The organism is Sphingomonas sp. 28-62-11 (genome assembly GCF_002278865.1).
GTDB lineage: Bacteria > Pseudomonadota > Alphaproteobacteria > Sphingomonadales > Sphingomonadaceae > Sphingomonas.
The window spans coordinates 1-57,450 of sequence record NZ_NCGB01000003.1; the positions used below are offsets into that span (position 1 = coordinate 1).

52 protein-coding genes (1 of these 52 only partly in view) are annotated in these 57,450 nt (G+C 62.6%); 24 read left to right on the plus strand and 28 right to left on the minus strand.

What is annotated here, in order from left to right:
* A partial coding sequence (locus B7Y49_RS01575) for a DUF1295 domain-containing protein (RefSeq protein ID WP_374125809.1) occupies positions 1-463 on the plus strand: 463 nt, incomplete at its 5' end.
* Between the two features lie 10 nt (positions 464-473).
* Here B7Y49_RS01575 and B7Y49_RS01580 read toward each other — a convergent pair.
* Positions 474-1,142 (minus strand): HAD family hydrolase, encoded by a 669-nt coding sequence (locus B7Y49_RS01580; protein ID WP_374125810.1) that lies wholly within the window; start codon positions 1,140-1,142, stop codon positions 474-476.
* A gap of 109 nt (positions 1,143-1,251) precedes the next feature.
* Complete coding sequence (gene ykgO / locus B7Y49_RS01585; protein ID WP_004210176.1) at positions 1,252-1,377, minus strand: type B 50S ribosomal protein L36; 126 nt, start codon at positions 1,375-1,377, stop codon at positions 1,252-1,254.
* A gap of 162 nt (positions 1,378-1,539) precedes the next feature.
* Here ykgO and B7Y49_RS01590 point away from each other — a divergent pair, with 162 nt between their 5' ends.
* From B7Y49_RS01590 to B7Y49_RS01610, 5 genes are all read left to right on the plus strand, one after another.
* Positions 1,540-2,133: a DUF4136 domain-containing protein gene (locus B7Y49_RS01590; protein WP_374125811.1), complete on the plus strand. Its 594-nt coding sequence runs from the start codon at positions 1,540-1,542 to the stop codon at positions 2,131-2,133.
* The gene (locus B7Y49_RS01595; RefSeq protein ID WP_374125812.1) at positions 2,130-3,251 is read left to right on the plus strand and encodes a M14-type cytosolic carboxypeptidase; all 1,122 of its coding nucleotides are present in this window, start codon (positions 2,130-2,132) and stop codon (positions 3,249-3,251) included. Before B7Y49_RS01590 ends, B7Y49_RS01595 begins: the two co-directional genes overlap by 4 nt.
* Positions 3,252-3,373: 122 nt before the next feature.
* Positions 3,374-4,060 carry a 2,3-diphosphoglycerate-dependent phosphoglycerate mutase gene (gene gpmA, locus B7Y49_RS01600; RefSeq protein WP_374125813.1) on the plus strand — a complete coding sequence of 229 codons (687 nt, stop codon included), beginning with the start codon at positions 3,374-3,376 and terminating at the stop codon, positions 4,058-4,060.
* A gap of 40 nt (positions 4,061-4,100) precedes the next feature.
* Entirely contained in the window at positions 4,101-4,592 is a 492-nt protein-coding gene (gene purE / locus B7Y49_RS01605) for a 5-(carboxyamino)imidazole ribonucleotide mutase (RefSeq protein ID WP_374125814.1), read from the plus strand.
* A gap of 108 nt (positions 4,593-4,700) precedes the next feature.
* Positions 4,701-5,768, plus strand: coding sequence for a 5-(carboxyamino)imidazole ribonucleotide synthase (locus tag B7Y49_RS01610; RefSeq protein ID WP_374125815.1), 1,068 nt, complete (start codon positions 4,701-4,703; stop codon positions 5,766-5,768).
* Positions 5,769-6,047: 279 nt separating this feature from the next.
* On the opposite strand, the gene B7Y49_RS01615 is transcribed toward B7Y49_RS01610, so the two are convergent.
* From B7Y49_RS01615 to B7Y49_RS01625, 3 genes are all read right to left on the minus strand, one after another.
* On the minus strand, positions 6,048-6,347 hold the full coding sequence (locus tag B7Y49_RS01615) for a hypothetical protein (protein WP_374125816.1): 300 nt from the start codon (positions 6,345-6,347) through the stop codon (positions 6,048-6,050).
* Between the two features lie 26 nt (positions 6,348-6,373).
* Positions 6,374-9,205: a pitrilysin family protein gene (locus B7Y49_RS01620; RefSeq protein ID WP_374125817.1), complete on the minus strand. Its 2,832-nt coding sequence runs from the start codon at positions 9,203-9,205 to the stop codon at positions 6,374-6,376.
* A 62-nt stretch (positions 9,206-9,267) separates the two neighbouring features.
* On the minus strand, positions 9,268-11,439 hold the full coding sequence (locus B7Y49_RS01625) for a penicillin acylase family protein (RefSeq protein ID WP_374125818.1): 2,172 nt from the start codon (positions 11,437-11,439) through the stop codon (positions 9,268-9,270).
* A gap of 152 nt (positions 11,440-11,591) precedes the next feature.
* On the opposite strand from B7Y49_RS01625, the gene clpB reads away from it, so the two are divergent.
* Positions 11,592-14,171, plus strand: coding sequence for an ATP-dependent Clp protease ATP-binding subunit (gene clpB, locus B7Y49_RS01630; protein ID WP_374125819.1), 2,580 nt, complete (start codon positions 11,592-11,594; stop codon positions 14,169-14,171).
* A 9-nt stretch (positions 14,172-14,180) separates the two neighbouring features.
* On the opposite strand, the gene B7Y49_RS01635 is transcribed toward clpB, so the two are convergent.
* The 5 genes from B7Y49_RS01635 to B7Y49_RS01655 form a co-directional block, all read right to left on the minus strand.
* Positions 14,181-14,468, minus strand: a complete 288-nt coding sequence (locus B7Y49_RS01635) for a hypothetical protein (protein WP_374125820.1) — start codon at positions 14,466-14,468, stop codon at positions 14,181-14,183.
* Between the two features lie 103 nt (positions 14,469-14,571).
* Positions 14,572-16,068, minus strand: a complete 1,497-nt coding sequence (locus tag B7Y49_RS01640) for a putative 2OG-Fe(II) oxygenase (protein WP_374125821.1) — start codon at positions 16,066-16,068, stop codon at positions 14,572-14,574.
* On the minus strand, positions 16,065-17,225 hold the full coding sequence (locus B7Y49_RS01645) for an aspartyl/asparaginyl beta-hydroxylase domain-containing protein (protein ID WP_374125822.1): 1,161 nt from the start codon (positions 17,223-17,225) through the stop codon (positions 16,065-16,067). Before B7Y49_RS01645 ends, B7Y49_RS01640 begins: the two co-directional genes overlap by 4 nt.
* Positions 17,222-19,234, minus strand: a complete 2,013-nt coding sequence (locus B7Y49_RS01650; protein ID WP_374125823.1) for a tetratricopeptide repeat-containing sulfotransferase family protein — start codon at positions 19,232-19,234, stop codon at positions 17,222-17,224. Before B7Y49_RS01650 ends, B7Y49_RS01645 begins: the two co-directional genes overlap by 4 nt.
* Before the next feature lie 139 nt (positions 19,235-19,373).
* On the minus strand, positions 19,374-22,526 hold the full coding sequence (locus B7Y49_RS01655) for a TonB-dependent receptor domain-containing protein (protein WP_374125824.1): 3,153 nt from the start codon (positions 22,524-22,526) through the stop codon (positions 19,374-19,376).
* 239 nt (positions 22,527-22,765) lie between these two features.
* On the opposite strand from B7Y49_RS01655, the gene B7Y49_RS01660 reads away from it, so the two are divergent.
* Positions 22,766-23,275, plus strand: a complete 510-nt coding sequence (locus B7Y49_RS01660; protein ID WP_374125825.1) for a hypothetical protein — start codon at positions 22,766-22,768, stop codon at positions 23,273-23,275.
* A gap of 20 nt (positions 23,276-23,295) precedes the next feature.
* Here B7Y49_RS01660 and B7Y49_RS01665 read toward each other — a convergent pair whose 3' ends face one another.
* Genes B7Y49_RS01665 through xseA form a run of 3 tightly spaced genes read right to left on the minus strand, consistent with a single transcriptional unit; the run spans position 23,296 to position 25,932 of the window.
* The gene (locus B7Y49_RS01665) at positions 23,296-24,255 is read right to left on the minus strand and encodes a M23 family metallopeptidase (protein WP_374125826.1); all 960 of its coding nucleotides are present in this window, start codon (positions 24,253-24,255) and stop codon (positions 23,296-23,298) included.
* Positions 24,256-24,299: 44 nt separating this feature from the next.
* Positions 24,300-24,500, minus strand: a complete 201-nt coding sequence (locus tag B7Y49_RS01670) for a DUF2093 domain-containing protein (protein WP_374125827.1) — start codon at positions 24,498-24,500, stop codon at positions 24,300-24,302.
* A 43-nt stretch (positions 24,501-24,543) separates the two neighbouring features.
* A complete protein-coding gene (xseA, locus tag B7Y49_RS01675) occupies positions 24,544-25,932 on the minus strand; it encodes an exodeoxyribonuclease VII large subunit (RefSeq protein WP_374125828.1) in 1,389 nt (462 codons plus the stop codon).
* On the opposite strand from xseA, the gene purD reads away from it, so the two are divergent.
* Together purD and B7Y49_RS01685 are read left to right on the plus strand one after the other, a co-directional pair.
* The gene (gene purD, locus B7Y49_RS01680) at positions 25,931-27,196 is read left to right on the plus strand and encodes a phosphoribosylamine--glycine ligase (protein ID WP_374125829.1); all 1,266 of its coding nucleotides are present in this window, start codon (positions 25,931-25,933) and stop codon (positions 27,194-27,196) included. The genes xseA and purD overlap by 2 nt on opposite strands.
* Positions 27,197-27,212: 16 nt before the next feature.
* Positions 27,213-27,764: a hypothetical protein gene (locus B7Y49_RS01685; protein WP_374125830.1), complete on the plus strand. Its 552-nt coding sequence runs from the start codon at positions 27,213-27,215 to the stop codon at positions 27,762-27,764.
* A gap of 97 nt (positions 27,765-27,861) precedes the next feature.
* Here B7Y49_RS01685 and B7Y49_RS01690 read toward each other — a convergent pair whose 3' ends face one another.
* From B7Y49_RS01690 to B7Y49_RS01710, 5 genes are all read right to left on the minus strand, one after another.
* Positions 27,862-28,368, minus strand: coding sequence for a nucleotidyltransferase domain-containing protein (locus tag B7Y49_RS01690; protein WP_374125831.1), 507 nt, complete (start codon positions 28,366-28,368; stop codon positions 27,862-27,864).
* Positions 28,369-28,452: 84 nt separating this feature from the next.
* Positions 28,453-29,766: a hemolysin family protein gene (locus B7Y49_RS01695; RefSeq protein ID WP_374125832.1), complete on the minus strand. Its 1,314-nt coding sequence runs from the start codon at positions 29,764-29,766 to the stop codon at positions 28,453-28,455.
* An 84-nt stretch (positions 29,767-29,850) separates the two neighbouring features.
* Positions 29,851-30,300, minus strand: a complete 450-nt coding sequence (locus tag B7Y49_RS01700; RefSeq protein WP_374125833.1) for a nucleoside deaminase — start codon at positions 30,298-30,300, stop codon at positions 29,851-29,853.
* 33 nt (positions 30,301-30,333) lie between these two features.
* The gene (locus tag B7Y49_RS01705) at positions 30,334-30,528 is read right to left on the minus strand and encodes a YqaE/Pmp3 family membrane protein (RefSeq protein WP_374125834.1); all 195 of its coding nucleotides are present in this window, start codon (positions 30,526-30,528) and stop codon (positions 30,334-30,336) included.
* On the minus strand, positions 30,528-30,806 hold the full coding sequence (locus B7Y49_RS01710; RefSeq protein ID WP_374125835.1) for a hypothetical protein: 279 nt from the start codon (positions 30,804-30,806) through the stop codon (positions 30,528-30,530). Before B7Y49_RS01710 ends, B7Y49_RS01705 begins: the two co-directional genes overlap by 1 nt.
* Before the next feature lie 166 nt (positions 30,807-30,972).
* Between B7Y49_RS01710 and rpmB the strand changes: the two genes are divergently transcribed.
* Positions 30,973-31,272: a bL28 family ribosomal protein gene (gene rpmB, locus B7Y49_RS01715; RefSeq protein WP_374125886.1), complete on the plus strand. Its 300-nt coding sequence runs from the start codon at positions 30,973-30,975 to the stop codon at positions 31,270-31,272.
* A 9-nt stretch (positions 31,273-31,281) separates the two neighbouring features.
* On the opposite strand, the gene B7Y49_RS01720 is transcribed toward rpmB, so the two are convergent.
* Positions 31,282-32,301: an esterase-like activity of phytase family protein gene (locus tag B7Y49_RS01720; protein WP_374125836.1), complete on the minus strand. Its 1,020-nt coding sequence runs from the start codon at positions 32,299-32,301 to the stop codon at positions 31,282-31,284.
* A 184-nt stretch (positions 32,302-32,485) separates the two neighbouring features.
* Here B7Y49_RS01720 and B7Y49_RS01725 point away from each other — a divergent pair, with 184 nt between their 5' ends.
* The gene (locus tag B7Y49_RS01725; RefSeq protein ID WP_374125837.1) at positions 32,486-32,923 is read left to right on the plus strand and encodes a glycine zipper 2TM domain-containing protein; all 438 of its coding nucleotides are present in this window, start codon (positions 32,486-32,488) and stop codon (positions 32,921-32,923) included.
* Positions 32,924-33,013: 90 nt separating this feature from the next.
* Here B7Y49_RS01725 and phbB read toward each other — a convergent pair whose 3' ends face one another.
* Genes phbB through B7Y49_RS01745 form a run of 4 tightly spaced genes read right to left on the minus strand, consistent with a single transcriptional unit; the run spans position 33,014 to position 38,802 of the window.
* Positions 33,014-33,736, minus strand: coding sequence for an acetoacetyl-CoA reductase (gene phbB, locus B7Y49_RS01730; protein ID WP_374125838.1), 723 nt, complete (start codon positions 33,734-33,736; stop codon positions 33,014-33,016).
* Positions 33,737-33,771: 35 nt separating this feature from the next.
* On the minus strand, positions 33,772-34,794 hold the full coding sequence (gene hemH / locus B7Y49_RS01735; protein WP_374125839.1) for a ferrochelatase: 1,023 nt from the start codon (positions 34,792-34,794) through the stop codon (positions 33,772-33,774).
* Positions 34,791-37,052: a molybdopterin cofactor-binding domain-containing protein gene (locus B7Y49_RS01740; protein WP_374125840.1), complete on the minus strand. Its 2,262-nt coding sequence runs from the start codon at positions 37,050-37,052 to the stop codon at positions 34,791-34,793. Before B7Y49_RS01740 ends, hemH begins: the two co-directional genes overlap by 4 nt.
* Before the next feature lie 37 nt (positions 37,053-37,089).
* Positions 37,090-38,802 carry a class I adenylate-forming enzyme family protein gene (locus B7Y49_RS01745; RefSeq protein WP_374125841.1) on the minus strand — a complete coding sequence of 571 codons (1,713 nt, stop codon included), beginning with the start codon at positions 38,800-38,802 and terminating at the stop codon, positions 37,090-37,092.
* A gap of 66 nt (positions 38,803-38,868) precedes the next feature.
* Here B7Y49_RS01745 and lgt point away from each other — a divergent pair, with 66 nt between their 5' ends.
* The 6 genes from lgt to B7Y49_RS01775 all read left to right on the plus strand — a co-directional run bounded on the left by lgt (position 38,869) and on the right by B7Y49_RS01775 (position 46,471).
* Positions 38,869-39,741 (plus strand): prolipoprotein diacylglyceryl transferase, encoded by an 873-nt coding sequence (gene lgt, locus B7Y49_RS01750; RefSeq protein ID WP_374125842.1) that lies wholly within the window; start codon positions 38,869-38,871, stop codon positions 39,739-39,741.
* Between the two features lies 1 nt (position 39,742).
* Positions 39,743-40,774 carry a class I SAM-dependent methyltransferase gene (locus B7Y49_RS01755; protein ID WP_374125843.1) on the plus strand — a complete coding sequence of 344 codons (1,032 nt, stop codon included), beginning with the start codon at positions 39,743-39,745 and terminating at the stop codon, positions 40,772-40,774.
* Entirely contained in the window at positions 40,771-41,298 is a 528-nt protein-coding gene (locus B7Y49_RS01760; protein ID WP_374125844.1) for a GNAT family N-acetyltransferase, read from the plus strand. The genes B7Y49_RS01755 and B7Y49_RS01760 overlap by 4 nt, the downstream gene beginning before the upstream one ends.
* Positions 41,295-42,062 (plus strand): polyphenol oxidase family protein, encoded by a 768-nt coding sequence (gene pgeF / locus B7Y49_RS01765; RefSeq protein ID WP_374125845.1) that lies wholly within the window; start codon positions 41,295-41,297, stop codon positions 42,060-42,062. The genes B7Y49_RS01760 and pgeF overlap by 4 nt, the downstream gene beginning before the upstream one ends.
* Positions 42,063-42,134: 72 nt before the next feature.
* Positions 42,135-43,460 (plus strand): cystathionine gamma-synthase family protein, encoded by a 1,326-nt coding sequence (locus B7Y49_RS01770; protein ID WP_374125846.1) that lies wholly within the window; start codon positions 42,135-42,137, stop codon positions 43,458-43,460.
* 107 nt (positions 43,461-43,567) lie between these two features.
* Entirely contained in the window at positions 43,568-46,471 is a 2,904-nt protein-coding gene (locus B7Y49_RS01775) for a M16 family metallopeptidase (RefSeq protein ID WP_374125847.1), read from the plus strand.
* A gap of 17 nt (positions 46,472-46,488) precedes the next feature.
* Here B7Y49_RS01775 and murA read toward each other — a convergent pair whose 3' ends face one another.
* The 4 genes from murA to B7Y49_RS01795 form a co-directional block, all read right to left on the minus strand.
* On the minus strand, positions 46,489-47,772 hold the full coding sequence (murA, locus tag B7Y49_RS01780) for a UDP-N-acetylglucosamine 1-carboxyvinyltransferase (protein WP_374125848.1): 1,284 nt from the start codon (positions 47,770-47,772) through the stop codon (positions 46,489-46,491).
* Between the two features lie 82 nt (positions 47,773-47,854).
* The gene (gene clpS / locus B7Y49_RS01785) at positions 47,855-48,214 is read right to left on the minus strand and encodes an ATP-dependent Clp protease adapter ClpS (RefSeq protein WP_374125849.1); all 360 of its coding nucleotides are present in this window, start codon (positions 48,212-48,214) and stop codon (positions 47,855-47,857) included.
* A 149-nt stretch (positions 48,215-48,363) separates the two neighbouring features.
* Complete coding sequence (gene phaP / locus B7Y49_RS01790; protein ID WP_374125850.1) at positions 48,364-49,221, minus strand: phasin family protein; 858 nt, start codon at positions 49,219-49,221, stop codon at positions 48,364-48,366.
* Positions 49,222-49,345: 124 nt separating this feature from the next.
* Positions 49,346-51,037, minus strand: coding sequence for a PHA/PHB synthase family protein (locus B7Y49_RS01795; RefSeq protein ID WP_374125887.1), 1,692 nt, complete (start codon positions 51,035-51,037; stop codon positions 49,346-49,348).
* 222 nt (positions 51,038-51,259) lie between these two features.
* Here B7Y49_RS01795 and B7Y49_RS01800 point away from each other — a divergent pair, with 222 nt between their 5' ends.
* Positions 51,260-52,465: a pyridoxal phosphate-dependent aminotransferase gene (locus B7Y49_RS01800; RefSeq protein ID WP_374125851.1), complete on the plus strand. Its 1,206-nt coding sequence runs from the start codon at positions 51,260-51,262 to the stop codon at positions 52,463-52,465.
* 36 nt (positions 52,466-52,501) lie between these two features.
* On the plus strand, positions 52,502-52,927 hold the full coding sequence (locus B7Y49_RS01805) for a thioesterase family protein (protein ID WP_374125852.1): 426 nt from the start codon (positions 52,502-52,504) through the stop codon (positions 52,925-52,927).
* A 148-nt stretch (positions 52,928-53,075) separates the two neighbouring features.
* On the opposite strand, the gene B7Y49_RS01810 is transcribed toward B7Y49_RS01805, so the two are convergent.
* The gene (locus B7Y49_RS01810) at positions 53,076-53,567 is read right to left on the minus strand and encodes a helix-turn-helix domain-containing protein (RefSeq protein WP_374125853.1); all 492 of its coding nucleotides are present in this window, start codon (positions 53,565-53,567) and stop codon (positions 53,076-53,078) included.
* Between the two features lie 147 nt (positions 53,568-53,714).
* Between B7Y49_RS01810 and B7Y49_RS01815 the strand changes: the two genes are divergently transcribed.
* The 4 genes from B7Y49_RS01815 to B7Y49_RS01830 form a co-directional block, all read left to right on the plus strand.
* On the plus strand, positions 53,715-54,029 hold the full coding sequence (locus tag B7Y49_RS01815; RefSeq protein ID WP_374125854.1) for a hypothetical protein: 315 nt from the start codon (positions 53,715-53,717) through the stop codon (positions 54,027-54,029).
* 49 nt (positions 54,030-54,078) lie between these two features.
* Positions 54,079-56,169, plus strand: coding sequence for a bifunctional (p)ppGpp synthetase/guanosine-3',5'-bis(diphosphate) 3'-pyrophosphohydrolase (locus B7Y49_RS01820; protein ID WP_374125888.1), 2,091 nt, complete (start codon positions 54,079-54,081; stop codon positions 56,167-56,169).
* A 132-nt stretch (positions 56,170-56,301) separates the two neighbouring features.
* Positions 56,302-56,637: a hypothetical protein gene (locus B7Y49_RS01825; RefSeq protein ID WP_374125855.1), complete on the plus strand. Its 336-nt coding sequence runs from the start codon at positions 56,302-56,304 to the stop codon at positions 56,635-56,637.
* On the plus strand, positions 56,634-57,450 hold the 5' portion of the coding sequence (locus B7Y49_RS01830; RefSeq protein WP_374125856.1) for a hypothetical protein. 161 nt of this gene lie beyond the right edge of the window; only the first 817 of its 978 coding nucleotides appear in the window; the start codon lies at positions 56,634-56,636; its stop codon lies beyond the right edge, outside the window. The genes B7Y49_RS01825 and B7Y49_RS01830 overlap by 4 nt, the downstream gene beginning before the upstream one ends.

Below are 57,450 nucleotides of genomic sequence, written 5' to 3' on the forward strand. Positions count from 1 at the left end.
GCTGCAAGCCGTATGGGTGATCTTCACAGCATCGGCAGCGCTGGTGATCATCACGTCGCGGCAAACCGCGCCTTTGGATGGCCTCTTCTGGGCAGGCGCGGCGCTCTGGGTGATCGGCTTTGCTTTCGAAGTGGTTGCAGACAGCCAAAAGCGGCAGTTCAAGAAAGACCCTGCGAATAAGGATAAGTTCATCGACACCGGGCTTTGGGCATGGTCGCAACACCCGAACTATTTTGGCGAGATTACGCTGTGGTTCGGCATTCTGGTGATGGCGATCCCGCTACTCTCGGGTTGGTCATGGTTGGCGGTCATATCGCCGATATTCGTCTACCTGCTGTTGACCCGTGTGAGCGGCATCAATCTGCTGGATGGCATTGCGAAAGAACGCTGGGGCGATGACCCCAGCTACCAAGCTTATCGAAAAAATACGCCTGTGCTGTTTCCGCGTCCGCCGAAAGGCTGAATGCGGACTGTCAGCTAACCACCTTTGGCGGACATTCGCGTTTACGGCATTCTCTCCCGGAAATACCGAGTGAAAACCCCAAATCAACTAACGCCGCCCTGCACCCCACCTCGCCCGTAAACAACCGCGCCTCGATGCCGACCGCCGCCGCACCTGCCACATTCGCCGGATTATCGTCAAAAAACACCGCCTCCTCCGCTCGCAACCCGAACCGCCCCAGCGCCAGTTCATAGATCGCGCGATCGGGTTTCATCAGGCCTTCGTCGCCCGACACCACCACGTCGCGCAACCTATCGAAGAACGCTGCATGGGCGGCGCGAAAGGGGCGCCAGAATTCGCCCGAGAAGTTGGTGATCGCGAACAGGGGCACGCCGGCATTGTGCAACTCGGCGACCAGCACTTCCATGCCGGGCACCACGCCCCTGATCGTTTCGTTGAAGCCGGGGCCGAGCGCGGCGATTAGCGCTGCATGTTCGGGGTGCTGCGCAATCAGTTCGGCGGATGTTTCCGCAAACGGCCGCCCGGCATCATGCTGAAGGTGCCATTCCATCGTCATCACATCGCGCAAAAACGCGTCGAGCGCCCGATCGTCGTCGATCAGGCGCTCATACAGGAACCGGAGGTTCCAATCGAACAGGACGTTGCCGACATCAAAAATGACAGCGGTAAGCTGAGTCATTGCGGCGGCTGAGCCTGACACGGAAGTAAATTCCGTGTCGTCGACCGGCGCTGGTGCGCCGTCGGCCGGGCGTCGGCCAATCGCGGATTAGCGTTGCTAATCCGCTGCCTCAGCCCTGGCGTGCCTTGAACCGGCGGTTGGTCTTGTTGATCACATAGGTGCGACCACGGCGACGGATCACGCGGTTATCGCGGTGACGGCCCTTGAGCGACTTCAGGCTATTGCGGATCTTCATGATCGATTCGCTTCTCGTAAATCAGGTGAGCTGGAAAGCAGCGGCGCGTATAGGCAGGGCACGCTCAAGTCAAGCAATCCGGTCTAGATGCCGCCCCATTTGCACCCCATATGCTGTGCGGGGCGTTGACGTGTGAACCAAACGGGGATGCTGGAGCCTGATATGCGACACCTGATTCATGCGGCGATCATCGCCACCGCCCTTACCGCCCCGCTGGCGCCCGCCACCGCGACCCCCGTGCGGGTGACGCGGTTTCACCTCGGCACGCCGATTACGCCAGCCCCGGTATCGATCCAGGGTGGCACGGGCAGCGACCCACAAAGCCTGGAGCAGCAGCAATTTGCGGGTGCCGTTGCCGCCGAGTTGGCACGACTGGGCTTTACCCCCGAAGCAGCCAATGCCCCGGCGCCATTGCTGGTGACGGTCACCTTCACGCGCCGCGAAGACAGCCAGACCGCGGCGCGGCCACCGATCTCGATCGGGCTGGGCGGCGGCTCCTTCGGGGGCGGCGTCGGCGGCGGCGTGGGATTGGGCTTTGGCGTGGGCAAGCGGCCGACGCGCACCATTTACACCACCGAATTGTTCGTCCAGCTGCGCCAGCGCAGTGACGGTGCGGCGATCTGGGAAGGCCGCGCGGTGATGGTGGCGAATGCCAAGGCCAAGGATGCGCAGCCAGGCGTGATGAGCGAGAAATTGGCGCGCGCGCTGTTCCGGGGGTTCCCCGGCGAATCCGGGCGCACTATCACTGTGCGATGACCATCACCATCAGCGCCGCCTTTGATGGCGGCAACATCCACGTCCTGCAGCAGGATGCCGACACCGCCGATCTGGAAATCGTGAAGGATCGCGACTCGGATTTCTACCAATGGTTCTATTTCCGCGTGGCGGGCGCGAAGGGCCGCGCGCTGACTTTGCGGATTAAGAATGCAGGCGGCTCTGCCTATCCGTTTGGGTGGCCGGGATACCGCGCCCGAGTAAGCGATGATCGTGAAAGCTGGCGTTATGCCGATGCCACCGATTATGCCGATGGCGTGCTGACGATCACCCACCAGGCGGTAGGTAACTTGATCTGGTTCGCTTATTTCGCGCCCTATACGATCGAGCGGCATAATGCGCTGATCGCCCGCTATGCCGGCATGGACGGGGTGGCGCACCGCGAGCTTGGCCAGTCGATCGACGGCCAGCCAATCGATTGCCTGACGATCGGGCATGGCCCCAAGCCGGTCTGGCTCTATGCGCGCCAGCATCCCGGTGAAACGATGGCCGAATATTGGATGGAAGGCGCGCTGGAACGGCTGACCGATCCCGCCGATCCCGTCACCGCGGCTTTGCTCGCCAAGGCGACGTTTCATCTGGTGCCCAATGCCAACCCGGACGGCTCTTCGCGCGGTCACCTGCGCACCAATGCGGTGGGCGTGAACCTGAACCGCGAATGGGCAACGCCGAGCGCGGAGAAAAGCCCGGAGGTGCTCGCGATCCGCAATGCGATGGACGCAACCGGCGTGGTGTTCGCGATGGACGTCCACGGCGACGAGGCGATCCCCGCCAATTTCATTGCGGGTTTTGAGGGCATTCCCAACTGGACCGACGCGCAGGGCGACAAATTCTACGCCTTCCGCGATGCGCTGGCTGCGCATACCCCCGATTTTCAGACCAAGCTCGGCTATCACAAGGCCGCGCCGGGCAAGGCGAACCTGACGATGTCGACTAACCAGCTCGCCAATCGCTTCGGCGCAGTGGCGATGACGCTGGAAATGCCGTTCAAGGATCATGACGAGAATCCCGATCCGATTGCAGGCTGGTCTCCCGATCGGTGCCGGAAGCTGGCGCATAGCTGCCTTGAAGTGCTGGCTGCCAAGATCGACGGGTATTAACGAAGGCAAGCTACCCGTTCGTCCCGAGCATCGTCGAGGGACGTGCCGCGCGCGCTGCGCAGGGTGTCTCGACTTCGCTCGACACGAACGGTAGGGCGCGCAAAAATCGGAGCCCATATCTAATGCCGACCCTCGTCCTGATCCGCCACGGCCAATCGGCTTGGAACCTCGAAAACCGCTTCACCGGCTGGTGGGATGTCGACGTGACCGCCAAGGGCGTCGAGGAAGCCCGCGCGGCGGGGCGGCTGATGGCCGAGAAGGGCCTGGATTTCGACCAGTGCTTCACGTCGCTGCAAACCCGCGCGATCAAGACGCTGAACCTCGCGCTGGAGGAAATGGGGCGGCTGTGGTTGCCGGTCGAGAAGGACTGGCGGCTGAACGAACGCCATTATGGCGGGCTGACCGGGCTGGACAAGGCCGAGACCGCGGCAAAGCATGGCGACGAACAGGTGAGGATCTGGCGGCGCAGCTTCGACATTCCCCCGCCGCCGCTGGAGCCGGGCAGCGCCTATGATTTATCGGGTGATCGCCGCTATGCCGGGATCACCGTGCCCGCGACTGAGAGCCTGAAGGACACGATCGCGCGCGTGCTGCCCTATTGGGAGGAACACATCGCGCCCGCTTTGAAAGACGGCCAGCGCGTGCTGATCTCCGCCCATGGCAATTCGCTCCGCGCGCTGGTGAAGCACCTGTCGGGCATTCCCGACGACGAGATCACCCATCTGGAGATCCCGACCGGCCAGCCGATCGTCTATGAACTCGACGAGGCGCTAGGCGCGATCGAGCGCTATTATCTCAGCGAGCGCTGACCCCCTTCCCCTGACGCGCGCCAATCGCTAACCCTCGCTGATGGAACCCCCAAAGACTCCGATTGTCGGCATCATCATGGGCAGCACTTCCGATTGGGAGACGATGCGCCACGCCGCCGAGATTCTGGGTGCAATGGGTGTGCCGCATGAGGCCAAGGTGGTTTCCGCACACCGCACGCCGCAGCGGCTGGTCGACTATGCCACCAGCGCCGCCGATCGCGGATTGAAGGTGATCATCGCGGGTGCGGGCGGCGCCGCGCACTTGCCCGGCATGGCCGCATCGATGACGCACCTGCCCGTGCTCGGCGTGCCGGTGCAGTCCAAGGCGCTCGACGGGATGGATAGCCTGCTATCGATCGTCCAGATGCCCGCTGGCATCCCGGTGGGCACGCTCGCGATCGGCAAGGCGGGCGCGAAGAATGCCGGACTGCTGGCGATCGCGATCCTGGCGCTGGCCGATCCGGTGCTGTCGGGCCAGCTAAAGGCCTGGCGCGCGGCACAGACCGACAGCGTGGCGATAGATCCGGCGTGATGACCCCCTCCAAAGCCGTTCGTTTCGAGCGTAGTCGAGAAACCGGCCACGAGCGGTGCGCAGGGTGTCTCGACTTCGCTCGACACGAGCGGGATGGGGAATAAGTCGATGACCCCCCTCCCCCCCGGATCGACGATCGGCATCCTTGGCGGTGGCCAGCTTGGCCGCATGCTTGCGGTGGCGGCAGCGCAGCTCGGCTATAGCACCCGCGTGCTCGCCCCTGATGAAGAGGCCGTTGCCGCGCAGACCGCGTCGAGCTTTACCCGCGCCGATTATCAGAGCCGGATCGTGCTCGACGATTTCGCCGCCGCTGCCGATGTCGTCACCTATGAGTTCGAGAATATCGCGCTCGATCCGATCACCTATCTCGCCACCCAATTGCCGGTGCATCCCGGCGCCTTGTCGCTGGCGACCGCACAGGACCGCGCGGCGGAGAAAAGCTTTGTCGGCGATCTGGGCGGGCGGACCGCGCCGTGGCGGCTCGTCACCTCGATCGAGGCGCTGCACGCGGCCGTCGCAGCGATCGGCCTGCCCGCGATCCTGAAAACGCTGCGGATGGGTTATGACGGCAAGGGCCAGGTGCGGATAACGACGCCCGATGATGTCGATAGCGCTTGGGATTCGATCGGTGGCCGCCCGGCGATTCTCGAAGGGTTCGTGGAGTTCAGCCATGAATTCTCGATCATCCTCGCGCGCGGGCAGGATGGATCGATGGTCAGCTATCCGCCGCCTTGGAACGAGCATGTCGACGGCATCCTCGCGCGCTCCTCGCTGCCCGCCCCCGTCGAGATCGCTCGGCAATGGGGCGAAGCGGCCGCGCTGACCGGAAGGATCGCCGAGCAATTGGGCCATGTTGGCGTGCTGGCGTGCGAGTTTTTCGTTGGCGCGGACGGGCCGGTGTTCAACGAAATGGCGCCGCGGGTCCACAATAGCGGCCACTGGACGATCGAAGGCGCGGTGACGAGCCAGTTCGAAAACCATATCCGCGCGATCTGCGGCCTGCCGCTTGGCGATACCGGGCTGACTGCGGAGTCGGTCGAGATGCTCAACCTGATCGGTGAAGATGCCAATGATGCCCTGACATATCTCGGCGAGCACGACGCGCATCTGCACCTTTACGGCAAAAGCGTCCGGCCCGGTCGAAAGATGGGGCATGTGACCCGGCTGGTGCGGTGATCATCTACTCAGTCTAACCCGTTTGTCCTGAGTAACCACTGAACTCTTGTCGAAGTGGCGTATCGAAGGACAGCGTTTGGTGCACGGACCCCTCGATACGCGTCTTCGACTTCGGCCCTTTGGGCCGAAGTTTATCCTGAGCGCCTGCCTTTGGCAGGCAGTCGAAGGGCTCAGCCGCTACTCAGGGCGAACGGGGTTAAGAATGGGTCTCCGAAACGACAACGGCCTGCCCTTCCCAATGGAAGGGCAGGCCGCCATCAGCATTCGCTGACGCAAAAATCAGCCGCGCGTGCCCGTCATCGGGAAGCTGCCAAAGGCGCCGGCGCCGACGGTGCCGGTGATCGTGTCGCCATCGATCGTGGCTTCGCAGGTCAGCGTCATCGGCATCGGGACCGTCATCTGCATCGTCCACTTGATGGTGTTGCCATCAACGGTGCCGTCGGTGATGTCGACCGAGCCCATCTGGCCCGAGCTGGTGCCCGTCCAGGTGTTGCCGTTGCTGTTGACGGTGACGACGGCGGCATTGTCGCCGAGCGGGGACTTCACAACAGTGTTCCAGGTACCATCGATATTGGCCATGATCGCTTCTCCTGCGTGATCGGTTATTATTTCGCGCTCGCGACGGACGCGGCGGGGATCACCTCAACCGGCAAGCCAAGGCTGTCAAGCTGCGGGCGCACCACCTTGGCATCGCCCACCACCACCCAGACGAACTTGTTCGGGTCGATTGCCTTGCGTGCCGCAGCGTCAAGCACCAGCGGGGTCATCGCGCGATATTTTTGCGTGATGGTCGCGTAGTAATCGTCAGGGCGCTTATACTGGTCGTTGAGCAGCATCGCACTGAGCACCGCACCCGCGGTTTCAAAGTTCCCGGCCAGTTCGCGAGTCGCACCGTTGATGGTCCGTTCGAACTCGGTCTGGGTGATGCCTTTTGGTCCCAGAAACTCCTTCAGATCGACCATTAGCGAGGCGATCGACTCACCCGTCTTGTCGGCCTGAACCGGCGCGCGGATGCCGTAGATCACGGCGTTTTCGTTGCGCGCAAAACCGCCCCCTGCGCCATAGGACCAATGCTTCGTCTCGCGCAGATCCATGTTGATGCGCGACAGGAAATCGCCGCCCAGCACATCATTTGCCAATTCGGCATCGAGCAGATCATCACTGCCCTTCAGCGGCGTGAGCTGCCCGCCCGCAATCAGCGATTGCGGCGAATCGGGCCGATCGACGAGCACGATGCGGGGGCTTGCCTGTACCGCGCCGACGCTGAAATCCTTCACGCCAGCCGTGCCGGTGCCCGTCCAGTCGCCGAAGCGCGCGTCGAGCATCGTCTTGACCCGCGCGAGCGGCAAATCGCTGACAACGAAGATCTTCGCCTTTTCGGGGCGCAACCAGGCCTGCTGAAACGCAACCAGATCATCCCGCGTCAGCTTGGCAACCGCCGCCGGATCGCCGCCGCCTGCCGCCGTTTTGGCATAAGGCGATGCCGGACCATAGACGAGCTTGGGCAGTACACGCCCGGCAAGGCCCTGCGGGTTGGTCAGCTCTTGCTGGATGCCGGCGAGCTGCGTGTTGCGCAGCCGCGCAACCTCATCGTCGCGGAACGCAGGATTGCGGACGACATCGGCAAACAGATCGAGCCCGCCAGCCACATTGGCGCTGGGGACAGACACGCTGAGAAAGGTGCGGTCGGCACTGGTGCCGTCACCGAAGCTGACACCCAGCCGCTCGCGTTCTTCGGCAATCGCGATCGAATCGCGCGATTTTGTGCCTTCGTCGAGCAGTGACAGGGTGAGCTGCTGCACACCCAATTTGTCGGCCGGATCAGCGGTCGCCCCGGCGTCAAAGCTGATCTGCGCCCGTGTGATCGGCACGGCATCGCGCTGGGCATAAATCAGCTCGATGCCATTGCTCAACCGTGCGCGCTGGACCTTCGGGAACACCAGATTGGCGACGGGTCCCACGGTTGGCTGGGCACCGCGTGTGCCCATCGGCGCCTGTGGCGGCGCGGCAGGGGCGGGCTTGGGCGCTGCGGCAACATCGCCGGTTGCTTCGCGCGGGCCGTTTTCAACCGATACCGCATAAACAGGGCGCGACAGCCATTTCTGCGCGGTCGCCTGAACGCTCGCCGGCGTCTGCGCGGCCAGATCTGCAAGCTGCTTCTTGAAGAACACCGGATCGTTCGAGAACAACTCACCCGACGCCAACGCCACCGCTTTGCCGCCAAAGCCACCGACTGATTCAAGGCCCGCGATACGTCGGGTGACACTGGACGTGACCGTTCGCTGGAGCTCGTCCGCCGTCGGACCAGTCTTCAGGAAATCGGCGATCACTTCATCGAGCCGCTTGTTCGCCAGCGCGACATCGACGCCGGGACGGACAACCATCACCACCTGGAACACGCCGGCCTGCGACTGGGCACCGAAGCCTGCGCTGGCCTGAACCGCCAGTTTTTCCTTTCGCACCAGCACATTGGCAAGCCGCGAGCTCGACAGGCCGCCAAGGACCGAAGCCGCTGCCGTCAAGCCGGCTGCATCGGGATCGTTCAGGCCCGGCACCGCCCAGAGCCGTGTGACGAGCGTCGCGGCAACGCGATCCTTGATCACATCGGCCTTGGGCGCATCCAGCGTTGGAATCGTCACCGTCGGCAACGCGGTTTGCGGCCCGCGCGCAATGCCGCCGAAATACTTGGTCACCAGCGCCTTGGCGGTCTTCACGTCGACGTCACCCGCCAGCACCAGCACGGCATTGTTCGGCCCATAGTGATTGCGGAACCAACCCTTCACATCATCAAGGCTGGCAGCATCAAGATCGGCCAGCGAGCCAATGACGGTGTGGCCATAAGGATGGCCTTCGGGATAGAGCCCGCCGAAAATCTTGTACTGGAGCAAGCCATAGGGTTGGTTATCGCCCTGGCGCTTTTCGTTCTGAACCACGCCGCGCTGCTCATCGAGCACGCCTTGCGTGACCGCGCCGAGCAGATAGCCCATGCGGTCGCTTTCCAGAAACAACGTCTTTTCGAGCGCGGGCGTGGGCACGGTTTCGAAATAATTGGTGCGATCAAAATTGGTCGTGCCGTTGAGATCAGTCGCGCCGACCTGCTTCAGCGGTTCAAAAAAATCGCCAGGGGCATTTTCAGACCCGTTGAACATCAGATGTTCGAACAGATGCGCAAAACCGGTGCGGCCCTTGGGCTCGAACTTCGACCCGATATTGTACCAGACGGACACCGCGACCACGGGCGCCTTGCGATCGGTATGGACCAGCACACGCAAGCCGTTGGGCAGAGCGAAGCGCTGATAAGGAATGTCGACCTTCTTGATCAGCGAGGCAACCGGTGCCGGGGCCGTCGTGGTGGCCGGAGCCTTGGCGCCCGCTGCCATCGGCGTGATGAGCGCAAACAATGCGACGCTGGAAAGCGCGAAGGACTTCGACGTCATGGGATTATCCTCGATGTGATGAGAAACTTGTCGATCTATATCATGGGATTATTGGCTGACAATCAGGGACGATAAGCCCGCTCCTGATGCTTAGCCAGTTCGGTTGGATCAAACCAGACCGGCTTGGTTTTGTGGGCCACGAACAGCGGCATTTGATCGGTATAATGCTTCGATTCAGGCCGGGTAGAGGCCGAACCGAACGGCTGGATTGAGGTTGAGTTGACCTTGCCCGCCTTGTCCCAGGCGATGAACATGATGAAACTGTCGCCATGCTTGACGACAAGCCGCCCGTCTGGTGCTTCGTCCCATGTGGAGGTGGCGCGCAGCACATCGGGGCCGCCGTCCATCGGCAGATCGACCTTCCCCTGCCGCAGCCGCAGCACGGTGCCGAGCGGCGGATCGAGCTTGCCGAAATGCTTGATCAAATAATCGGCGGCGAGTTTCAGCTCGTCGCGCGCAATGGGCCAGGGTTTGCGGGGGTAATGGATTCGGTTGCCGCTGCGCAGCAACAGCACCGCCAGCGCATCGGCGCGGCCCTTTCCGTCATAGTTCCAGTCCCATTGTCGCATGAGATCGCGCGCCTGGGTGATCAGCTTGTCGCCCTTGGGATCAACCGCCGCAATCTCGTTGAACCAGCGCGCGGCCCAACCGACCCGGCTGATCGCGGTATCATATTTGATGCGCTCCAGATCTGCCGCGCTGATCGACGCATCGGCGCCCATCAGCTCGATCGACCTTGTGCCGCGATTGGTGGTGTCGGTCTCGATTCCCAGCAGTGGGGAGAAATCGGCGGTGTCCAGCTCCGAGCCGATGCCCGCCGCCTGGAACGGCGTGTTGTTGGCATTGATGAGGAAGCCCGACGCCGGATTGATGTTGCGCGGGATATTCGCCCAGGGGACGGTGCCGCTGTCGAGATTGCGTGACGTGTCGCCCGGCAGAACATGCGTGTAATCGAAACCGGGCTTCCGCTTAAGGAAGGCGGCGTTGTAGAAATAGGCGATGTTGCCAGCCGCATCGGCATAGAGAAAATTAGTCGCCGGGACCGCCTGTTTCGACAGTGCTGCCTGCCATTCGGCAAAGTCGCGCGCCTTGTTGAGGCGATAATATTCTTCGACCATGCCGAGCTGTTCGGGCGCTGCATAATGAATGGCAAAGGCGCCCTCGTCATTCTTGATCACCGGGCCATGCACTGATCGATAGGCGGTACGCGGCACGGGAAGCACGAATGGGCCCCAGAGCTTCACGTGCAGCCACACCCGCTGCTGTTCGAGCGGCAGCCATTTGCCATCGAAGCGATATTGCGTGCCGTCATCGTTCAGGACGAGCTTGTAGATATCGATCATATCCGGCCGATTGACCGTGTTGGTCCAGCCCAGTGTCTTGTTGTGCCCCAGCAACGGATAGGGCGCACCGGGGAAGGTAGCGCCAGCAAAATCCCACCCGGCCTTTGAATGCACGACGAGCTCATACCAAGCGACCCCGCCGCGATAGGGCTGGTGGGCATTGGAGACGAGCCGGGTGAAGCCGTCCGCCGATCGCTTGGGCGCGACGACAAAGGCGTTCGATCCGTTCATATTGCCTTCGCTGGTATCGCGCGGCGCATTTTCGCCTGTGGCGGTGACCGGCGCGATGCTGGGGGAGTCAGGTTTCGGCCCGGCAGTTTCCACCGGCAGCGGCTTGTTCCCCGCCAGCGCGCCAAGCACCGCATCGAGCCCGAAGAAGAACGGCGATCGCAGCACGAACCCGGCCGCGATATCCTGGCCATTGACCGGGAACAGGTTGCGGAGCCGGACTTCGCCCGGGTGCTTTTCAGCAAAATGATTGAGCCCCGCGGCGTAAGCATCGAGCAGCGCACGCACATCGGCAGGCTGCTTCATATAATCGCGCGTTACGGTTTCGCGCGCCCGCACCAGCCGCAACGCGTAATCGACGCCTGCGCCTGCCTGCCCGTTCAGCGCGCCAAAGCGGCCGCGCGTCATCGCGATTACATCCTGCAACGTCGAGAAATCATCCTCGGCATGGGCATAGGCGATGCCATAACCGACATCGGCATCGGTGGTGCCAAAGATGTGCGGGACGCCGAACGTGTCGCGAACAATGCGAACGTCATAGGTTCTTGCGGGAGGTGGCGGGGCAGCGGTCGCCGACAACGGCTCCCAGATCGCCAGCCCGATCGCCACCACAATGACGAACACGAGCACGCCTGCGCCCAGGCGCCCTAACAACTTCCGCATCCACCACCCCAGTCTCTATTTGCAACTAGCTTAGCGGCGATGGTGGCGCGATGCGAGGGTATTTCGGGAAGCCTCCTGCGTGGCCTTGTGTTGCAGATTGGCAACACTACATCATGCCCATACCGCGTGCGGGCAAGAGACAGGGACTGGGCATGAACCTCGAAAAATTCACCGATCGCGCCAAGGGCTTTCTGCAATCGGCGCAGACCGTCGCCATCCGGATGAGCCATCAGCGGATCGGCCCGGAACATCTGCTGAAGGCGCTGCTCGAGGATGAGCAGGGGCTTGCCTCTGGCCTGATCACGGCGGCTGGCGGCACCCCCGCGGTCGCCCTGCGCGAGATCGATGCGGCCCTCGCAAAGGTACCCGCTGTGTCGGGTTCCGGCGCGCAGCAAACGCCGGGGCTTGATAACGACGCGGTAAGGATCCTTGATCAGGCCGAGCAGGTCGCGCAAAAGGCGGGCGACAGCTACGTCACCGTAGAGCGGCTGCTGGTGGCCCTCGCGCTGTCGCTGAACACCGTGGCGGGCAAGGCAATCAAGGACGCTGGCGCCACGCCCGAGGGCTTGAACAGCGCGATCAACGATCTGCGCAAGGGCCGCACCGCCGATACCGCAGGCGCCGAGGGAAGCTTCGACGCGCTGAAGAAATTCGCGCGCGACCTGACGCAAGCTGCCCGCGACGGCAAGCTCGATCCGGTAATCGGCCGGGATGAGGAAATCCGCCGCACGATCCAGATCCTCGCGCGCCGCACCAAGAACAACCCCGTGCTGATCGGCGAACCCGGCGTCGGCAAGACCGCGATCGCCGAGGGGCTGGCGATCCGCATCGCCAATGGTGACGTGCCCGATACGCTGAAGGGGCGGCGACTGATGTCACTCGATCTCGGCAGTCTGGTCGCCGGTGCCAAATATCGCGGTGAGTTCGAGGAACGGCTGAAGGGCGTGCTCGACGAAGTGCGCGGGGCCGAGGGCGATATCGTGCTGTTCATCGACGAGATGCACCAGTTGATCGGCGCGGGCAAAAGCGAGGGCGCGATGGACGCCTCCAACCTGCTCAAGCCCGCTTTGGCGCGCGGCGAGCTCCACTGCGTCGGCGCGACCACGCTTGATGAATATCGCAAGCATGTCGAAAAGGATGCGGCGTTGCAGCGCCGCTTCCAGCCGGTGTTCGTCGGCGAGCCGACCGTGCCCGACACGATCAGCATCCTGCGCGGGCTGAAGGAGAAATATGAGCTCCACCACGGCGTGCGGATCACCGATGCGGCGATCGTCGCGGCGGCGACCTTGTCGCACCGCTACATCACGGATCGTTTCCTGCCCGACAAGGCGATCGACCTGATGGACGAAGCGGCGAGCCGGATCCGCATGGAGGTGGAATCGAAGCCCGAAGAGATCGAAACGCTCGACCGGCGGATCATCCAGCTGAAGATTGAGCGCGAGGCATTGAAGCGCGAAACCGATGCGGCGTCGCGCGAGCGGCTGGCCACGCTGGAGGGCGAGCTTGCCAATCTGGAGCAGCAGTCGGCCGAACTGACGCAGCGCTGGCAGGCGGAGAAGGACAAGATTTCGGCCGAAGCGAAGCTGAAGGAGCAACTCGATGCTGCCCGGCTCGAGCTCGAACAGGCGCAGCGCAGCGGCAACCTCGCGCGCGCGGGCGAGCTGTCTTACGGCACGATCCCGCAGCTGCAGCGTCAGCTCGATGAAGCGGCGGGCGCAACCGAAGGCGCGATGCTGCGCGAGGAGGTGACCGCAGACGATATCGCCGGCGTCGTCAGCCGCTGGACCGGCATTCCGGTCGACCGGATGATGGAAGGCGAGCGCGCCAAATTGCTCCAGATGGAGGACGCGCTGGGCAAGCGCGTGATCGGCCAGGCCGAGGCGGTACGCGCGGTTTCCACCGCGGTGCGCCGCGCGCGCGCCGGATTGCAGGACCCCAATCGACCGCTCGGCAGCTTCCTGTTCCTCGGGCCAACCGGCGTCGGCAAAACCGAGCTGACCAAGGCGCTCGCCGAATTCCTGTTCGACGATCCGTCCGCCATGGTGAGGATCGACATGAGCGAGTTCATGGAAAAGCACGCGGTCGCGCGGCTGATCGGCGCGCCTCCAGGTTATGTCGGTTATGAGGAAGGCGGCGTGCTGACCGAGGCCGTCCGCCGTCGCCCCTATCAGGTTATCCTGTTCGACGAGGTCGAAAAGGCGCACGGTGATGTCTTCAACATCCTGCTCCAGGTGCTTGATGACGGCAGGTTGACCGATGGGCAGGGCCGGACGGTCGATTTCACCAACACGATCATCGTGCTGACGTCGAACCTGGGCAGCCAGTATCTGACCGCGCTGGCAGACGGCGAACCCGCAGCCTCGGTCGAGCCGCAGGTGATGGAGATTGTGCGCGGGCATTTCCGCCCCGAATTCCTCAACCGTCTCGACGAGATCGTGCTGTTCCACCGGCTGGGGCAGAGCGAGATGGCACCGATCGTCGACATCCAGGTGGAGCGGGTGCGCAAGCTGCTGGCGGAGCGCAAGGTGACGATCACCCTGAGCGATGGGGCACGCAGTTGGCTGGGCCGGGTGGGCTATGATCCCGTGTACGGGGCGCGGCCGCTGAAGCGCGCAGTGCAGCGCTATCTGCAGGACCCGCTCGCCGACCTGATCCTGCGCGGCGACGTGAAGGACGGCGCGGCGATCAGTGTGAACGAAGGCGACGGCGCGCTGGGGTTGACGATCACCTGACGCCGGTGATCAGCACCCCGCACCGCGCACGCAGGGGGCGGATTGGGCACGTTCGACGGCCTGGCGATCCGCCGCCCGGCGTTCGGCCCATTGCGCCCGCGTCATGCAGGTACGGTGCCTGACGAGGCGGCTGCCGAGTTCAGGCTCGCTGACACAAATGGTCTCGTTCGGGTCGAGCGTCTTTTTGGGCTTGGCCATGGTGGTGGTTTCGGGATCGCCCGGACTCGCCATGGCGACCGGTGCAATGGCGATGCCGAATGACACGAACAATGCCATGATATGTCGAGCACGGTGCATATAAGGTTCCTTCAGCAGCGTTGAGGCTTGCCCCGATTACGCTGAGAATGCGCCATAACCAGCCCCTCGCCAAGGCCATGCATTACGGCCGGTCGCTGCGCGGCTATACCGGCGGCGCGACATCGAAGGCGATCGTCAGCCGATCCCCTTGCGCAAAGGGGCGCGTGCCATGCCACAACCATGAGGGAAACAGCACCAGCTGCCCCGGGCGCGGCTCGATCAGCTGGAGCGGCGGCTGATCGATGCCGATCGCTGCCTGGGGTTCGCCGATTGTCAGCCATCCGGCATGCGGATCGGGATCGTCCGATCGATCGGGCAGCGCGACATAAAGCGCCGAGCTCATCCACCCTTGCGGATGGAGATGATTGGCGTGATGCCCCCCGCCCCGCAACCATACCGACCAGCTGCCGGCAAAACGCACCGGTCGATCGCGGCGTAGCGCCAGCATCGGGTGCGCCGGATCAATCGCGGGCAGGCCGGCGACATAGCTCTCGACCGCAGTCGTAATCGATTGCCGTACAGCCTGGATGATCGGATCGACCCGGTTGAGCAGGGGCCCGTCGGTCTGGGTGCCGCCCCGCACTGACTGATCAAGGTAACTTCCCTGCGCACGGTGCAGGCCGCGCAGCACATCAGCGAGCTGATCGAGCGGTGGCAAGGTCGGCGCAAGGTCGATGATCTTCACCAACGCTGATGGGGCAAGCCAATCGACGCGGGGATCGCCCGCCAGCCGCCAGGCGATGAGTGCGTAAGGCCAGATGGCATCACGATCCGGGCCCGCGAGTGCATTTTCGATCAGGGCCAATGCAGCGGTGAGCCGCCCCTGACGCAGCAAATGCCTGATACGCCACACCGTCAATGGGGACGAGGTGGCGGCCAGTAAGGAATCGGCTCGCGCGATCTGCCCAAGTTCAGCGGCGGCAATTGCCGCGTAATCATGGGTTTCCCTGGCTGCCACCCCAGCGGCGCGCGCGCGATCGACCGCGTCAGCCAAGGCAGCATAGTTTTCCGCACTGACATACAGATCGAACAGCCCCTGCCACAGCATCGGCTCCCCGGGATGCGCTGACAGCGCCCGCTCGAACGAGGCGGCCGCCTGATCTGCCCGGCCGATCAGGGCGCGCAATTGGGAGAGGTGGAGATGCCCCTGCACCCATAAAGGCGATTGGACGAGCACTGCATCAAGCAACGCCTCTGCCTTGGCACCCTCCCCCGCCGCCAAAAGTGCGGCCGCAAAACCGGCGAGCACCTCGCCATTCGCCGGATCGAGCCTTCGTGCCCGATCGAACAGCGCAACCGCGTCGAATCCGGCATCAAGCGTAACGCGTGCATGGCCGTGTGCGATGCTCGGATCGTTCGGTGCGAGCCGTGCCGCCTGCGTGAAGGAGATAACCGCCAGATCAAGCGACTCTATTGCGCGTTCGAGCAGGCCCGCCCATTGCCACAAACGGGCGTCGTTGCTGCGCGCTGCCGCAGCGCGCAGCCATGGCAGTGCCCGTTCTTCCTCACCCGTCGCGAGTACCATCCGAGCCAGATTGCCAAGCGCCTCGGCATTGAGCCCACCCTGCGCCGCCTGCTCCAGCGCCGCGTCGATCGTCACAGGCCAGCGGCTCCGCCGGGCAAGTCGGCAGCAATCAGTGCAGCGACGGCATCGCGCTCGACCGCGCTCAGATCGGGGTGCCAGACATCGAAGATGAACACGATCCGCAGCTGATCACTTGGATTGAGCGCTTCATGTTCGATCGTGTCATCGAACACAAACGCCTCGCCGCGCTGCCAGAATCGCGTTTCGGCGCCGACCCGGAACCAGCATCCGTCCGGTACGACCAGCGGCAAATGGCACACCAGCCGGGCATTGTTGACCCCGACATGCGGGGGGATCGCGGTGCCGGGGGCAAGCAGCGAGAACATCGCATTCTGGCACGCCCCGGTAATGATCGGCTGCGGCACCCGTTCGAGCAATGCCATCGTCTGCGGACAATGATCAGCATTGGCGGCGATCCGGCGGCCATTCTGCCATAAATGGATCGCGGTCCAATCGGGATTGCGATTGAGCGGCCGCCACTGATCGAGCGGCAGATGATCAGCATATTGGATATAGGGTACGAGCTCGGCGCGTTCGGCCGCCATCACCGCCTGCATTTCCGCAGCAATCACGTCAGTTGCTGCTTCGAGTTCGGCAAGCCAGGGAAAATATCGACGCGGATGGAATTCGCGTTCGGCGATTTCGGGATAAAAGAAATGGGTCGGCTCGCTGTGGTACGGGCGAGTGCGGCGCAGCGTGTTGTTGCGGAACCGCGCAATGCGGTGGCGTTCGTCATCGTCGCTGCGAACTTCGCTGGCGGCGGTCGCTGCTTTCAGTCGATCCTCGCGTTCATCCAGCCAGGCGGCGTGCCGCGCCTCGCCCTGGGCGATGACGGTAGCGAATTGTTCGGGGAGATCGCCCGCTGGTCGCTGCGCCAGTGCATGGCCCCAGGCTTCGCCTGCACGCGGGTCTTCGAGCCGATCGAGCAGGGTCGCACGCATTACCAGCGCGGTAAAATCAAGCGGGGCGAGCGCCAGCGCACGGTGCACCGCCTCGAGCGCGATACGGGGTTGGCCAGCGGCGCGGCTCACCCCCGCCAACCGCAACTGAATCGCGGGATCATCGGGGGCCGCATCGGCTGCTTGCCGCAGCAATGCCTGGGCCTGCGCCAAATCGCGCGCCGCCAACGCCCGGTCAGCAGCCGCCACCAGCGCCGCCGCTCCGTCACTCACAGCGTATAGCCGAAGCGATCGACCCAGGGCTGCAGGATCGGGAGCACCGGTTCCAGATGCTGGCGATACCGTTCCCACCGCCCCGCCGCGCGCTTGTAAATCGGCTCGGTCACCTGGGCATAGCTGGCGGTGGTGATCATCCCGCGCGTCCGGGCGGTCTGCTGATGATCAAGTGCCTCGTCGCGCCAGTCGAGCCCCAAAAACGAGAACAGCGGCCGAACCTCTGTTTCAACATTGTCGATGAGCCGTTCATAGACGATCATGTGCTGATCCACCGGCAGTAATTCGGTTGATCGCGCCCACAGCCGGAACGTCAGGTCGTAAAAAGCAGCCGCATCCTCAAGCCGCAGAAAATTCGACATCGCGGCATTCAGGCGGAAGTTGCTCATATAGCAGCTGAGCAGCACGTCGCAGGGATGGCGCATCGCCAGGATGAACTTCGCATCCGGGAACAGGCGACGGATCAGCGGCACTTTGTGGAGGAACAGCGGCGACTTATCGACAAGCGTCTGGTGCGCCGCCAGCGGCGCGATCTTGGCGACCTCCTCATAATATTGCGCGCGCAGGCGGACGATATCGGCATCGTTCAACCCCGGCAGCGCGGCCATCCCGCCCAGCGTCTGATCGACCAGATTGAGCGGCGGCTCTTCTTCAAGCACGACCACATCGGGGTGCCCCATCAGGATCGTATCGAGCAGCGTTGTGCCCGATCGAGGAAAGCCAACCAGAAACACCGGATCGGGCCGCTCCGGCGCGGGACGAGCCGATGTCCAGCCGCCAAGCCAGGCGGGGGAAAGCAATGCCAGTTCCGCTTCGAGCGTTTCGCGTAGTGTGGCAGCGCGCGCGAGGGGATCGCTCGGGTGCGCCTGATGCAAGCGTGCCGTTTCAGCGAACCAGTGAAACGCCTCATCGGTTTGCCCCAGCCGATCGAGCAAGGTCGCACGAATATGCGCCGTGCGTTCAGGCTCGACGCTGGACGGCACCTTTTCCAGGCTTTCGAGCGCCGCCTCAAAATCCTTAGCGCGACGCTGATCAAGCGCGCGGATGAAGGATAGCACGCCCGGATCGACGCCGTTCGCCTCAGCCAGCGCGGTCAATGGCGCGAACTCATCTTCACGATTGGTGTGTTCATATTGCACCGCCAGACCGAGATAGGCATCGGCGAGCTGGGGATCGCTGGCAATCGCCTGCCGAAACGCGGTTTCGGCATCGGCAGTGCGCATCACCAGCCCGCATTCGACCGCAAATTTGAATTGCAGGCTCGCATTGCGGGGATCGCGCCGAACCGCTTCCTCGATCACCGGCAGTGCCTGATCGTGGAGCCCCTCGGCTTTGAACTGAACATAAAGCTCATGCAACGGGCGAGCATCGCCGGGGAAATCGGCGGCGGCCTCGCGCAGCACGGCTTCCGATTCACGAAAGCGGTCGGCCGCTCGCAGCGCGGCGGCAAGGTTCAGGCGGGTCGGGGCGGCACGGCGATCAAGCGCGACGGCTTTTTCGAGTGCGGCGATGCTGCCTCGTCCATCGCCCTGCGCGGTTCGGGCGTTGCCCAGATTGTTCCAGCTTTCGAAATCATCGGGCGCGCGGTCAACGACATGGGCGTAGGCAATCGCCGCCTCATCAAAGCGCTCGAGCGATTGCGCCAGAAATCCGCGATACCGGGCAATGCGCAGCGATGGATCGGCCATGGCCAGCGGCTGGGTCGCGATGGCGAACGCGCCGGATAAATCGCCGAGATCGATCAGCGCGGCAATCAGATTACAGGCGATCGTTGCATCGTCAGGCCGGCCGCCATGCGCCGCCCGCAAATGCCGGACCGCGCCAGCCAGATCGCCCGCGCGCGCCACGATCATCCCCAAAAACGCATTGAGTGCGACGATATCGCCACCTGCGATCAGTCCGCGCTCGGCAAGTGACCGTGCGCCGACCAAATCGCCAGCGCGTGCGGCACTCATTGCCTGTTGGAGAACGGCTGCAGTTTGTGCGTCGAACATCGTCTGACTTGTCATCTGGGGGTTATGCGGCGCGGGCACCAATCCTGGCAATCCGGTTTACTCAGGCCATGACCGGGCCTTACCGCCATGAAAATGGGCGGCGGACCAAATAGCCCGCCGCCCGTCATTTCAGTTCTGGAAACAAACCGTCGACTTAGAAGTCGAGGGTCAGGCCCATATAGATATACCGGCCCAGCGCGTCATAGGTCGCTGGATAGGTGTTGCCGTTGCAGGGGCCTGATGGACACAGGTTCGAACCCGACCGGCCACCATTGCCCGAGGTGACATAGGGCGGCTGGATATCGACCACATTGTTGACGCCAACGCGGAACGTATAATGCGTTGCCACCTGGTAGGTCGCCGCCAGATCGAAGTAATCATAAGGGCTGAGGCGCAGGCCGGGATTGAAGTTGAACGTGCCCGACAGCGACTGCTGACCGCTGACAGTTTCGGCCGTTACCGGGCCGATATGGCGCCACTGAACCGAGAAACCGAGGCCCATTGGGGCATCCCAGGTCAGCCGTGCCTTGTGCCGCCAGCGTGGCAGCGGTGCACCCGTCTGCGTCGTGCCGCCGCCACTGCAGGTTGGCCCGTAAAGACCAGCGCAGTCATAGGGCTGGGTAAGGCCATTATTCACCCGGTACGAGTCAAGATAGGTGCCGTTGAAGCTGAGGTTCAGCTTGCCCAGCGAACCGATCGGCTGGCTGTAGGTGCCGACGATTTCGATGCCCTTGGTCTGCACTTGGCCGACATTGTTCGGCGTATCGATGACGAAGCCGTTCGGCGTGAGCCAGATCGACCCTGCTGTGTCACGACGAACCAGCGCGCAAGATGCCGCGGCGGCCGATGCCGTCGAATTGGCGACGCAGTCCGCCAGGATCGAGTCGGCGCCGAAGCTGCGAATGGCGTTGTCGATCTTGATGTCGAAATAATCGACCGTCAGCGCCAGGCGGCTCAGGAAGCGCGGCTGGAGGATCACGCCCACGCTCTTGGTGGTCGAGATTTCGGGCAGCAGGTTGGTGTTGCCGCCGAGCAGACCGTTATACTGGCCAGCCGGGTTGGCCGCCGTACGCTGGCCGATCGCCAGACCCTGGGCACGGCAACCAAAGTCATTTGCCGTGATGGTGATGCCCGCGCACGGATCATTGCTGCCGTCGAGCCCGACGGTGTTGGTCGAGAACAGCTCCTGGATGTTCGGTGCACGAACAGCGCGGTTATACGAACCGCGGAAGCGGATATCGTTGATCGGCGCAAAGTTCAGACCGAACTTGTAGGTGTCAGTACCATAGCTCCGATTGGCGCTCGTGCTGTAATCCGAACGACGATAGCCGGTCGTGAACGACAGATCCTTGATGAAATCGTCCTGGACGATCGGGATCGCCGCTTCACCGAAGAACTCATAGACGTTGAAGCTGCCCGACAGCGGCAACGTCGCGCCGCCCTGGCCGGTCAGATCACCGGTCTGGAAGGCGTTATCGGTCTGCAGTTCAAGCGATTCCCTGCGATATTCAAAGCCAAGGTTCACCGCGACGCCGTCATTCGCCCAAGGCAGCTTGACGCCATACTTGTCGAGCTGACCGGTGAAGGAGACGTTGGCAACCTGTTCCGATGTTTGGCCCTTCTGGAATCCAGTCGCGGAAAGATACGCAACCGCTGCGGCACTGGCCGCACCACGACCGGCAAACACATTGTAGGGAACGCAGTTCGGATCAGTCCCGTCACGGACCGAGCGGCAAATCGGCGTGCCGCCGGGGCCAGCAACCACGTCAAGCGCGCGACCGAGGCGAGCAACCGAGAATTCGTTCGAGTAAACCTGGGTGTAGTTGGTCCGGCCATATTGGAAGAACGCATCATAGGACCAGGCATCGCCCAGATCGCCCTTCGAACCGATGACGGTGCGGAAGTTGGTATGCTGCAGATCGCTGCGACGCGGACCACCTTCAACGTTGCGGCGCAGCAGCTGGAAGAACGCCCGGTTATAGGCAGCGCCTGTGGTTGGGTCGATGAAATTGACCGGGGGCGCGGCAGGGTTCGGATTGTACGGCGCGCCCTGGGCGAGCGGGAAACTGCCGAGGAAACCGTTGATCAGGTTTTCCGAGCCAAAGATCACCGAGCGCTGCTGCGCCGAAATCAACGGATTGTCGGAGTTGATCGTCAGCGTGTTGCCGAAGTTACCCGACGGCGCGATCTGAGCGACCGTGCGATCGTCCATAAACATGAATTCGAGATAGGGCTTAATCGATTCGTTGATCTCGTAATTCGCGAACAGGCCGGCCGTGTAGCGCTCGTCAGGGCGCTGATAATAGTTGGTCGGTGCAAAGTTGAACAGCGAGGTCGAGTTGTTGAACGCGCCGCCGGGGCCGAAGGTGTAGATCGTCGACGTGGCTGCTGCGCCGCCAAAATTGTCGAACACGATCGCGTTGCCATTATCCGACGTTGCCGAACCGCCGCAACGTGGCGCGCCGCCACCGGTATTCTGCAGCACGCAGGCACTGTAATCGCGATTGGCCTGCAGCACAGCGTTGATCTTGCGGTAGCCGGCATAGGCAGTGACATGGCCGCGGCCGTCATCAAAGCCAGCACCGATCGAGATCGTGCCATCGAACTGGTCACCATCGGTGACGCTGCCGGTCGGGAAATCAAAGCCCTGAAGGCCGGCCGCCTGACGGTTCAACAGCAGCGGCGTGAGGAACTTGTCGCCATTGCCATGCTGGTAAAAGCTGTACTGACCATCGAAGCGGACGCCCGAAAAATCAGTGTCCATGATGAAGTTGACGACGCCGGCAACGGCATCGGCACCATAGGTCGACGATGCACCGCCGGTCAGCACTTCGACGCGTTTGACGAGCGAGGCGGGGATGATGTTGATATCGGCTGCCGAACCGGCCGATGGCCCGGGGTCACCCGGGAGCAGGCGGCGGCCGTTCACCAGCGTCAGTGTGCGCGACGTGCCCAGACCGCGAAGATCGATGCTCGCCGTGCCGTCAGCGCCGTTCGACAGTGTCGATGCCTGGCTGGCATAGACCGATGGCAGTGTGTTCAGCAGGTCTTCGATACGGGTCGTGCCCTGCAGTTTGATGTCCTGCGACGAAACCACCGTGATCGGCGAAACCGACTGAAGATTGGGCGTTGGAATGCGCGAACCGGTGACGACGATGTCGGTGTTGGTTGCGGGCGCTTCCGTGCTCGCCGGGAGCGTTTGCGCGTCCGCCGTCTGAGCGAATGCAGGCGTCGCGAGCAGAGCGATGCCGAGAACACCGATCGCCGCGCCGGATTTGAATTGGTTGATGCGAGCCGATTTGCGCATGGTTGTTCCCTCCCATTTGGCTGCCCCGTCGCGCATCTCGCGACCTACGGCAGCACGTTTTGACCCCGCAGGGCTATGGTGCAGATTCACTCCCATCGTGGACAAAGCGCAAACGGGAACTTAGGATCATTGCTAGTTCATGACTGTTTTTGTGTCTGATGTTGCCCAATTGCAACATTTTGTAACACTACGAGACCCTCTCAGGGCAGTTGGGGGCGAGCAACCGCGAAAGAGGTGCAATGCGCAGCTATTGGCCATTAGGGGTTTTGGTGATCCTGGCATCGCCCGCCGATGCGAAGGATCCGGTTCGGGCGCCGCAGCTCGAACGGCTCGTCGCGTGCAAGGCGATGGCCGATCCTGCAGCGCGGCTTGCCTGTTATGACCGCGAGGTCGCCTCGATCGATCAGGCCGAGCAGCGCAACGAACTCGTCATCGTCGAGAAGGAACAGGTGCGCAAAGCGCGGCGCACCCTGTTCGGACTCTCCCTGCCGCGGATCGATTTGCTGGCAGGCGCGGACAATGATGACACGATAGACCAGATCGACAGCAAGATCGCAGCCGCGCGCCAAGGCCCCGGTGGCTGGCGCGTGACGCTGGAAGATGGATCGATCTGGCAACAAGTGGACGACAAGCCGATGTTCCGCGATCCAAAACCCGGCGATACCGTCATCGTCAGCCGCGGCGCGCTGGGCAGCTATTTCCTGCGGGTCAATAAGGTCCCGGCGATCAAGGTGCGCCGGATCATCTGATCAGGTCGATGCACGCATCGCTATCGCACCACCGGCATCGGCCCTGCCAGCAATAGCGGATCGATGCGGCTGTCGCGCCATTTCACGCTCCAGTGGAGATGCGGGCCGGTCGCGCGGCCTGACATGCCGACCGCGCCGATCGGCTGGCCGCGCTTCACCGTTTCGCCCACCCGCACATCGATCCGCGACAGGTGCAGAAACGCGCTGTTCAGCCCCATGCCGTGATCGATCATCAGCAGATTGCCCTCCAAGGTGAAGGGATGATCGGCGGCCAGGATCACCACGCCATCGGCAGGCGCCATCACCGTTGTGCCGGCCGGCTGGGCAATATCGGTGCCCGAATGATAGCTGCCGGCCTCGCCATTTTTGTAGATCCGCTGGGAGCCGAACATCCCCGACAAGCGCCCGACCACGGGCCATAGAAAGGGTTGCTGCCAGCCCGCCGAGATGACGCTGATCCGCCTGGCAGCGTTGATCTGATCGAGCTCGGCCGGGCGCAGCCGGTTAAACTCCTCGGTCGGCTGGGCAAAGCGCGGCAAGCTATCGAGCCGTTCGATGTTCCAGGACCGCCGAGCGACCGACAATGCCTCAGTCACGACCCGCCCATCCTCGAGCGTTGCCGACAGGCTTGCCGTTGGCGGGGCATCCCGATCAAAGGCGATCAGGAAGCGGCCATCGGCAGCCAGCGTCAAGGGCGCCCCGTTGAAGCTGAGAAATGTGGTGCCGGCCGGTGCTTTGCCAATCACGGCACCACCCTGAATGATCGGCCCGCTCAGGCGAAAGCCGGTTTGGGTGAGCAATCGCTGGGTCGATGATGATGGTGACGGCGTGTCCGGCTTGGGCGACGACTGAGTCATGACCGTCACCGGCGCGCGGACCACAGGAGCGGACTGGCCGGGCCGCTCCGCTGCCGGGGCAATGCAGCTGCCCTGCAGAACCAGGATCGCGATGCCCGCCAACCAGCGGCGACCGCGCTTCATGCGCTTATCTGTTGTGCCCCCCGGCGACTGCCCCCCCCGGTGCGTCATTCGGGGGACATGGCCGCCATCGCGACGGCGGCGCTGGCATAAGGCTGTTGCAACGCCACGCTCCAGTAACGCAGCGCATCAAGGCCGATCCGCTCTCCCGTTACAGCACAGGCAACGTGATCCCCCGGCGCGAGCACACGAAAGCTGTTCGCCATATAATGGAGCCGGGCCGGGCGATCGGTATTCGACATCAACATGGCATGCTTTCCTGGGCGCATCCGGTGCGCCGTTTCGCCAACACTATAGCAGGCTGGGCTGATCGGTCTTGGGCTTTTCATAGGCCTTTGCGCCCGACCGCTCAACCCGCGCATCGACGCTGCCATCCCCAAAATGGAGGGTGAGCGCGCCCGCCCCGCGCGCCTGCGCCGCACTGGTAACGACTCCGCCGCCACGTGCCTCGACCAGCACATAGCCGCGCTTCAACAAGCCGCTGGGGTTCACCGCCTCAAGCAGTTGCACTGTCCGCCCCAGCCGATCGCGCGCGCTGGCCAGCTGCCGTTCGAGCATCGCCGGGCGCAGTACCGCGCCGACCCGGTCAAGCTGGGTGCGCCCGCGCACGACCCGCGCCTCCAGCGCGCGATCGAGCTTTGCGCCCAGGTCATCCGCTTTTTGCCGCTGCGGGCCGAGCAGCGCATCGCGCCGCGGCATCAGTCGCGTCATCGCGTCGAGCCGTTCGCGCGCGCGCTCCTGATAGCGTCGCACACAGCGTTCGGCGCGCTGGGCATAGCTCGCCACGGTCGCGATCAGATCAGCGCGGACCGGCACCGCGATCTCAGCGGCGGCAGTCGGCGTCGGCGCGCGCAGATCAGCGGCGAAATCGGAGAGGCTGGTATCGGTTTCATGCCCCACCGCCGAAATGACCGGGATCGAGCAATCGGCGATCGCGCGCACCACGGCTTCCTCGTTGAAGGCCCAGAGATCCTCGATCGAGCCGCCGCCCCGCGCGACGATAACGAGATCGGGGCGCGACACCGGGCCGCCGGGCGCGATCGCGTCGAAGCCGCGTACCGCGCGCGCAATCTGCACCGCAGCACCTTCGCCCTGCACTGCCACTGGCCAGACGATCACATGACTGGGGAAACGATCCGCCAGTCGGTGGAGGATATCGCGGATCACCGCGCCGGTCGGCGAGGTGACGACGCCAATCGTACGCGGCAGGAACGGCAGGGCTTTTTTGCGCGACGGATCGAACAGCCCCTCGCCCGCCAGCTTGGCCTTCAGCTTCTCCAGCAGCGCCATCAACGCGCCTTCGCCGGCCAGCTCCATCCGATCGATCACGATCTGGTATTTGGAGCGGCCGGGATAGGTGGTGAGCTTGCCGGTTGCGATCACTTCGATCCCGTCCTGCGGGGTAAAAGGCAGCGCGCTCGCCGCGCCTTTCCAGATCACCCCGTCGATCACCGCGCTTTCATCCTTCAGTGCGAGATAGACATGGCCCGAAACCGCGCGCTTATAACCCGATATTTCCCCGCGCAGCCGGACATGGCCGAACTCGCCCTCAACGAAGCGCTTGAGTTTCATCGAAAGCTCGCCAACGCTGAGCGGCGCTGCATTGTCGCCGGGGATCGTCTCGGCTACCAGCCGCGATCCTACAGTATCTGGGCCTTCATCGGGGAAACTGACTGACATGAACGTCCTGCTGATCGGATCGGGCGGCCGCGAGCATGCGCTGGCATGGAAGCTGGCGCAGTCACCGGCCCTGACGACGCTCTATGCCGCACCCGGCAATCCCGGCATAGCCCAACATGCTACGATCGCCGCGATCGACCCGAGTGACCATCGCGGGATCATCGATTTCTGTCTGCGCAACTCGATCGAGCTCGTCGTGATCGGCCCCGAAGCACCACTGGTTGACGGGCTGGCGGATAATCTGCGGACGATGAAGATCGCGGTTTTCGGGCCTGATGCCAAGGCGGCGCAGCTCGAAGGATCGAAGGGCTTCACCAAGGATCTGTGCAAGCGCGCGAAAATCCCCACCGCGCGCTATGCCCGCGTCACCTCGCGCGACGGGGCGCTCGCGGCTTTGGGCGATTTCGGGCTGCCGGTGGTGATCAAGGCCGATGGGCTGGCGGCGGGTAAGGGCGTGACGATCGCCACAACGCGGGAGGAGGCCGAAGGCGCGCTCGACGGCATGTTCGGCAAAACCGGTGGCGACGCGGTGATCGAGGAGTTTCTGGAGGGCGAAGAGGCGAGCCTGTTTGTGCTGACGGACGGCACCGCGATCATCCCCTTCGGCTCCGCGCAGGACCATAAACGCGTCGGGGACGGCGATACCGGCCCCAATACCGGCGGCATGGGCGCGTATAGCCCGGCGCGCGTGCTAAACCCCGCGCTCGAGCAGCGCGCCATCGATGAGATCATCGCGCCGACGGTGCGCGCGATGGCGGCGGCGGGGATGCCTTTTTCGGGGGTGCTTTATGCCGGGCTGATGCTCACGGCTGACGGCCCCAAGCTGATCGAATATAATGCCCGCTTCGGCGATCCCGAATGCCAGGTGCTGATGATGCGGCTGGACAGCGATCTGCTGCCGATCATGCTCGCCACCGCGCGCGGAACGCTCGCCGATTGTCCGGCGCCCGTGTTTTCAGACGATGTCGCGTTGACAGTGGTGATGGCGGCGCGCGGCTATCCCGGTACGCCCGTGAGCGGTGGCACGATTGGCGGGATAAACGCCGCCGAAGCTTTAGGCGCGCGCGTGTTTCAGGCCGGAACCAAAGCCCTGGGTGAGACGCTGGTGGCGAGCGGCGGGCGCGTGCTCGCGGTAACGGCGCGGGGCGAAAGCGTGCAGGCGGCGCAGACGCTCGCCTATCGGGCGATCGATGCGATCGATTTTCCCGATGGCTTTTGCAGGCGTGATATCGGCTGGCGTGAGATTGCGCGCGAGCCCGGCTGAAGGACGGAGTGACCCTATGACGACCCTGTTAAGCGCTGCCGCATCGGCAAATTCGGGTGCCATGACCACCCTTGCGATGATCCTGATTGTAATGGGCGCGGTGTATGCACTGGCGTTGATCTGGTGGGGCACGATGCAGCGACGGGCAAAGGCGCACGAAGTTGCCGATGCCGAAAAACACGCCGTGCTCGCCGGGCATGCACCGGAAGCCGCGCCTGGCGCAGAGGTTTTGGACGAGGCGGAGGCAGTGTCGCCACCGTTGGTCAAGCCTTTGGTTGACGCCCCTGTTGTAGCAGCAGCGCCCCTGCCTGCCGATAGCGGCAGCAGCCAACCGCTAACCCTCCTTAAGGGACTTGGCCCAAAAGCCGCCGCGCGGCTCGGCGAGCTTGGGATCACCAGCGTCGATCAGCTCGCAGCACTTTCACCCGGCCAGATTGCCGATATCGACGCGCAGATGGGCAGTTTCGCAGGCCGGATCTCACGCGACCGCTGGATCGAACAGGCGAAGCTGCTGGCGGCGGGCGATGTCGCCAGTTTCGAAGCGGCGTTCGGGAAGCTGGGGAGTTAAACCGAATTCGGCTCGCCTGGCCTCAACATTGTGCCGATTGTAAGCGTGCCGCCCGCAAATTTGCCCTGACCGCGATCTTGGCGGCGCTGCTCGTCCCCTAAGGCAGAAAGCGGCTAGGACACATCAGGCCAAAATGCGCGCACAGAGCGGCAACATCATGATGATCGACAGCGCGCGGTTCAAAGCCATTTCGGAAAGCCAGTACAAATGGCGCGGCAATGCAGCGGACCTGTAAGGTGTCCAATGTGCCAACGCCATTGAGCGCACCGGCAGGATAAAATGAATTCTCGCTTGGGGCACCAAGGACACCTTCCCCAACATCATTCAGAACAAAGCCATGGAGATCGACCGACCCGTCGATTGGATGAAGAAACACAGGATTCCAATCCCGTCCGTCCGGCTGAACGATAGGCTGATACCCCAGCGCCGTAAGCGTTTGCTGAAAACCCTTCAGATCAGCGAAATGAACGGTGAGATCCAAATCGGAATGAGGACGCGTTTGTCGACCGAGCAGCGCATCCACGCCCCAGCCGCCGTCGATCCAGTAATCGAGGCCGGCCGCTTCAAAAGCGCGACATAGGGCTGAGACCGTTGCAAGCTGCATCGTCGGCAAGTCAACAACCCATTCGCTAAAAGGCCGACCGTCAGATCACCGTAACACTGACCTTCGCCCTTATCGCTTCAAACCCTAATCCCCGCGCACCACGGCGCTCACCAGCAGCTTGTCGATCCGGCGACCGTCGAGGTCGACGACTTCGAATTTCCAACCCTGTTCGACGAAGCTTTCGCCCTCACCGGGCAAATGGCGGAACACCGCCAGCGCAAGCCCCGCAACGGTGGCGTAATCGCGGTCTTCGGGCAGATCGATGCCGATCCGGTCGGCCAGCGCATCAACCGCCATCTGCCCCGCGACGAGCAGCGTGCCATCATCGCGCACCACGACGCTCGGTTCATCATCGGGATCGGCATCAGACGCGAATTCGCCCGCAATCGCTGACAGCAGATCAGCCGGCGTCACAATGCCTTCGAAATGGCCATATTCGTCGTGGAGCAGCGCCATCGGCACCTCAGCGCGGCGCAGTGCATTCAGCACATCCATCGCATCGAGCTGATCGAGCACGACGGGTGCCTTGCGCATCAGGTTGCGCAAGTTGAGCGGCTCGCCCGCGAACACGGCCGCGACGATATCGCGCGCCTGCACCACGCCGATCACGGCATCGACCGACCCCTCAACCACCGGCAGCCGGGTATGGGTGGCCGTCATCAGCGCGTGGCGAATCCCGGCCTCATCAAGATCGACATCGAGCCACTCGATATCGGTACGCGGCGTCATCACCTCGCGCGCGGGGCGATCGGCGAGGCGGACGACGCCGGAGATGATCGATCGCTCATGCTCCTCGATCACGCCCGATTTGGAGGCTTCGGCGACGATCATATGCAGCTCCTCCGCCGTCACATGATCCTGCGATTCGCGCTGCACGCGCAACAGCCAGAACAACCCCGCACTGGTCGAATCGAGCAGCCACACGACGGGCGCGGTCGCCACCGCCAGCCACTGCATCGGCACGGCCATCACCACCGCAATCGCCTCTGGCGCGCGCAACGCGAACTGCTTTGGCACCAGTTCCCCGATCACCAGCGATGCATAAGTCGTCAGCCCGATGACAATCGCAAAGCCCACCGACAAGGCGAGCGGCTGGCTCATGCCGAGCGCGGCCAGCCGGGCGCCCACCGGTGCACCCAGGCTCGCACCCGAATAGGCACCAGCGATGATCCCAATGAGCGTGATGCCGATCTGCACCGTCGACAGGAATTTGCCCGGGTCCGATGCGAGCAGCAATGCCGCACGGGCCCCGCGCACCTGCGCGCGCGCCATCGCCTCCAGCCGCGCGCGACGCGACGAGACGATCGCCAGTTCGGACATCGCAAAGACGCCGTTCAGGACAACAAGGGCCGCGATGATCGCGACGTCGATCCAGGGAAAGGGGGGAAGCGGTGCCATGGCGCTGCGATGCTCTTTGCCGCACATCGGCGCCGCGCACAACAGAGCGGGATGAATTAGGCGCAGCGCCAGCCTGGGTTATGCTTATCGACGCTCGGCGAAGAAGGCGCGGAGCAGCGCCGCCGCTTCCCCCTCACCGATGCCGGGATAGATTTCAGGGCGGTGGTGGCAGGTTGGCTGCGTGAAAAAGCGCGGGCCATGGGCAACCGCGCCGCCCTTGGCATCATCGGCCCCATAATAGAGCCGGTCGATCCGCGCATGGCTGATTGCGCCGGCGCACATCGCACAGGGCTCGAGCGTTACCCACAGCTCGCACCCATCGAGCCGATCACGGCCGAGCGCAGCCGCTGCCGCACGAATCGCTAGGATTTCCGCGTGAGCGGTCGGATCATGCAGCGCGCGCGGGGCATTGGCAGCGGTTGCGATGATCTGGCCGCCCTGGACGATGACGGCGCCGACGGGCACTTCTCCCGCTGCAGCGGCATCGCGCGCCGCTGCCAGCGCCGCGCGCATCGGATCGGGCAAGGGGAACATCCCCCACTTATGCGCCGATCATGCAGGATTTTGCTAGGCTCGTTGCCGCGGTCCAAGCACCCGGATCAGCGCGAACGCCATCCCGGGCAGATACCCAGCCAGCGTCATCCCACAGGCAATCGCAAAGTCACGCCCCGGCCCAAAGGCACGAAACACCCCCAGCGGCGGCAACAATGCCGCCGCCAGGATCGTCGCCGGCTCGGCGCGATCCAGGCGGGCAGGCTGCATTATTTGGCGTCCTGCGCGTTAGCAGGCTTTTCAACCGATACAGTGGGCACCGCGATCGTCTGCGTCGTCGTGCCAACCGTGGGCACTTCGATCGACTTGTTTTCGGTACCGAATTCGATCTTCGCCATATTCATCGTGAATTCGGGGACCTGACCACCTTCGAGTTTGAGCGCCGGGGCCTGCGCCACCTTGCTCTGATCAATGCTGACCAGGCCAAGCGACCAGGCGCCTACAACGACAAGGGCGGCAAGCCCGACGAGAATGAGGAGTGCGCGCATCATATATCTTCCTTCAGATGATCAGATCGTTTGCGTAATAACGCCGCATGTCCCCGGTTGGTTTCATGGTAAATCAAGATTCAATTCACCCCAACGGTTGACTGTAACGTTCGAACTGGCTATCCGCGCCCTCTTTCCGGGCAACCAGAATTCAGGAATTCAAGCAATGTCGCGTATCTGCGAACTGACCGGCAAGGGCCGGCAGGTGGGCCACAACGTATCCCACGCCAACAACAAGACCAAGCGCACTTTTCTGCCAAACCTGCAGAATGTGACGCTGATCTCCGACGCGCTGGGCACCAGCGTGAAGCTGCGCGTGTCGACCAACGGCCTGCGGTCGGTGGAGCATGTCGGCGGCCTGGACAATTGGCTGGTGAAGACCGCCGACGACCAGCTGTCGCTGAAGGCACGCCGCCTGAAGCGCGACATCCGCAAGAAGCTGACCCCGGCAGCTACCGCTGCCTGATTATGCGATTTAACGACGCGGTGGGAACATCGCGTCGTCTAATCGGAAGTTGAGCAGCAGGCTCTGCTGCAGCGACGACTGGTTATCGTCGGACACGATCCAGATAGCGGTGCGTCCGGTCGATTCGCGGACGACCGCGATCCCTTCATAATTATCCGACAGGGCAGGCGGCGCGAATCGCGCCAGCACCCGTCCCGCGACGATCTTTCCCGGCGCAATCGCGCGCGGATCGATAAGCGTCAGCACCACCCGAAAACCGCTTGTCACCCGGAACCGACGGTTGAGCACCAGCAACCGGCCATCGGGCAGTTCGGCAATGCCGGTCGGTTTGTAGCCGGCGGGCGGGCGATAGCCGAAGCGGAAGCCCCGGCGGCTTGCCCGGGTGGGATCCCCGTCGAATCGAATACCGATGACGGCCCGCCCCTTCGTGGCCGGCCAGTCGCCATCCTCAGACAGCACGATGAAACTGCCGTCGCGTAGCCGCACCATCGCCTCAGCCCCGCCATTGACCGGCCATTTGCGCATCGCACGTGGTGCCACATGACGCAGCGATTTCGCCAGATCGGGCGAATAGGCCCAGATCGCGTTGCTGTTCTCGAACCCAACCCAAATCGTGCCACTAGTCGGGTCGCGTGTTATCGATTCGCTGTCGCGGTCGCTCTTTTCCCAGCCGATGCCGGGACCATCGGGCAAGTCGGCGAATTTTCGATCGGCGACGCGCCCTTTCGAATCGACCCGAAAGCGCACGATGTTTCCGCCGTCGCTCAGCAGGGTGAAGCGATCGCCATCGACGATCAGCGACGAAAAGCTGCCGAACGCCGGATCCGGGCTTCGCAGTCGATAGCCGCGTTCATAGATCAGCGCGCCGATCCGGCGTCTCGCTGGCGTTGTGGGATAAAGCGCCACCGGCTCGATCGTGAATGCCGCGCGTGTGCCCAGCAACGGCAGTCGCGGCACCGTGGACCAGCCCGGCACGAATAGCAGCATCGCGGCGATCGACAGGATCAGGGGAGAGCGGAAGCGGCGCATTTGCCCACCCATATCGACCGGCGAAGCAAAAGGCAGCGGCGATCGCGTGGCCGCCGGTGCCGATGAACGGGCGATAACAGGTGCATTCAGACTTGGGTCAATGCGGCACCTCCATAAGGGCAGGGTCGAAGAATGATTGCACGCCCATCACTGATCGACCGGGGTGCTGAAAAGGAGAATGACCATGTTGAAGAAATTGTCGCTTGCCAGCATCGCTCTCGCCATCAGTGCCAGCGTCCTTGTTCCCGTCGGTTCGGCTTCTGCCCAAGATTATCGCGGCGATTATCGCCAGCAGCAGTTCCGCGGCGACGGCTTCCGCGACGATAATCGCGGCAACCGCTTCAATGACGGCCGGTTCAACGATGGTCGGTACAACCAGGGTTATTACGACCAGGGCTATAACAATCGGTTCAACAATCGCCGGAATTTCCGCAACAATCGTCGCTGCAACGACGGCACGGGCGGCGCGCTGCTCGGCGCGATTGCCGGTGGTCTGCTTGGCGACTCGATTGCAGGACGCGGCGATCGTACCGCTGGTGCTTTGATCGGCGGTATCGGTGGTGCTCTGGCCGGTCGCGCCATCGAACGTGATGGCCGTAATGGCTGCCGCAACTTCCGCTAAACCCGTTTCCCTCGCGTAGCGTATCGAGGGTGGGGCCCGGTCTCTGATGAGGCCGGGCCCCGAATTTTGTGCGCCGCGGGCCTGCGGCCGTCAGTACATGTGTTGCCCGCCATTGATGCTGAGCGTCGATCCGGTGACGAACCCGCCATCCTCCGAACACAGGAACGCCACACCGCGTGCGATTTCCATCGCCTGACCCAGCCGCCCGACCGGGATTTTCGCGACGATCTTTTCCAGCACATCGGCGGGCACTGCAGCGACCATGTCGGTATCGATATAGCCCGGCGCGATCGCATTTACGGTGACACCCGCCTTCGCGCCTTCCTGCGCCAGCGCCTTGGTGAAACCGTGAATGCCCGATTTGGCGGCGGCATAGTTCACCTGGCCATATTGCCCGGCCTGGCCGTTGATCGACCCGATATTGACGATCCGGCCCCATTTGCGATCGCGCATGCCGGGGAAAACCGCCTTTGCCATGTTGAAGCAGCCGCCCAGATTGGTGTCGATCACCTCTTTCCAGGCCTGATAGGTCAGCTTCATGATCGTGCCGTCCCGGGTAATGCCGGCATTGTTGACCAGCACATCGACGGGCCCAAGCGCATCGGCGACGGCGGCACACCCAGCCTGGCACGCATCATAATCCGCCACGTCCCACTTGAAGGCCGCAATGCCCGTGCGATCGGTAAAGTCCTGCGCGCGCGCTTCATTGCCGGCGTAGTTGGCAGCAACGATGTGCCCATTGTCGCGCAAGGCGACGCTGATCGCCTCGCCGATGCCGCGTGTTCCTCCAGTGACGATTGCAACGCGTGCCATGACTCTCTCTCCTGCAGCCTTCTTATCGAATGACCCTAGGGCGAGACCTGCCACCCTTCAAGTTCGCGCGCGATCAGCATACGCAACATGGCGATGCCGTCCGCGCTGTCGTTCAGGCACGGGATATAGGCAAAATCGGTACCGCCATGTTCCTCGAAGCTCTCACGTCCGCGAATCGCCAGTTCCTCGAGCGTTTCGAGGCAATCCGCCGAAAATCCCGGCGCGATGATCGCGATTTTCTTGATGCCCTTGCCCGGCAACGCTTCCAGCGTGTCATCGGTCGCAGGTTCGAGCCATTTGGCGCGGCCAAAGCGCGACTGGAAGGTGATGATCACTGGGCGGCCAAGCGCTTCGCCCAGTAAACGCGCGGTTTTCTGGCAATGGCAATGATAGGGATCGCCAAGCTCAAGCGTACGCACCGGCATGCCATGAAAGCTCACCACCAGCGCATCGGGCGTGAAATCGAGCCCCGCCAACCCCGTCTCAATCGAGCGATGAAGCGCACCGATATAGAGCGGATCGTCATAATAAGGCGGCAGCGTGCGCATCGCCGGCTGCCAGCGCATCGCCGCCAGTGCCTCGAATGCCTTGTCGTTAGCGGTCGCGGTCGTCGCGCCGCAATATTGCGGATAAAGCGGCGCGACCAGAATGCGGTCGCACCCGGCATCCTTCATCGCCTGCAATCGATCAGGGATGGATGGCTTTCCATAGCGCATCGCCCAATCGACCGTCACGTGCGGGCCGAATGCGCCCTGCAGCGCCGCACTCTGCGCCTTTGTGATGCTCGCGAGCGGTGATCCGTCCGGCCCCCAGACTTGCGCATAGGCCTCCGCCGATTTCTGTGGGCGGGTATTGAGGATGATCCCGCGCAGAATCGGTTGCCACAAGAATTGGGGAATCTCCACCACGCGCCGGTCCGACAGGAACTCGGCCAGATAGCGTTTCACCGATTTGGTGTCGGGCCCGTCGGGCGTTCCCAAATTCGTCAACAACACCCCCAGTTTGCGCGGGGCAACGGGCGGATGATCGGCGGGCAAGTGATTAGTGGGGGGAATCATGCTGCAGATGCGGTAAACGGCAAGCGTCGCAAACGAAACCCCGCACTTGCCTGAAGCGCATTGGCAATCGCTGGCGCGACTGGCGGCACCGCCAGTTCGCTGACGCCGCCAGGCTCTGCCTCGCTGCGGATCATTTCGATCGTGATGTCGGGAATATCGGCGAGGCGCGGCAGGCGCAGATCAGCAAAACTTCGCGCATCGGCAACATTTTCGGTAAAGTCAGTTGATCCCCCCAATGCCCCCGCCATGCCGAAAATCAGCCCGCCTTCAATCTGTTGCCGAACGATATCGGGATTAATCTGGCGTCCGCAATCCACCGCTGCAACAATCCGGTCGACAACCGGGCGTTGACCGTCCTCGAAATGCGCCTCTGCCAGCACCGCGATATGGCTGCCGCGAAAGCTGTGGCAGGCGATGCCCTGGGCGCTGCCGGGCACCCCGCCTTCCCAGCCACCCAGCGCCGCCGCTGTCGACAGGCACCGCACCAACCGCGGCTCGGCCGTTATGGATACCCGAAACGAGAGCGGCTCGGTGCCCGCAACATGGGCAAGTTCGTCAAGAAAACACTCGGTGAAGAACGCGGTGTAGCTATGCGCACCCGATCGCCAATGGCCCGTCGGCACGCCGATATCGGCCGGGTGGTGATCGATTGCATAGGCTGGGAATCGATAAATCGGCAGCGCGCCTGCCACCGCATAGGGATCGCCGGCCCCCTCCAGCGCCAATGCCGCCCGCACCGCCGGATCGCTCGTGGTGAGCCGATCGGCAAGTTCGCGCCCGGTATTTGGTGCGGCAATTTTGGCAAGCCAGCCCATGATTGCGCCGTTCGGCCCCAGCCGGGCCGTCATCCGTGCCGCAGCTGGCGGGCGGTAGCGATCGTGCAGCAGATCTTCGTACCGGGACCAGACAAGCTGCACCGGGCGCTTGATGCGCTTGGCAATCATGGCGGCCTGGGCGGCGACGTCATGTTCCAGATTGGCGCCGAACGACCCGCCGATCAGCATGGGGTGCACAATCACCGAATCCGGCGACACCCCGATTGCGGCGGCGGCAGCCGCCCGTGCCAATCCCGGCGCCTGAGTCGGCAACCACAACTCGAGCACGCCGTTTTCAATCCGTGCCGTTGCCGTCATCGTTTCCAGCGCGGCATGGAGGCCCAGACCCACCTGATAATCGGCGGTCACCACCTGCGCGCCCTTGAACACAGCCGCCAGATCGCCTTGCGCCGCCATGCGCTGGCCGGGACCGTCAAGCGCGCGCGCCAGGGCAGCACCAATGCTGTCGCTGTTCACCAGCGATCCCCGGGTCGCAAATGTCGGCACGAGCGCATCGAGCGCGCGGTTCGCGGCCCACCAATTATTGGCAATCACCGCAACCCAGCGCGGCTCCTGAATTACCTCAATCACGCCCCTGATCTTGGTGGCAGCGGTACGATTAATCTTGGTCAAACGGCTGTCACCGACCGGGCCCTGGCGAATGGCGGCGAACACCATTTCAGGCAGACGGACATCGCCCGCAAACCCGGCGGACCCGTCAACCTTTGACGGCACGTCAAGACGCGGCAGCGATCGGCCGGTTAGCCGCGCGACATTACCTTGCCGCAACGGCAGCTCTTTGGGCACGGATTCCCGCGTCGCCTCAGCCGCAAGCGCGCCGAAGCCGAGCTTCCGGTTGCCATGCGTCACGAACCCGGCCGCGCTATCGCACGCGCGCCAGTCGACCCCCCAGCGCCGCGCCGCGACTTTGCACAGCAATACGCGCGCCGCAGCACCCGCTTGGCGCAAATCGCCCTCGAAATTGCGGATCGAGCTTGATCCCGCCGTCAGCACCAGCGCGGTGCGTACAACATGGGTCTTTTTCAGTGCTTCGGGGATGCCGGCGAAAACGCCTTCGAACAATTCCCCTGCGCCCAGATCATTGGCATAAAGCGGGTTGAGCGGGGCAGGCTCCAGGCCGACGCGCCGCCAGTCCGCGCCGAGCTCATCGGCGACGATCTGCGGCATCGTGGTATAGACGCCCTGGCCATGTTCGGCCTGCGGCACCGCGACCGATACATGGCCATCCTCACCGATTTTCAGCCAGGCCCCGAAGATCTTTTCCCCCGGTGCAGCGGTAAGATTGGGGAGATAGCGGCGCGGCCAGATCGCCCAGGCGACGAGCAAGCCGACGCCAGCGCCGCCGCCGATCAGCAGCGAGCGCCGGTTAACGCCCTGCACGATCCTGCTACCGATCCGATCACTGATACCACCCTTCGCCATTGCCCCGCTCTATCGCGGTGCAGCGATGGGCGCCAGATCAGGCAGCGGCTGATTCGGTGGCATAAATCTCGCGATAGGCAGTGCGGAGCGAGACCTTGTCGATCTTTTCGGTGCCAAGCCGCGGCAGCGGACCTTCGGTGATCCAGATGCGCCGGGGCACCTTGAACGCCGCGATTCGCCCGCCCAGAAATTCGCACAATGTTTCGGCATCGACGATTTCGCCGGGGCGAATGTGGACGACAGCACCCGGCACCTCGCCAAACCGCTCGTCGGGCAGGCCGAACACCGCCGCTTCGGCGACGTGCGGATGCTCGTACAGCGCCGCTTCGACTTCCTGGCATGAGATATTCTCACCACCGCGGATGATGATATCCTTCTTGCGATCGACGATAAACAGATAGCCGTCCTCGTCGAGGTAACCGATATCGCCCGTCAGGAAATAGCGATCAGCGGTAAAGGCGTCGCGGGTGGCATCGGGGCGATTCCAATAGCCTTTGAAGTTGCAGATCGACCGGATCGCGACTTCGCCGAGGTAGCCCTGGATCACCGGCTTGCCCGAACCGTCCAAGATCGCGAGATCGACTAGCGGCGCCGAGGCGCGGCCGGTCGAATTAGGCTTGGCGAGGTAATTGCTGCGGAAGTTGCCACAGCCAACGCCGTTCGTCTCGGTCAACCCATAGCCAAGCAAGGGGGCAGCGCCGCCCATTTCCTCGTTGAGGCGGCGGACATGCTCGACCGGGCGAGGCGCGCCGCCCGCCGCAAAATCAGTGACCGTCGACAGGTTATAGCTGGGGCGCTTCGGATGCGTGAGGATCTCAAAGCTCATCAACGGCACGCCGACGAAATAGGTCACCTTCTCCCGTTCGATCAGCCGCATCGCTTCTTCGGCATCCCATTTGGGCATCAGGACGAGCTTACGACCCATCGCAAAGCTTTGCAGGAACACCGGCACTTCGGCAGTGACGTGGAATAGCGGCACGTTGAGCAACGTCGCGTGCTGGACGGTAACGGGATTGCCATCCTCGGTCGAAATGCCCAGCATCATCAGCGCGCTGGCGAGATAATTGAACACCGCCTGCGTCACCGCGCGGTGATCCGAAAGCGCGCCTTTCGATTGGCCGGTCGAGCCGCTGGTGAACAGGATGGTTGCATCATCGTCACCGCGCAGCATGGGCAGCGCCGTCGTCTCGCTGCCGCCCTTGGCGAACAAGGGGGCGAGCGCTTCGGCCAAGGGCAGGCGATCATCGATTGCGATTACCTGCGCGCCGAGGCCCGTCGCTTCATCAAGCCGCTGCGCGCGCGGCGCATCGGCAAATACCAGATTGCAATCAACATCAGTGATCGCATTGGCTAGCTCGCTCGTCTGCCACCAACCGTTGAGCAGCGTGGCGATGCCGCCGGCCATCAGGATGCCCATGTAAAGCGCAATCCAGGACGGCGAATTGCGCATCGCGATTCCCACCCGGTCGCCCTGCTTTACGCCGCATCCGTCGATCAGCGCGCGCGCCGCTTGCTGCGCCAGCGCATAGACCTCGGCAAAAGTCAGGCGTTCGTCACCCGAGACGAGAAATGTCTTGTCGGCATGTTCGTTGCAGAAATGCGCGAAATAATAGGTCAGTGCAGGTGGTGCGACCGCGATCGTCGGATAGCTACGGCCCTGAAGTTCAACGGGAACCACCGGCATCTGGCCGCTAAGCGCGGTCAGCGCGGCAATGCCCCGATCAATTCGGCGATCCAGCTCGCTCGGCATTCGTCTCTCCCTCTTGGTCTTATCGCCAGACCCCCTTATGGAAGCTTCGCAGCCTGGGGAAAAGCCTTGATCCTGACAACTGTTGCCGCCGCCGCCACCGACCATATCCGGTTTACCGATCTGGGACTGAACGACACGATCTTTCGGATCGGCTGGTTCAGCCTGAAATGGTATTCGATATCCTATGTCGCGGGGATCATGGCGGGCTGGTGGTATCTGCTGAAGCTGGTCGCGCAACCGGGATCGCCGATGGCACGGCGCCATGCCGACGATGTCGTATTCTACGCGACACTGGGTGTCATCCTTGGCGGGCGAATCGGCTATGTGCTGTTCTATCAGCCGGCGATGTTGCTGACACCGCTTCAGGTCTTTCGGCTGTGGGATGGCGGGATGTCATTCCACGGCGGCGTGATCGGCACCTCGATCGGCCTGATCCTGTTTGCTCGGTCGCAAGGGCTGCAATGGCTGCGCGTGCATGACTATGTGGCCTGTACCGTGCCATTCGGACTGTTTTTCGGGCGGATCGCCAATTTCGTTAATGGTGAGCTTTACGGCATGCCAAGCGATGCGCCCTGGGCGATCATCTTCCCGCGCACCGGCGATGACATCGCCCGCCACCCCAGCCAGCTCTACGAGGCCGGGCTTGAAGGGATCGTGCTGTTTGCGGTCCTGTGGTTCTGCTTCTGGCGCACCAAGATGCGGTACGAACCGGGCAAGCTCGTCGGCATCTTCATCGGCGGTTACGGAATCGCGCGTTTCATCGTCGAATTTTTCCGCGAACCCGATGAGCAGCTGCGCGAATTCGCGGCGGCAACCGGGCTGCACATGGGCCAATGGTTGTGCGTGCCAATGATCCTGGGCGGTGCTTACCTGATCGCCACCGCCAAGGGTCGTCGCGAGCGCGTCGAGCCGATCGCCGGGGGCGAAAGCGTCGCCTGAGATGGAGGCACCAGTGTTGGATGCCACCCTGCCCGACCGGCTAGCCCGCGCGGTCACGCTCGCCGGGCCGATCTCGCTCGCGCAGTATATGGCCGCCGCCAACGCGCATTATTACGCCACGCGCGATCCGCTGGGCAGCGATTTCACCACCGCGCCCGAAATCAGCCAGATGTTCGGCGAGCTGATCGGCGCGTGGCTCGCCGATCTCTGGGATCGCGGCGGTCGACCGCCTGCTGCTTATGTCGAACTTGGGCCGGGTCGCGGCACGCTGGCGGCCGATGCGCTGCGGGTAATGGCCAAGGCCGGGCTGACGCCGCCAGTGCACTTCGTCGAGACCAGCCCCACCTTGCGCACAGCACAGGCGGCGCGGGTGCCCGATGCAACCTGGCATGACGATACGACGACATTGCCGGACGATGCTGCGCTGCTGATCATCGCCAATGAGTTTTTCGATGCGCTGCCGATCCGCCAATTGGTGCGCGGGGGGGATGGCTGGCACGAACGACTCGTCGCGTGCCAGGACACATTATTCCTGCCGATCGCGGGCAAGCAGGTGCCGGGCGACATCCTGCCGCCCGAACTGCGCGATGCCGCCCCTGGATCGGTCATCGAAACATCGCCCGCCAGCGTGGCGGTGATGCGCGATCTGGCCGGGCGGATCGCGCGGCAGGGCGGCGCGATGCTGACGATCGATTATGGCTATGAAGGCCCCGCGATCGGCGACACGCTGCAGGCGATGCAGCGTGGGCGCTTCGTCAACCCGTTCGAACATCCCGGCGAACATGACCTGACCGCGCATGTCGATTTCGCCACGCTGGCGGCAGCGGCGATCACCGCAGGTGCATCAACGTTCGGCCCGGTCGAACAGGGCGCGCTGCTGATAGCGCTCGGTATCGATGCGCGCGCGGCGGCGTTGGGGGAGAGAGTGATGGCCGATCGCGAACGGTTGGTATCCGCGGACCAGATGGGCAGGCTGTTCAAGGCACTTGCCATCACCGCGCCCGGCTGGCCGCACCCTGCAGGTTTCCCATGAACGCCGTCCCCATCATCTATCGCGACGCGACTCAGGCCGACGGTCCCGCGCTCGACGCGATGGCCCGCAAGATCTGGCTCGAAACGTTCGAGCATTCAGCACCCGCCAGCGATATCGCTCTGTACGTCGACAAGGCGTACGGCCCGGACGGGGCGCTGATCCGCAGCCTGGCAGATCCAGCGCATCACTTTCGGCTCGCCTGCGCGGGTGATGCCATCATCGGTTATGTCAAACTCTCGCCCGTCTGGCTCGATGATCCGGCGGTGCTGCCCGGTGCGCTTCAGCTGAGCCAGCTCTATATCGCCGCCGACTGGCATGGACGCGGCATCGCCCAGGCGCTGATGGACTGGACGATCGACGAGGCCCGCCGCCGTGCTGCCACCGCTTTGGTGCTGACGGTATGGGAGGAAAATTTCCGCGCCCAGCGATTCTATGCGCGCTACGATTTCGTCCATATCGGCGATTATGCCTTCCCGACCGGGACCCAGGTCGACCGTGACCTCATCATGCAGCTGGTGTTGTGAGCGATGTCGAGGTCATCCGCGCCCGCGCGCTCGACGGGGTCGCGCATGGCTTTCTGGGGCGGCGCGGGGGGGTGTCGACCGGGGCGATGGCATCGCTCGACATGGGGCGTCGCGGCCAGCCGCCCACGCCCGAGCTGATCGAGAATCAACGCCGCGCGATCGACTCGGTCCTGCCGGGCAGTACGCTCGTCACCTTGTATCAGGTGCATTCGGCGGAGGCCGTGATCGTCACGTCTCCCTTCGATGACGATGCCCGCCCGCGCGCCGATGCGCTCGTTACCGATCGACCGGGCCTGTTGCTCGGCATCCTGACCGCCGATTGCGTGCCGGTGCTATTCGCCGACACGGCCGCCGGGATCATCGGCGCGGCCCATGCCGGATGGAAGGGCGCATTGGGCGGTGTTACCGACGCGACGATCGAGGCCATGCTGGCACTGGGGGCTGAACGCGACCGGATCGTCGCCGCGATCGGGCCCTGCATCGCACGCGCCAGCTATGAGGTGGACGACGGCTTCGCTGCGCGCTTTGGCGAGGATGACCCCGCGAACGAGCGCTTCTTCTCCCCCGGCAAGCCGGGCCACCAGCAATTTGACCTTGAAGCCTATGTCGCCCACCGGATCGCGCATGCGGGCGTTGTCACGGTCGAAATGCTGGGGCTGGACACCTATGCCGATCCCGCGCGTTTCTTCAGCTATCGCCGCGCCACGCATTTGGGCGAGCCTGATTACGGCCGGCAAATTTCGCTGATCGGCTTGAACGGATAACGCGTGCTATCGCTGGGGCGTTAGTATCGATAGAGACTTGTTCAACAGCCACTCGCCCCCAGGAGCCTTGCCATGACCGACGAAACCGAAGTCGAGCTGACCGGGGCCGCCCCGCGCCGCCACCCCAAGCCAAAGGTCGACAAGGTCGGCGGGCGCAAGCTGAAGCCTTCGACGCTGATGATGGGGCATGGCTATGATCCAGTGCTGTCGGAGGGGTCGCTAAAGCCACCTATTTTCCTCACTTCGACCTTCGTGTTTCCCAATGCGGCGGCGGGTAAGCGCCATTTCGAAGGTGTGACCGGCAAGCGGCCGGGCGGGTCGGATGGACTGGTTTATTCGCGTTTCAACGGCCCGAATCAGGAGATCCTCGAAGACCGGCTGGGCGTTTGGGAAGATGCCGAGGACGCGCTGACCTTTTCGAGCGGCATGTCCGCCATCGCCACCCTGTTCCTGTCGATGGTGCGCGCGGGTGACACGATCATCCATTCCGGCCCGCTCTATGCCGCGACCGAAACGCTGATTGCGCGCATTCTCGGCCGGTTCGGTGTGCATTTCGTCGATTTTCCGGCGGGCGCAACGCGGGCGGAGATCGATGCGGTGATGGCGAAGGCAAACGGCATGGGCCGGGTCGCGCTGATTTATCTCGAAAGCCCCGCCAACCCGACCAATGCGCTGGTCGATGTGCAGGCGGTGGCGGCGGCGCGTGATGCGGTGTTTGGCGATTCGCCCGACAAGCCACCGATCGCCATCGACAACACCTTCCTGGGGCCGCTCTGGTTCCAGCCGCTGCAGCACGGCGCGGACATCGTCGTCTATTCGCTCACCAAATATGTCGGCGGGCATTCGGACTTGGTGGCGGGCGCCATCCTTGGCTCGAAGAAGCAGATCGATGTCATCCGCCTGATGCGCAACACAATCGGCACGATCACCGATCCCAACACCGCCTGGATGCTGCTACGCAGTCTCGAAACGCTCGAGCTGCGGATGACCCGCGCGGGCGAGAATGCGGCGAAGGTCTGCGCGTTCCTGCGCGATCACCCCAAGGTCGAGCGGGTCGGCTATCTCGGCTTCCTCGAATCGACCCCCGGCGATGAACGCCAGGCCGATATCTATACACGCCACGGGATGGGCGCGGGCAGCACCTTCTCGCTGTTCCTGAAGGGCGGCGAGCGGGAAAGTTTCGCGTTTCTCGATGCGCTGCGGATCGCCAAGCTGGCAGTATCGCTCGGCGGCACAGAAACCCTCGCCAGCCACCCGGCGGGGATGACGCATCTATCCGTCCCCGAAGCGCGCAAGACGGCGCTGGGCATCACCGACAATCTGGTGCGGATTTCGATCGGGGTGGAAGATGCAGACGATCTGATCGCTGATTTCGATCAGGCGCTGGCGGCGATTTAACTGAGGGTGTGGACGTAAAGGCACCGCTTTTTTCTCGCACCGGACTGATGAATATGCATGATTAGGGAGTGAAGTCATTCGCTTACCTGAACCGGGGGATCATCGGCATGCATTCATTCGTCAGCCGCGCCATGGGCGGCTCGCTGGCTTTGTGCCTGCTGCTGTCGCCACAGATCAGCACAGCGCGTCAGGCCAGTGCCGCATCGCCGCCAAAGCCAACAGCGTCTTCGCGCTATGCCGCCCCGCCGGCGACATCATGGCAGCATGTCGGCAGCGACATTCCGGCCGATCCGCAATGGCAAACTGGTACGCTCGCCAATGGCCTGCGCTATGCCGTGCGGCGCAATGCGAAGCCTGCGGGAAGTGTGTCGATCCGCGTTCGGCTCGATGTCGGGGCGTTGATGGAGCGGGACGAGGAGCAGGGCTGGGCCCATTTCGTCGAGCACATGGCGTTTCGCGGTACGCCCAAATTGGGTGATGGCGAGGCCGTAAAGGTCTGGCAGCGCATGGGCGCGAGCTTTGGTGCCGATACCAATGCGTCCACGACGCGCCTGTCGACAATCTACAAGCTCGATTTGCCCAAGGCCGATGCCGAATCGGTTACCATAGCGACGAACATTCTGGCCGATATGCTTGCCAATGCGTCGTTCGACCCGCGTCTGGTCGAGATTGAGCGCAAGGTCGTGCTCGCCGAGCGATCCGCGCGTTTGACACCGTTCAGGGAGAAGTTGAGGCGAGCGATAAGTGCGTTAGTCGTACCAGGCCTGTTGGCAGCCCGGCGCGACATTATTGGCACGCCCGAAACGCTGGGTGGCGCATCGGCGGACGGGTTGCGGGCATTTCAACGGCGTTGGTATCGGCCCGAACGCGCGGTGGTGGTGATGGCGGGCGACGCGCCGACGAGCCAGCTCATCGCTGCGATCGAAGCGAGCTTTGGCGGCTGGCGCGGTGAAGGACCGCCACCGGCCGAGCCTGATTATGGGAAAATGGTAACGCCTACCACGGAGGCCGTATCGGTGATCGATCCGCTTGCCAGCAGTGCTGTGGCGATCAATTGGGTACGGCCCTATGTGTATGAGCCTGAGACCGTTCGAGGGACTACACCGCGCCTTGTTCAATCAGTCGCGCTGGCAATCCTCAACCGACGTCTGTCGACCGAGGCGCAGCGCGGCGGTGCCATCATCGATGCCTCGGCAACGTATAGCCGCGGACGAAGGACCAATGAGGTGCTGTCGATCTCGCTAACGCCAAAGACCGACCAATGGTCTGCCGCCTTGGACCGTACCTTTGCCATCGTGAACGAGTTGCGCGATTCGCCACCTGCTCAGGCCGAGGTTGAAGCAGTGCTTGCGGACCGGAAGCTTTTGGTTGATCGCGCTATCATCACGCGTGCAGACGCAGCATCACCTAGTCTCGTCGATGAATTCATGGGCGATGTCGACTCGGGCAGCGTCACCGTTTCGCCGGAAGTGATCAAAGACCTGTTCGAAGGCGCGCAATCAGCAGTGACTCCCGCAGCCATTCAGGCAGAGGTTCGCACCATACTGACCCCTGAACCCCGCCTGATTCTCACCGGTCCGAAGCCTATCGCCGGAGGCGATACCGCGCTCGTTGCTGCGCTGGGGAAAGCCCGCAACATTGCGGCTGCGGAGACGGCAGCGGTACGATCGGTATCGTTCGATGAACTGAAAGCACCCGGGCCGCCGGGCAAGATCGTCCGAACCCAACCCCTGCCCGAAATTGATGCCGAGCGAATCACCTTCGCAAATGGCGTCGAGCTGGCCCTCAAAAAGACCGGGATCGAACAGAACAATATTCGCGTTCTGGTCCAGATCGGCCACGGCCTGCTCAATCGCAATCCTGATGCAACCACACTGCAATGGTCGTTTGGTGCGCTGATCAGCAGCGGGGTTGGGCCGTTCTCAGCTGACGAGTTCCAGCGTTTGGTGACCGGCCGACAGCTTGGCTTCAGCTATACCGCATCGGTCAACAGTTTGGACCTGCAAATGCGGACCAATCCCAAGGACCTGACCGATGGCCTGCGATTGATGACCACGTTGGCGCAGGGCGTTCGCTACGGCGATGCCTCGCTCGATCGATTCAAGCGCGGGTATGAAAGCAGCTATGCCTCACTGTACAACCAGCCCGGTTCGGTGCTGGGGGCATATGGCGAAAAACATCTGACCAATGGCGACAATCGGTTCGCTGGGGCGCCTGACCCCGCAACCGTGAACGCCCTGACGAATGCCGATTTTCGCGCCTATTGGGATGCCCGGATGGCCGAAGGGCCGATCAAGCTTGTCGTGGTCGGCGATTTCGATCGCGCCGCGCTGATCGCGGCAGTTGCCGCAAGCTTTGGCGCGCTTCAGCCACGCCAGGCCGTGCCGCCGACGCCAACCCAGCTTGATGTGCGGCCATCGCCCCCCACCAAATCCCCCATCACCCTGTATCACCGTGGTGCCACCGACCAGGCAATCGTTATGCATTACTGGCCAACAACCGGGGTGTACGCCGATATTGCCGAGAGCCGAGCGCTTTCAATGGCAGGGTCGATCCTGAATACCCGGCTGCAAGAGACTTTCCGGGAACAGCAAGGCGGCAGCTATGCGCCGTCGGCGGGCAGCAGCCAATCACCCATTTTTCCCCGCTTTGGAACGTTTAGTGCCGGAGCACAACTGACTGCCGGGATGATCCCCGCCTTTGACAAAGCATTGGACGCTGCGATTGCAGAACTTGCTACAAACGGTCCCACGGCTGATGCCATGGAGCGGGCGAGGTCAACCATTTTGAGCGATTTCGCACGGGAAAAGTCAAGCAACGCTGCGGTTTGGGTGACGCTGCTTTCGCGCGATCTTGACGACCCCCGCGTTCTCAGCGTCTTTCTGTCCCGCGAAGCTGGCTATGCGGCGGTTACGGCGGCGCAGGTCCAGGCGGCAGTGCGTAAATATTTGAAGCCGGGCGGGTCAATCGACATTCGAGTGCTGCCTGAACCGGCCAAACCCGCCAAGTAATCCGCCAATCGAACGCGTCAGCCGTCGCTGACCCGTTCGATATCGGCACCCACAGCGGAGAGTTTTTCCTCGAGCCGTTCATAGCCGCGATCGAGGTGGTAGACGCGCTGGACCTGTGTTTCACCCTCAGCGGCGAGCCCGGCGAGGATCAGGCTCATCGAGGCGCGCAGATCGGTTGCCATCACCGGCGCACCGATCAGCTTGTCGACGCCGCGCACCACTGCCGTACGGCCACGCACCTGAATGTCGGCGCCCATCCGGGCAAGCTCCGGCACGTGCATATAGCGGTTCTCGAAGATCGTCTCGGTCAGCACGCTCGCGCCATCGGCCATGCACAGCATTGCCATGAACTGTGCCTGCATATCCGTAGCGAAGCCCGGAAAGGGCGCGGTCGAAAGTGTCAGCGGCGCAAGGCCGTTGCTGGCGGTGACGCGCATAAAGTCGGGATGTTCCTCGACGGTAACGCCGGCGTCGATCAGAGCGGCCGTCGTCGCACGCATATCCGATGCAGCCACGCCGACCAGATCGAGCGAACCGCCAGTAATGGCGGCGGCGCATGCATAGCTGCCTGCCTCGATCCGGTCCGGCATCACGCGATAGGTTGCGCCATGGAGCCGATCACGACCCTCAATTTCCAGCATCTCCGTGCCAATGCCCGATATCGATGCGCCCATCGCGACCAGGCAGTGGCACAGATCGACGATTTCGGGCTCCCGTGCCGCATTTTCGATCACCGATGGTCCTTTGGCGAGCACGGCGGCCATCACCGCATTTTCGGTCGCACCCACCGAGACGATTGGGAAGCTCACCCGCCCACCGGACAAGCGCCCGCCAGGTGCGGTCGCTTTCACATAACCTGCTGCCAGTTCGATCTCCGCCCCAAGTGCCTCCAGCGCCTTCAGGTGCAGATCAATCGGTCGGTTGCCGATCGCACACCCGCCCGGCAGCGACACCGTCGCCTCGCCGGCGCGCCCGACCAGCGGGCCGAGCACGAGGATCGACGCGCGCATCTTGCGGACAATGTCATAGGGCGCGACCGTTGATGTGAGCCGACCAGCCTTCAGCGTCATCACTCGGCCAAAATCATCGGGGCGCGCGCCCTCGATCATTGTCGACACACCGAGCTGGTTGAGCAGATGCCCAAACCCGTCGACGTCGGCGAGCCGCGGCAGGTTGCGCAGCGTCAGCGGTTCTTCGGTCAGCAGCGCACATGGCATCAGCGTCAACGCTGCGTTCTTGGCCCCCGAAATGGGAAGGCGGCCCGACAGGCGATTGCCGCCGCGAATGAGTATTCTGTCCATTTCAGAGCTTCTACCGCCTAGGCGTTGGCGCGCAAGAGGAGGGTCGATCGGTTTTGCGCGATTCGAGGCGCAAGCGCTCGCGTTACGCCTTTTCCAGCGTGCACTGGAGCGGGTGCTGGTGCTGCCGCGCGAAATCCATCACCTGGCTCACCTTGGTCTCCGCCACTTCATAGCTGAACACGCCGCACACCCCGACGCCCTTCTGGTGGACATGGAGCATCACCCGGGTCGCATCCTCGATGCTCATCCGGAAGAAGCGCTGCAGGCACAGCACCACGAATTCCATTGGTGTGTAATCATCATTCAGCATCAACACACGGTAGGGCGTTGGCTGTTTGGTGCGCGTGCGGGTGCGCGTGGCGATGCCAAGGCCGGTGCCCTCGTCATCGTCGCCGGGCGGACGCTGCGCCATGGCGCGCGGGGATGCTGGGTCAATCATCATGTGAGCCGAAAATATGGCACTCGCCGGGCCAAGGGCAAGGGGCAAGCGCAAACGAACCGCCTTCATCGCTGCAATTTCATGCAAAAAGGGCGGCCGCATCGCTGCGACCGCCCCCTGATTTGGCTGCTGGCACCGAAATGCCAGGCCGATTACGCGCTGATCTTGATCTTTTCAGCAGCAATCGCAACGCGGTTCGAGATCGGCTGAGCGATCTCACCGGCGAGCTTCAGCATGTTTTCGGTCGTCTTCGACGATTCGGCGACCAGCGAGTCGAACGAGGTGCGGACATAATCGCTGTGGAGCTTCATGAACTCGGTCGGCGACTTGACGGTCGACAGGCTCTTGACGATCGCGGTCATGCCTTCGAACGACTTGCGGGTGTACTCAGCGGCGTCCTGGCCCATCGTTTCGATGCCCTTGGCAGCGATCTTCGACGATTCGACGAGCGCTTCGACGTTGCCCTTGTTGAACTCGGTGACGTCAGCGAACATGCCCTGGGTCTTTTCGAGCGCAGCCTTGGCGCGGTCGTTCATTTCAACGAACATGGTCTGAGCCTTGTCGGTGGTGTTCTTGATGGTGTTTTCCATGATGGTCACTTCCTTGTTGATGGAGGTTGCCGTCGCGGCAGGTGCAGCGATCGGGGCAGGCTTGGTCTTCACAGTAACGGACTTCGGTGTGGCGGGCGCCTTTACAACTGGCTTGGCCACGGCCTTCTCGGGCGCAGGGGCGGGCTCAACCGCCTTCGCCGGCGCCGCAACCTTGGCGGCAACCGGGGCGGGCGAGGTCACCGGCGCAGACTTCTTTGCCGCAGGTGCAACGGCCTTGGGCGTTTCTGCTTTCGCAGCTGCGACCTTTGCCGCAGGCGCTGGCTTTACTGCATCAGCAGCCACTGGCACGGAGGTTGGCGATGCCACAGTCGCTGCCGCCTTGGGCGCATCGACCGGCGTCGTCACGGCTGGCGTTTCTTGCGCGACCGTCGTTTCAACCTTAGTAGTTTTATCGGCCATGAGGGGCCTCCCGCTCTTGTTTGCTGCACTGCAATATAATGAAATGCTGCACCCAGCGCAAGAGATTATTTGTGCGCCGCAACATTTTTCGATGCTGCAGCTATCAAACTGAAATGAAAGCGTATTATTTTGCTTTCACATAATCGCCCGGCGCATCACCGAGTGATTTGAGCCGTCCCTTGCCGGGTCTGCGCGCACCTTTCACCGGTACCGTCGTCGCATCCTGCGCGCGGATCCAGTCGATCCAGTCGGGCCACCAACTGCCCTTGGTCTCCGTCGCCCCGGCGACAAAATCTTGAAGCGATTCACCGAGTTCCGGGTTGGTCCAGAACTGATATTTTCCGGCAGCCGGCGGATTGACCACCCCGGCAATATGCCCCGATCCCGCCAGCACGAATCGCAATGGCCCATGGAAGTGCCGGGTGATCTGCCAGACGCTTTCGGCAGGGGCGATGTGATCATCGCGCCCCGCCTGAATATAGCATGGTGTCGTCACTTGCCCCAGATCGATCGGCGTGCCGGCAATTGCCAGCGCACCGGGCTTTACCAGCAGATTATCCCGGTACAGATCGCGCAAATAGCTGAGATGCCATTTGGTCGGCAGGTTGGTGGTATCTCCGTTCCAGTGAAGCAGATCGAACGGCGCATAATCCTGGCCGAGCAGATAATTGTTGGTGACATAATTCCAGATCAGATCGCGCCCGCGCAGCAAATTGAAGGTCGCCGCCATATAACGCCCGTCGAGAAACCCTTCTGGGGAGAGCTGCTCGATCCGCTGCATCTGTTCATCATCAACAAAGTTGAGCAATTCGCCCGCGCGCGAAAAATCGACCTGAGCGGTGAAGAAGGTGGCGCTTTTCACCCGGTCCGCCTGCCCGCGCGCGGCCAGCACGGCGAGCGTCGCGGCAAGCGTCGTCCCCGCCACGCAGTAGCCGATCGTATGGACCGAATCGACCTTCAGCAGATCGCGGATCGTATCGATCGCATCGATTTGCCCGGCCTCGACATAATCATCCCACACCACGTCCTTCATCGTCGAATCGGCCGATTTCCAGGAGACGACGAACACCGTCAGCCCCTGATCGACCGCCCATTTGATGAAGCTTTTCTCGGGCGTCAGATCGAGAATGTAGAAGCGGTTGATCCAGGGCGGAAAGATGACCAGCGGCACCGCAAGCACGTCTGGCGTGGTCGGCGTGTACTGGATCAGCTCGTAGAGCGGCGTGCGCTTGATGACCTTGCCCGGTGTCATCGCCAGATTGCGCCCGACGGCGAAGGCGTCCGGATCGGTATGGGTGAGTTGCCCTTTGGACAGATCAGCCAGCATATGCTGCAGCCCATGGAGCAGATTCTCGCCGCCAGACTCGAGCGTCTTTTCCAGCACCAGCGGGTTGGTGGCGGGAAAATTGCTGGGGCTCATTGCATCGACAAAACCGCGCGTGGCGAAGCGCAGTTGCTCGCGCTGGCGATCATCGATGCCCTCGACTGACTCGACGCCGCGCAACAAGTGATCGGAGACGAGGAAATAGCTTTGGCGGATCCAATCGAACACGGGATTTTCGCGCCACTGCGGGGCCTTGAAGCGCTTGTCGCGCTCCTGTTCCGCGGTTTCCGCGATCGGCTCGGCCAGGTCTGGGGCGATGAAATGCTGCCACAGCTTCATACTATCGATCCAGAAATCGCGGGCGCGCTCGATCGTGCGCTGATCAGTAAAGCCCGGAATGATCGGCAAGGCAGGCGTTTCCTGCATCGTCTGCAGCCCCGCCTCGAGCATCATCTGCTGCGCACGGCCCATCACCCAGGTCCAGTGCTGCATGTCTTCAAGGCTGGGAATGGCGAAGTTCGGCAAGGATTGCTCATCGACTGCCGCCACGGACGTCGCTGGCTGCTTTGCCTTCGCTTTTGGCTTGCGCATCACATCCTCAATTCTTGTTATTTGCGCCCGCTTACCCCAAGCTTTGTCCGCCGTCATTCACCCCGCGCGGCAAATCGCGTATGAACGGGGTCAATTGACGCCTCGCGCCGATGGAAAGCACCCATGTCCGACGATTTCTACCGCATCAAACGCCTGCCCCCCTATGTCATCGCCGAAGTGAACGCGATGCGGGCGCAGGCGCGCGCGGGCGGGGAGGACATTATCGATCTCGGCATGGGCAATCCCGATCTGCCCCCGCCGCAGCACGTGATCGATAAATTGTGCGAAGTCGCGGCCAAGCCCGATGCGCATGGATATTCAGCGTCGCGCGGCATTCCCGGGCTACGCAAGGCGCAGGCAAATTATTACGCCCGACGTTTCGGCGTCGATGTCGATTCGGAAAGCGAAGTCGTCGTCACGATGGGATCGAAGGAGGGGCTTGCGAGCCTTGCCACCGCGATCACCGCACCCGGAGACGTCGTGCTTGCGCCGAATCCGAGCTATCCGATCCACACCTTCGGCTTCATCATCGCCGGCGCGACGATCCGCGCGGTACCGACCACACCCGACGAGCATTATTGGGAAGCGCTGGAACGGGCGATGAACTTCACCGTGCCGCGCCCTTCGATCCTCGTGGTGAATTATCCGTCGAACCCGACGGCCGAGACGGTCGACATTGCCTTTTACGAGCGGTTGGTGAACTGGGCGCGCGAGAACAAGGTGTGGATCATCTCCGACCTTGCCTATTCCGAACTCTATTTCGACGGCAAGCCGACGACGTCGATCCTGCAGGTAAAGGGCGCTATGGATGTCGCTATCGAGTTCACCAGCCTCAGTAAAACCTATTCGATGGCCGGCTGGCGGATCGGCTTTGCGGTCGGCAACAAAAAGCTGATCGCGGCGATGACGCGGGTGAAATCCTATCTCGATTACGGCGCGTTCACACCGATTCAGGCCGCTGCCTGTGCTGCGCTGAACGGCCCGCAGGACATTGTCGAGCGCAACCGTGAGCTTTATCACAAGCGCCGCGACGTGCTGGTCGAAAGCTTTGGCCGCGCCGGGTGGGACATTCCGCCGCCGCGCGCATCAATGTTCGCCTGGGCACCGCTGCCGCCAGCGCTGGCGCATCTGGGTAGCCTCGAATTTTCCAAGCAGCTGCTGAGCCACGCGAAGGTCGCGGTCGCGCCGGGGGTCGGCTATGGCGAAAATGGCGAGGGCTATGTCCGCATCGCCATGGTCGAGAACGAGCAAAGGCTTCGCCAGGCCGCGCGCAACGTGAAGAAATATCTGGCGAGCATGGGCGTCAACACGCCTGCCCAGACGGGGTAGTTGACGGCAACGCGGCCACCCGCCAACAGGCCGGGCATGGAACGACCCGGCTTTGCTTTCTCCACCCGCCTCAAAGTCCGCTATGCCGAGGTCGATGCACAGCGCATCGTCTTCAACTCGCGTTACCTGGAATATGCCGATGTCGCGGTGACCGAATTCTGGGAATGGAGCGGGCTCGAGGCGCTCGGCCCGATCTGGACCGAGGCCGAGTTTCACGTGCGGCACACCGAAATCGATTATCACCTCCCGTTCCGGATGGGCGACGAAATCGAGGCATTTGTGCGGATCGCCCGCATCGGCACCAGCAGCCTGACCCAACAGTTCGATCTGTGCCATGCCGCGACGGGCGCGCTCCACTGCGCGATCACGATGGTGATCGTGCATGTCGACCTGCCGAGCGGCGCCCCGACGCCCATTACCGCGCCAGTGCGCGATGCACTGGAACGCCTGATCCCGAATTGACCCTGGCCTAACTCGCTTGAATAATTGTAGCGCACGCTACGAAAATCGGTTATGAAGCGTCTGCTACATAACTCGAGGAACTGGGCATGAAGTCCCGCAGTGCCAATTTCCGATTAACCGAACCGCCATTGGCAGCGTCGCACCGGAGCTATTCGGCGGCGCGCGCCTGGAGCTCTTCGCTCGCGACATGCTCCGGCAGCGACCAAAGCAGGTCGGCCTTGGTCAGCACCCGGCCATCCCAGGCCCGCACTTCGACCTGGGCAATCGGCCGACGATCGCGCTCGTCAACCAGCACCGGCGTAGCAGGCATGCCGGTTTCCCAGCGTTCCCCCCATTGCCGCAGGGCAATCATCGTCGGCAGCAGGGCAAAGCCTTTCTCGGTCAGCCGATATTCGATCTTGCGGCGATCCTCGGGCATCGGCTCGCGCTTCAGGATGCCGTGTTCGACCAGCCGGGCAAGCCGATTCGCAAGGATATTGCGAGCAATGCCGAGTTCGGACTGGAATTCTTCGAAATGATACAGACCGTTAAATGCGGCGCGGAGGATCAAGAACGACCACCGCTCACCCATGGCCTCAAGCGCAGCCGGCAGGCTGCATTCGGCCAATTCGCGCAAGGGTTCTCGCAACTTTGTTTCCATACGAATGCAATCCTAGCGCAATTTGTTCGTCATGCGAATGAAATATAAGTTTTCAGTTGCAACTGGCTACTTATTCTACTAAGTATCGATTCGCAACCTAATTCGGTTGCTTTCTAATCCTCCCCCGAACCGATCATGGAGTTCATCATGACACGCATTCTCTCCGCTGCCGCTGCTCTTGCCACGTCGGTTCTGCTCGCATCGGCAGCACCTGCCTTTGCTGCACCCACCGGCTATTACGCGGCAACGCCCGTCACCGCGCCGACCAAGACCAAGGTGATTACCGCTGGAACGCTGTGGAATTGTGCCGACGGCGTCTGCACTGCCAAGCAATCGACCCAGCGTGACGTGATCATGTGCCAGATGGTCGTCCAGCGTGTCGGCGCCCTCAGCGCCTTCACCGTTGCCGGCACGCCTCTCGACGCTGCCGCGCTCGCCAAGTGCAATGAGCGTGCGAGCTAAACGCAAGTAAATGTTGCAAAGCAGCAGCACGCGGGGCCATCGTACCCGCGTGCTGCGGCAATATGAACTTGTTGATCGGGTTTTAAGCTACGATCCCCAGGCCAATGAGGCGCTGCTGAACCGCGCCTATGTCTTCTCGCTTCAGGCGCATGGCAGCCAGAAACGAGCATCAGGCGATCCCTATTTCAGTCATCCGATCGAGGTGGCCGGTATCCTGACGGACCTGCATCTCGACGACGAGACGATCGCTACCGCGATCCTGCATGACACGATCGAGGACACCGTCGCCACACCCGAGGAAATCCTTCGGCTGTTCGGCCCCAATGTCGCGCGGATGGTCGATGGCGTGACAAAGCTCAGCAAGATCGAAGCGCAAACCGAAAACGAACGCGCCGCCGAAAATCTGCGTAAATTCCTGCTCGCTATGTCAGACGATATCCGGGTGCTGCTGGTGAAGCTGGCGGACCGGCTGCACAATATGCGGACGCTGCACTACATCGCCAACCCCGACAAGCGACGCCGCATCGCGCGTGAGACGATGGATATCTATGCTCCACTTGCCGAGCGAATCGGCATGTATGAATTCATGAAAGAGATGCAAACGCTCGCCTTTCGCGAGCTCGAGCCCGAAGCCTATAGCTCGATCACCAAGCGCCTGGTGCAATTGCAGGAAGGCGATGGCGACCGGATCGAGAAAATCGCCGCCAGCTTCAAACAGCTGCTGTCGCGCGGCGGGGTGGAGGCCGATGTATCGGGCCGCGAAAAGCACCCCTATTCGATCTGGAAGAAGATGGCCGAACGGCACATCAGCTTCGAACAGCTATCCGATATCATGGCGTTCCGGCTGATCGTGCCATCGGTAGAGGAATGCTACAGCGCACTGGGTATCATTCACCGGCGCTGGCCGATGGTGCCGGGGCGGTTCAAGGACTATATTTCTACCCCCAAACGGAACGGCTATCGATCGCTGCACTCATCGGTGATGCATGCCGAGAATACCCGCGTCGAAATACAGATCCGCACCCAGGAAATGCATGCCGAGGCCGAACATGGCCTGGCCGCCCATTGGGCCTATAAGCAGGCGAAGGTCCGCCCCGATAATCAGATCCGCTGGATCGCCGACCTGATCGAGATCCTCGACACTGCCGAAAGCCCGGAGGAGTTGCTCGAACACACCCGCATGGCGATGTATCAGGATCGCATCTTCGCCTTCACCCCGCGCGGTGAGCTGATCCAGCTGCCCAAGGGGGCAACACCGATCGACTTCGCCTACGCGCTTCACACCGATCTGGGCGATCAGGCGGTGGGCGCCAAGATCAACGGTCGTGTCGTCCCGCTGCGCACCCAGATCGACAATGGCGATCAGGTCCAGATCCTGCGATCCAAGGCGCAGGTGCCGCAACCCGGCTGGCTGAACTTTGCCATCACGGGCAAGGCGCGCGCCGCCATCCGCCGCCATTTGCGCCAGACCGAGCGGACCGAGGGCCAGTCGCTGGGCCGCAAGATTTATGACGAGATTATCCAGCGCCTGCCGGTAACGCCGGCTGGCGACGCGATCACTGTCGCGCTGAAGCGGCTGAAACTGCCCGACGAAGCCGCGCTGATGGAGGCCATCGCCAAACGCCGAATCACCGATGCGCAGGTGATGGAGGCGATGATGCCCGGATCGGCTGGCAAGGAGATGCTCCGCAACCTGCCCCCGCAATCGGCCGCAATCTCGATCCGCGGGCTGAAGCATGGGATCGCCTTTCGGCTCGCCGAATGCTGCCATCCCGTGCCCGGCGACCGAATTGTCGGCCTGCGCCACCCCGACAAGCCGATCGAGGTGCACTCGATCGACTGCAAAACGCTGATCGACGGCGACGATGCCGATTGGGTCGATCTCGCCTGGGGCGACAAGACCGAAGGCGCTACCGCGCAGATCGCGGTTCAGCTGAAGAACGAACCTGGCGCCCTGGGCGTGGTCGCCACGATTATCGGCGCGCACAAGGCGAACATCCTCGGGCTGCGGCTCGACAACCGCGACACGGGCTATCACACCAACACGATCGATGTGGAGGTCCACGATCTCCATCACCTGATTCGCCTGATCGCCGCGCTTCGCGCCGCCGATGCGGTGAGCGCGGTGGAACGCGTGTAGCAACGCTGAGATATGACGCTGCAAGTACCCAGAATATTGCCCAGCCGCTACTATGTTATCATTGCGTAAAAGTAACAACTTTCTATCTTGTCGGTGATTGGGGGCAGGGCCGTGAGTCGATTTCTGACGTTCGTGGCCGTGATTGCAATAGCGCCGACTATTGGTGGGTGTACCATCATCACGGTTAGCCCCGAAAGCAGGGTGACTTCGATTCGGCCTGGGATCCTGAAGATAGAACCAGCAGCTGGCGCTGGCATGATAGCTTATCGGGTGCGCGGGCTTGGTGTTGTAGCGGGACGATCTGGTCCCACGCTGGGTTGGGCGTCGGAAGATACTGTTCTCGTTTATGAAAAGGCACGGTGTGGCATTATCGTATTTGATCAACCGAAGAATGCCGAAGCAATGACATTTTGGCGCAACATGGCCAAAGATCGGCCAGATATTTGTGTGATGGGGGAGAAGGAATGAACAAGAGTATCGCCATTGGCTGCATAATCGCCCTAACTGCGCTCAGTGGCTGCGCTTCACTGGAACAGGCACCCCTGGTCTATTCATCGACAAACCAGATCGGCGTGATCGTTTCAGGCGGCAAGGCGGAGAGCCCCACCCCCAGCATCATGATCGGATATAATGGTGTCGATGTCGCTTTTGTCCCGGTGGCGGTGGCGAAGCATTGCGAGAGAAAAGCGTCTAAGTCCAACACCACCAAACGCTGTAAAGAAATCGATCCCGATATCAAGGGCATCTGGGGCACGAATAAAAAAAGCGGCCAATCCACATCAGACGATGCGAAGATCGATCGCCTTCAGTTAGATATTGCTGCAATCAATCAGGAAAATGAACGGTTGAGAGATTCGATAAAGGACAAGGAACGCGACATCAAAGATATCGAGAAAATTCCAGCGCTCGAAAATGAAAAATCTCAACTGGAAACTGTATCTGGTGATGCTGAAGGGGCTGCTTCCCCAGCAAATGCCAACCCTGTCCGACTGGCAGAAATAGAAGTCGAACTAAAAAGGCTAAATGCACTCAAAAATCAAAATCTCCTACAGAAAAAGGCGGATATTACGACAAACATCACGCAGAACGCCGAAAAAGCGAACGCGCTTCTGCAGGATTTGCGGCGATTGGAAGCGCGAGTAGATACCGCAAAGAACGACGATAAACGCGATGCACTTTCAGTTTACGGCACCTTCAACGGCAATGCTAATGGCGACAGTCAAAAAGGCGCGGGGCTGACGGTCGGCAAAACCTTTTCAACCGGCATCGCTGCCCAGAACA

Coding starts and splice junctions, on each gene's coding strand:
- purD (WP_374125829.1), top strand. CDS start 25,931: ATGAACGTCCTGCTGATCGGATCGGGCGGCCGCGAGCATGCGCTGGCA.
- xseA (WP_374125828.1), bottom strand. CDS start 25,932: ATGTCAGTCAGTTTCCCCGATGAAGGCCCAGATACTGTAGGATCGCGG.
- B7Y49_RS01705 (WP_374125834.1), bottom strand. CDS start 30,528: ATGCAGCCTGCCCGCCTGGATCGCGCCGAGCCGGCGACGATCCTGGCG.
- B7Y49_RS01610 (WP_374125815.1), top strand. CDS start 4,701: ATGACCCCCCTCCCCCCCGGATCGACGATCGGCATCCTTGGCGGTGGC.
- B7Y49_RS01775 (WP_374125847.1), top strand. CDS start 43,568: ATGCATTCATTCGTCAGCCGCGCCATGGGCGGCTCGCTGGCTTTGTGC.
- purE (WP_374125814.1), top strand. CDS start 4,101: ATGGAACCCCCAAAGACTCCGATTGTCGGCATCATCATGGGCAGCACT.
- B7Y49_RS01660 (WP_374125825.1), top strand. CDS start 22,766: ATGCGCAGCTATTGGCCATTAGGGGTTTTGGTGATCCTGGCATCGCCC.
- hemH (WP_374125839.1), bottom strand. CDS start 34,794: ATGATTCCCCCCACTAATCACTTGCCCGCCGATCATCCGCCCGTTGCC.
- B7Y49_RS01760 (WP_374125844.1), top strand. CDS start 40,771: ATGAACGCCGTCCCCATCATCTATCGCGACGCGACTCAGGCCGACGGT.
- clpS (WP_374125849.1), bottom strand. CDS start 48,214: ATGATGATTGACCCAGCATCCCCGCGCGCCATGGCGCAGCGTCCGCCC.
- B7Y49_RS01795 (WP_374125887.1), bottom strand. CDS start 51,037: ATGCAGCACTGGACCTGGGTGATGGGCCGTGCGCAGCAGATGATGCTC.
- B7Y49_RS01810 (WP_374125853.1), bottom strand. CDS start 53,567: ATGGAAACAAAGTTGCGAGAACCCTTGCGCGAATTGGCCGAATGCAGC.
- B7Y49_RS01655 (WP_374125824.1), bottom strand. CDS start 22,526: ATGCGCAAATCGGCTCGCATCAACCAATTCAAATCCGGCGCGGCGATC.
- B7Y49_RS01710 (WP_374125835.1), bottom strand. CDS start 30,806: ATGCGCGCACTCCTCATTCTCGTCGGGCTTGCCGCCCTTGTCGTTGTA.
- B7Y49_RS01590 (WP_374125811.1), top strand. CDS start 1,540: ATGCGACACCTGATTCATGCGGCGATCATCGCCACCGCCCTTACCGCC.
- clpB (WP_374125819.1), top strand. CDS start 11,592: ATGAACCTCGAAAAATTCACCGATCGCGCCAAGGGCTTTCTGCAATCG.
- B7Y49_RS01755 (WP_374125843.1), top strand. CDS start 39,743: ATGGAGGCACCAGTGTTGGATGCCACCCTGCCCGACCGGCTAGCCCGC.
- B7Y49_RS01770 (WP_374125846.1), top strand. CDS start 42,135: ATGACCGACGAAACCGAAGTCGAGCTGACCGGGGCCGCCCCGCGCCGC.
- B7Y49_RS01650 (WP_374125823.1), bottom strand. CDS start 19,234: ATGACAAGTCAGACGATGTTCGACGCACAAACTGCAGCCGTTCTCCAA.
- B7Y49_RS01635 (WP_374125820.1), bottom strand. CDS start 14,468: ATGCACCGTGCTCGACATATCATGGCATTGTTCGTGTCATTCGGCATC.
- phbB (WP_374125838.1), bottom strand. CDS start 33,736: ATGGCACGCGTTGCAATCGTCACTGGAGGAACACGCGGCATCGGCGAG.
- B7Y49_RS01665 (WP_374125826.1), bottom strand. CDS start 24,255: ATGAAGCGCGGTCGCCGCTGGTTGGCGGGCATCGCGATCCTGGTTCTG.
- phaP (WP_374125850.1), bottom strand. CDS start 49,221: ATGGCCGATAAAACTACTAAGGTTGAAACGACGGTCGCGCAAGAAACG.
- B7Y49_RS01700 (WP_374125833.1), bottom strand. CDS start 30,300: ATGTTCCCCTTGCCCGATCCGATGCGCGCGGCGCTGGCAGCGGCGCGC.
- murA (WP_374125848.1), bottom strand. CDS start 47,772: ATGGACAGAATACTCATTCGCGGCGGCAATCGCCTGTCGGGCCGCCTT.
- B7Y49_RS01725 (WP_374125837.1), top strand. CDS start 32,486: ATGTTGAAGAAATTGTCGCTTGCCAGCATCGCTCTCGCCATCAGTGCC.
- B7Y49_RS01805 (WP_374125852.1), top strand. CDS start 52,502: ATGGAACGACCCGGCTTTGCTTTCTCCACCCGCCTCAAAGTCCGCTAT.
- B7Y49_RS01685 (WP_374125830.1), top strand. CDS start 27,213: ATGACGACCCTGTTAAGCGCTGCCGCATCGGCAAATTCGGGTGCCATG.
- gpmA (WP_374125813.1), top strand. CDS start 3,374: ATGCCGACCCTCGTCCTGATCCGCCACGGCCAATCGGCTTGGAACCTC.
- B7Y49_RS01815 (WP_374125854.1), top strand. CDS start 53,715: ATGACACGCATTCTCTCCGCTGCCGCTGCTCTTGCCACGTCGGTTCTG.
- B7Y49_RS01580 (WP_374125810.1), bottom strand. CDS start 1,142: ATGACTCAGCTTACCGCTGTCATTTTTGATGTCGGCAACGTCCTGTTC.
- B7Y49_RS01695 (WP_374125832.1), bottom strand. CDS start 29,766: ATGGCACCGCTTCCCCCCTTTCCCTGGATCGACGTCGCGATCATCGCG.
- B7Y49_RS01745 (WP_374125841.1), bottom strand. CDS start 38,802: ATGCCGAGCGAGCTGGATCGCCGAATTGATCGGGGCATTGCCGCGCTG.
- ykgO (WP_004210176.1), bottom strand. CDS start 1,377: ATGAAGATCCGCAATAGCCTGAAGTCGCTCAAGGGCCGTCACCGCGAT.
- B7Y49_RS01620 (WP_374125817.1), bottom strand. CDS start 9,205: ATGACGTCGAAGTCCTTCGCGCTTTCCAGCGTCGCATTGTTTGCGCTC.
- rpmB (WP_374125886.1), top strand. CDS start 30,973: ATGTCGCGTATCTGCGAACTGACCGGCAAGGGCCGGCAGGTGGGCCAC.
- B7Y49_RS01740 (WP_374125840.1), bottom strand. CDS start 37,052: ATGGCGAAGGGTGGTATCAGTGATCGGATCGGTAGCAGGATCGTGCAG.
- B7Y49_RS01720 (WP_374125836.1), bottom strand. CDS start 32,301: ATGCGCCGCTTCCGCTCTCCCCTGATCCTGTCGATCGCCGCGATGCTG.
- B7Y49_RS01595 (WP_374125812.1), top strand. CDS start 2,130: ATGACCATCACCATCAGCGCCGCCTTTGATGGCGGCAACATCCACGTC.
- B7Y49_RS01800 (WP_374125851.1), top strand. CDS start 51,260: ATGTCCGACGATTTCTACCGCATCAAACGCCTGCCCCCCTATGTCATC.
- B7Y49_RS01625 (WP_374125818.1), bottom strand. CDS start 11,439: ATGCGGAAGTTGTTAGGGCGCCTGGGCGCAGGCGTGCTCGTGTTCGTC.
- B7Y49_RS01670 (WP_374125827.1), bottom strand. CDS start 24,500: ATGTTGATGTCGAATACCGATCGCCCGGCCCGGCTCCATTATATGGCG.
- B7Y49_RS01690 (WP_374125831.1), bottom strand. CDS start 28,368: ATGCAGCTTGCAACGGTCTCAGCCCTATGTCGCGCTTTTGAAGCGGCC.
- B7Y49_RS01615 (WP_374125816.1), bottom strand. CDS start 6,347: ATGGCCAATATCGATGGTACCTGGAACACTGTTGTGAAGTCCCCGCTC.